The 56426-nt window shown below is 68.0% G+C and carries 51 protein-coding genes, 1 tRNA gene and 5 pseudogenes (2 of these 57 cut by a window edge); 30 read left to right on the top strand and 27 right to left on the bottom strand.

Annotated elements, in window-relative coordinates:
- A protein-coding gene (locus tag ACFYWX_RS03975; RefSeq protein ID WP_389422366.1) for a PQQ-binding-like beta-propeller repeat protein crosses the window boundary here: on the bottom strand, nucleotides 1–1728 show its 5' portion. It extends 435 nt beyond the left edge of the window; the window shows 1728 of its 2163 coding nt (coding positions 1–1728); its start codon is at nucleotides 1726–1728; its stop codon lies beyond the left edge, outside the window.
- Between the two features lie 150 nt (nucleotides 1729–1878).
- Between ACFYWX_RS03975 and ACFYWX_RS03980 the strand changes: the two are divergent.
- Nucleotides 1879–2072 (top strand): annotated as a pseudogene (locus tag ACFYWX_RS03980) (hypothetical protein); the annotation flags it as partial.
- Nucleotides 2024–2308, top strand: a pseudogene (locus ACFYWX_RS03985) (VapC toxin family PIN domain ribonuclease); the annotation flags it as partial. The pseudogenes ACFYWX_RS03980 and ACFYWX_RS03985, both read left to right, overlap by 49 nt.
- A 306-nt stretch (nucleotides 2309–2614) precedes the next feature.
- Here ACFYWX_RS03985 and ACFYWX_RS03990 read toward each other — a convergent pair.
- Nucleotides 2615–3133 carry a hypothetical protein gene (locus ACFYWX_RS03990; RefSeq protein ID WP_389422367.1) on the bottom strand — a complete coding sequence of 173 codons (519 nt, stop codon included), beginning with the start codon at nucleotides 3131–3133 and terminating at the stop codon, nucleotides 2615–2617.
- Nucleotides 3134–3239: 106 nt separating this feature from the next.
- Between ACFYWX_RS03990 and ACFYWX_RS03995 the strand changes: the two genes are divergently transcribed.
- The 5 genes and pseudogenes from ACFYWX_RS03995 to ACFYWX_RS04015 form a co-directional block, all read left to right on the top strand.
- Nucleotides 3240–3770: a MarR family winged helix-turn-helix transcriptional regulator gene (locus ACFYWX_RS03995; RefSeq protein WP_389422368.1), complete on the top strand. Its 531-nt coding sequence runs from the start codon at nucleotides 3240–3242 to the stop codon at nucleotides 3768–3770.
- Between the two features lie 164 nt (nucleotides 3771–3934).
- Nucleotides 3935–4555 carry a DsbA family protein gene (locus ACFYWX_RS04000; protein WP_389422369.1) on the top strand — a complete coding sequence of 207 codons (621 nt, stop codon included), beginning with the start codon at nucleotides 3935–3937 and terminating at the stop codon, nucleotides 4553–4555.
- Between the two features lie 46 nt (nucleotides 4556–4601).
- Entirely contained in the window at nucleotides 4602–5408 is an 807-nt protein-coding gene (locus ACFYWX_RS04005; protein WP_389422370.1) for an MBL fold metallo-hydrolase, read from the top strand.
- 5 nt (nucleotides 5409–5413) lie between these two features.
- On the top strand, nucleotides 5414–5836 hold the full coding sequence (locus ACFYWX_RS04010) for a nuclear transport factor 2 family protein (protein WP_389422371.1): 423 nt from the start codon (nucleotides 5414–5416) through the stop codon (nucleotides 5834–5836).
- An 83-nt stretch (nucleotides 5837–5919) separates the two neighbouring features.
- Nucleotides 5920–6051: pseudogene (locus tag ACFYWX_RS04015) on the top strand (IS630 family transposase); the annotation flags it as partial.
- A 72-nt stretch (nucleotides 6052–6123) separates the two neighbouring features.
- Here the strand turns inward: ACFYWX_RS04015 and ACFYWX_RS04020 are convergent.
- Complete coding sequence (locus tag ACFYWX_RS04020; protein WP_010982637.1) at nucleotides 6124–7167, bottom strand: GlxA family transcriptional regulator; 1044 nt, start codon at nucleotides 7165–7167, stop codon at nucleotides 6124–6126.
- 136 nt (nucleotides 7168–7303) lie between these two features.
- Here ACFYWX_RS04020 and ACFYWX_RS04025 point away from each other — a divergent pair, with 136 nt between their 5' ends.
- The 3 genes from ACFYWX_RS04025 (at nucleotide 7304) to ACFYWX_RS04035 (ending at nucleotide 10361) form a co-directional block, all read left to right on the top strand.
- Nucleotides 7304–8230: an NADP-dependent oxidoreductase gene (locus ACFYWX_RS04025; protein WP_389422372.1), complete on the top strand. Its 927-nt coding sequence runs from the start codon at nucleotides 7304–7306 to the stop codon at nucleotides 8228–8230.
- 484 nt (nucleotides 8231–8714) lie between these two features.
- Nucleotides 8715–9710, top strand: a complete 996-nt coding sequence (locus ACFYWX_RS04030) for an NADP-dependent oxidoreductase (RefSeq protein WP_389422373.1) — start codon at nucleotides 8715–8717, stop codon at nucleotides 9708–9710.
- 48 nt (nucleotides 9711–9758) lie between these two features.
- Complete coding sequence (locus ACFYWX_RS04035) at nucleotides 9759–10361, top strand: TetR/AcrR family transcriptional regulator (RefSeq protein WP_389422374.1); 603 nt, start codon at nucleotides 9759–9761, stop codon at nucleotides 10359–10361.
- A 72-nt stretch (nucleotides 10362–10433) separates the two neighbouring features.
- Here the strand turns inward: ACFYWX_RS04035 and ACFYWX_RS04040 are convergent.
- The 4 genes and pseudogenes from ACFYWX_RS04040 to ACFYWX_RS04055 form a co-directional block, all read right to left on the bottom strand.
- Nucleotides 10434–11219: pseudogene (locus ACFYWX_RS04040) on the bottom strand (helix-turn-helix domain-containing protein); the annotation flags it as partial.
- 281 nt (nucleotides 11220–11500) lie between these two features.
- Complete coding sequence (locus tag ACFYWX_RS04045; RefSeq protein ID WP_389422637.1) at nucleotides 11501–12058, bottom strand: cupin domain-containing protein; 558 nt, start codon at nucleotides 12056–12058, stop codon at nucleotides 11501–11503.
- 324 nt (nucleotides 12059–12382) lie between these two features.
- Entirely contained in the window at nucleotides 12383–13171 is a 789-nt protein-coding gene (locus ACFYWX_RS04050; protein WP_389422638.1) for a tetratricopeptide repeat protein, read from the bottom strand.
- Between the two features lie 128 nt (nucleotides 13172–13299).
- Nucleotides 13300–14114, bottom strand: a protein-coding gene (locus ACFYWX_RS04055) for an IS5 family transposase (RefSeq protein ID WP_389422639.1) whose coding sequence is annotated in 2 segments (ribosomal slippage) — nucleotides 13300–13761 and nucleotides 13764–14114 — 813 coding nt in all. Because the reading frame shifts where the segments join, the coding sequence is not laid out codon by codon here.
- A 482-nt stretch (nucleotides 14115–14596) separates the two neighbouring features.
- On the opposite strand from ACFYWX_RS04055, the gene ACFYWX_RS04060 reads away from it, so the two are divergent.
- Nucleotides 14597–17959, top strand: a complete 3363-nt coding sequence (locus ACFYWX_RS04060) for a discoidin domain-containing protein (protein ID WP_389422375.1) — start codon at nucleotides 14597–14599, stop codon at nucleotides 17957–17959.
- 198 nt (nucleotides 17960–18157) lie between these two features.
- On the opposite strand, the gene ACFYWX_RS04065 is transcribed toward ACFYWX_RS04060, so the two are convergent.
- Nucleotides 18158–18562: a DUF6087 family protein gene (locus tag ACFYWX_RS04065; RefSeq protein WP_389422376.1), complete on the bottom strand. Its 405-nt coding sequence runs from the start codon at nucleotides 18560–18562 to the stop codon at nucleotides 18158–18160.
- Between the two features lie 664 nt (nucleotides 18563–19226).
- Between ACFYWX_RS04065 and ACFYWX_RS04070 the strand changes: the two genes are divergently transcribed.
- Together ACFYWX_RS04070 and ACFYWX_RS04075 are read left to right on the top strand one after the other, a co-directional pair.
- Nucleotides 19227–19469, top strand: coding sequence for a hypothetical protein (locus tag ACFYWX_RS04070; RefSeq protein ID WP_389422377.1), 243 nt, complete (start codon nucleotides 19227–19229; stop codon nucleotides 19467–19469).
- 81 nt (nucleotides 19470–19550) lie between these two features.
- Nucleotides 19551–19916 (top strand): annotated as a pseudogene (locus ACFYWX_RS04075) (IS701 family transposase); the annotation flags it as partial.
- Nucleotides 19917–19962: 46 nt separating this feature from the next.
- Here the strand turns inward: ACFYWX_RS04075 and ACFYWX_RS04080 are convergent.
- Nucleotides 19963–20490 carry a hypothetical protein gene (locus tag ACFYWX_RS04080; RefSeq protein ID WP_389422378.1) on the bottom strand — a complete coding sequence of 176 codons (528 nt, stop codon included), beginning with the start codon at nucleotides 20488–20490 and terminating at the stop codon, nucleotides 19963–19965.
- Nucleotides 20491–21277: 787 nt separating this feature from the next.
- Nucleotides 21278–21889: a hypothetical protein gene (locus ACFYWX_RS04085; RefSeq protein ID WP_389422379.1), complete on the bottom strand. Its 612-nt coding sequence runs from the start codon at nucleotides 21887–21889 to the stop codon at nucleotides 21278–21280.
- 622 nt (nucleotides 21890–22511) lie between these two features.
- Between ACFYWX_RS04085 and ACFYWX_RS04090 the strand changes: the two genes are divergently transcribed.
- From ACFYWX_RS04090 to ACFYWX_RS04110, 5 genes are all read left to right on the top strand, one after another.
- A complete protein-coding gene (locus tag ACFYWX_RS04090) occupies nucleotides 22512–22919 on the top strand; it encodes a hypothetical protein (protein WP_389422380.1) in 408 nt (135 codons plus the stop codon).
- Nucleotides 22916–23656, top strand: coding sequence for a hypothetical protein (locus ACFYWX_RS04095; protein WP_389422381.1), 741 nt, complete (start codon nucleotides 22916–22918; stop codon nucleotides 23654–23656). Before ACFYWX_RS04090 ends, ACFYWX_RS04095 begins: the two co-directional genes overlap by 4 nt.
- Nucleotides 23657–23889: 233 nt before the next feature.
- Nucleotides 23890–24303, top strand: coding sequence for a hypothetical protein (locus ACFYWX_RS04100; RefSeq protein WP_389422382.1), 414 nt, complete (start codon nucleotides 23890–23892; stop codon nucleotides 24301–24303).
- Entirely contained in the window at nucleotides 24290–24925 is a 636-nt protein-coding gene (locus ACFYWX_RS04105; protein ID WP_389422383.1) for a hypothetical protein, read from the top strand. The genes ACFYWX_RS04100 and ACFYWX_RS04105 overlap by 14 nt, the downstream gene beginning before the upstream one ends.
- Nucleotides 24926–25216: 291 nt before the next feature.
- Nucleotides 25217–26452, top strand: coding sequence for a helix-turn-helix domain-containing protein (locus ACFYWX_RS04110; protein ID WP_389422384.1), 1236 nt, complete (start codon nucleotides 25217–25219; stop codon nucleotides 26450–26452).
- 168 nt (nucleotides 26453–26620) lie between these two features.
- Here the strand turns inward: ACFYWX_RS04110 and ACFYWX_RS04115 are convergent, their stop codons facing one another.
- The 10 genes from ACFYWX_RS04115 to ACFYWX_RS04160 form a co-directional block, all read right to left on the bottom strand.
- Complete coding sequence (locus ACFYWX_RS04115) at nucleotides 26621–26983, bottom strand: glutamate ligase domain-containing protein (protein WP_389422385.1); 363 nt, start codon at nucleotides 26981–26983, stop codon at nucleotides 26621–26623.
- Nucleotides 26983–27504, bottom strand: a complete 522-nt coding sequence (locus ACFYWX_RS04120) for a C39 family peptidase (protein ID WP_389422386.1) — start codon at nucleotides 27502–27504, stop codon at nucleotides 26983–26985. The genes ACFYWX_RS04115 and ACFYWX_RS04120 overlap by 1 nt, the downstream gene beginning before the upstream one ends.
- A gap of 37 nt (nucleotides 27505–27541) precedes the next feature.
- Nucleotides 27542–28633, bottom strand: coding sequence for an ATP-grasp domain-containing protein (locus tag ACFYWX_RS04125; protein ID WP_389422387.1), 1092 nt, complete (start codon nucleotides 28631–28633; stop codon nucleotides 27542–27544).
- Nucleotides 28630–29430, bottom strand: a complete 801-nt coding sequence (dapF, locus tag ACFYWX_RS04130) for a diaminopimelate epimerase (RefSeq protein ID WP_389422388.1) — start codon at nucleotides 29428–29430, stop codon at nucleotides 28630–28632. Before dapF ends, ACFYWX_RS04125 begins: the two co-directional genes overlap by 4 nt.
- Before the next feature lie 60 nt (nucleotides 29431–29490).
- Nucleotides 29491–29733, bottom strand: coding sequence for a hypothetical protein (locus ACFYWX_RS04135; RefSeq protein ID WP_389422389.1), 243 nt, complete (start codon nucleotides 29731–29733; stop codon nucleotides 29491–29493).
- Between the two features lie 83 nt (nucleotides 29734–29816).
- Nucleotides 29817–30278, bottom strand: coding sequence for an NUDIX domain-containing protein (locus ACFYWX_RS04140; protein WP_389422390.1), 462 nt, complete (start codon nucleotides 30276–30278; stop codon nucleotides 29817–29819).
- A gap of 74 nt (nucleotides 30279–30352) precedes the next feature.
- Nucleotides 30353–30628 (bottom strand): hypothetical protein, encoded by a 276-nt coding sequence (locus tag ACFYWX_RS04145; protein ID WP_389422391.1) that lies wholly within the window; start codon nucleotides 30626–30628, stop codon nucleotides 30353–30355.
- 210 nt (nucleotides 30629–30838) lie between these two features.
- Nucleotides 30839–31684, bottom strand: a complete 846-nt coding sequence (locus ACFYWX_RS04150; protein WP_389422392.1) for a helix-turn-helix domain-containing protein — start codon at nucleotides 31682–31684, stop codon at nucleotides 30839–30841.
- Nucleotides 31685–31711: 27 nt separating this feature from the next.
- Complete coding sequence (locus tag ACFYWX_RS04155) at nucleotides 31712–32224, bottom strand: DUF6879 family protein (RefSeq protein WP_389422393.1); 513 nt, start codon at nucleotides 32222–32224, stop codon at nucleotides 31712–31714.
- On the bottom strand, nucleotides 32202–32432 hold the full coding sequence (locus ACFYWX_RS04160) for a hypothetical protein (protein ID WP_067022411.1): 231 nt from the start codon (nucleotides 32430–32432) through the stop codon (nucleotides 32202–32204). The genes ACFYWX_RS04155 and ACFYWX_RS04160 overlap by 23 nt, the downstream gene beginning before the upstream one ends.
- 304 nt (nucleotides 32433–32736) lie before the next feature.
- On the opposite strand from ACFYWX_RS04160, the gene ACFYWX_RS04165 reads away from it, so the two are divergent.
- Nucleotides 32737–33483 (top strand): DUF317 domain-containing protein, encoded by a 747-nt coding sequence (locus ACFYWX_RS04165; protein ID WP_389422394.1) that lies wholly within the window; start codon nucleotides 32737–32739, stop codon nucleotides 33481–33483.
- An 82-nt stretch (nucleotides 33484–33565) separates the two neighbouring features.
- Here the strand turns inward: ACFYWX_RS04165 and ACFYWX_RS04170 are convergent, their stop codons facing one another.
- The 3 genes from ACFYWX_RS04170 to ACFYWX_RS04180 form a co-directional block, all read right to left on the bottom strand.
- The gene (locus ACFYWX_RS04170) at nucleotides 33566–35281 is read right to left on the bottom strand and encodes a relaxase/mobilization nuclease domain-containing protein (RefSeq protein WP_389422395.1); all 1716 of its coding nucleotides are present in this window, start codon (nucleotides 35279–35281) and stop codon (nucleotides 33566–33568) included.
- A complete protein-coding gene (locus ACFYWX_RS04175; protein ID WP_389422640.1) occupies nucleotides 35278–35619 on the bottom strand; it encodes a plasmid mobilization relaxosome protein MobC in 342 nt (113 codons plus the stop codon). The genes ACFYWX_RS04170 and ACFYWX_RS04175 overlap by 4 nt, the downstream gene beginning before the upstream one ends.
- A 399-nt stretch (nucleotides 35620–36018) precedes the next feature.
- Complete coding sequence (locus tag ACFYWX_RS04180) at nucleotides 36019–36948, bottom strand: DUF2637 domain-containing protein (RefSeq protein WP_389422396.1); 930 nt, start codon at nucleotides 36946–36948, stop codon at nucleotides 36019–36021.
- Between the two features lie 681 nt (nucleotides 36949–37629).
- Here ACFYWX_RS04180 and ACFYWX_RS04185 point away from each other — a divergent pair.
- From ACFYWX_RS04185 to ACFYWX_RS04205, 5 genes are all read left to right on the top strand, one after another.
- Nucleotides 37630–38706 (top strand): tyrosine-type recombinase/integrase, encoded by a 1077-nt coding sequence (locus ACFYWX_RS04185; RefSeq protein WP_389422397.1) that lies wholly within the window; start codon nucleotides 37630–37632, stop codon nucleotides 38704–38706.
- 203 nt (nucleotides 38707–38909) lie between these two features.
- Nucleotides 38910–40976: a GNAT family N-acetyltransferase gene (locus ACFYWX_RS04190; RefSeq protein WP_389422398.1), complete on the top strand. Its 2067-nt coding sequence runs from the start codon at nucleotides 38910–38912 to the stop codon at nucleotides 40974–40976.
- Nucleotides 40973–41452 carry an ASCH domain-containing protein gene (locus ACFYWX_RS04195; RefSeq protein WP_389422399.1) on the top strand — a complete coding sequence of 160 codons (480 nt, stop codon included), beginning with the start codon at nucleotides 40973–40975 and terminating at the stop codon, nucleotides 41450–41452. Before ACFYWX_RS04190 ends, ACFYWX_RS04195 begins: the two co-directional genes overlap by 4 nt.
- A 673-nt stretch (nucleotides 41453–42125) precedes the next feature.
- A complete protein-coding gene (locus ACFYWX_RS04200; protein WP_389422641.1) occupies nucleotides 42126–42788 on the top strand; it encodes a DUF3800 domain-containing protein in 663 nt (220 codons plus the stop codon).
- A gap of 174 nt (nucleotides 42789–42962) precedes the next feature.
- Entirely contained in the window at nucleotides 42963–45194 is a 2232-nt protein-coding gene (locus tag ACFYWX_RS04205) for a hypothetical protein (RefSeq protein ID WP_389422400.1), read from the top strand.
- A gap of 214 nt (nucleotides 45195–45408) precedes the next feature.
- Here ACFYWX_RS04205 and ACFYWX_RS04210 read toward each other — a convergent pair whose 3' ends face one another.
- Together ACFYWX_RS04210 and ACFYWX_RS04215 are read right to left on the bottom strand one after the other, a co-directional pair.
- Nucleotides 45409–45927 carry a DUF3761 domain-containing protein gene (locus tag ACFYWX_RS04210; protein WP_389422401.1) on the bottom strand — a complete coding sequence of 173 codons (519 nt, stop codon included), beginning with the start codon at nucleotides 45925–45927 and terminating at the stop codon, nucleotides 45409–45411.
- Nucleotides 45928–46460: 533 nt separating this feature from the next.
- Nucleotides 46461–46534, bottom strand: a tRNA-Gly gene (locus tag ACFYWX_RS04215).
- A gap of 509 nt (nucleotides 46535–47043) precedes the next feature.
- Between ACFYWX_RS04215 and dcd the strand changes: the two genes are divergently transcribed.
- A complete protein-coding gene (gene dcd, locus ACFYWX_RS04220; RefSeq protein WP_389422402.1) occupies nucleotides 47044–47619 on the top strand; it encodes a dCTP deaminase in 576 nt (191 codons plus the stop codon).
- 11 nt (nucleotides 47620–47630) lie between these two features.
- Nucleotides 47631–48119, top strand: coding sequence for a phosphoribosyltransferase (locus ACFYWX_RS04225; RefSeq protein WP_389422642.1), 489 nt, complete (start codon nucleotides 47631–47633; stop codon nucleotides 48117–48119).
- 76 nt (nucleotides 48120–48195) lie between these two features.
- Here the strand turns inward: ACFYWX_RS04225 and ACFYWX_RS04230 are convergent, their stop codons facing one another.
- Nucleotides 48196–49248, bottom strand: a complete 1053-nt coding sequence (locus ACFYWX_RS04230) for a YIP1 family protein (protein ID WP_389422403.1) — start codon at nucleotides 49246–49248, stop codon at nucleotides 48196–48198.
- Between the two features lie 96 nt (nucleotides 49249–49344).
- The gene (locus ACFYWX_RS04235) at nucleotides 49345–51627 is read right to left on the bottom strand and encodes a heterodisulfide reductase-related iron-sulfur binding cluster (protein ID WP_389422404.1); all 2283 of its coding nucleotides are present in this window, start codon (nucleotides 51625–51627) and stop codon (nucleotides 49345–49347) included.
- Nucleotides 51628–51855: 228 nt separating this feature from the next.
- Between ACFYWX_RS04235 and ACFYWX_RS04240 the strand changes: the two genes are divergently transcribed.
- The 4 genes from ACFYWX_RS04240 to dnaJ form a co-directional block, all read left to right on the top strand.
- Entirely contained in the window at nucleotides 51856–52947 is a 1092-nt protein-coding gene (locus tag ACFYWX_RS04240) for an MraY family glycosyltransferase (protein WP_389422405.1), read from the top strand.
- A gap of 95 nt (nucleotides 52948–53042) precedes the next feature.
- The gene (dnaK, locus tag ACFYWX_RS04245) at nucleotides 53043–54884 is read left to right on the top strand and encodes a molecular chaperone DnaK (protein ID WP_389422406.1); all 1842 of its coding nucleotides are present in this window, start codon (nucleotides 53043–53045) and stop codon (nucleotides 54882–54884) included.
- Nucleotides 54881–55546: a nucleotide exchange factor GrpE gene (grpE, locus tag ACFYWX_RS04250; RefSeq protein WP_389422407.1), complete on the top strand. Its 666-nt coding sequence runs from the start codon at nucleotides 54881–54883 to the stop codon at nucleotides 55544–55546. The genes dnaK and grpE overlap by 4 nt, the downstream gene beginning before the upstream one ends.
- Before the next feature lie 33 nt (nucleotides 55547–55579).
- On the top strand, nucleotides 55580–56426 hold the 5' portion of the coding sequence (dnaJ, locus tag ACFYWX_RS04255; protein ID WP_389422408.1) for a molecular chaperone DnaJ. Its footprint extends 335 nt past the window's final position; 847 of the gene's 1182 nt are visible here — the first part of the coding sequence; the start codon lies at nucleotides 55580–55582; its stop codon lies beyond the right edge, outside the window.

A 56426-nucleotide genomic window follows, 5' to 3' on the forward strand; every position in this document is an offset into this window, starting at 1 on the left:
CCCGGCTTCGTACACGTCCTTCGCGGTCTGGGGGGCGAGGAACAGGGGTTGCCCGCCGACAGCGCCGAGCGCTTCCGCCTTCCGGGGCAGTGTGGCGGCTTCGGTCAGGCTGTCGGGTTCGAGCTTCATCAGGTCGACCGGGGCCTGGCCGGGCTCGGTGCCGGCCGAGCACAGGGCGTAGGGGGCGCCTCCCAGCGCCGACGGAGTGCAAACCTCGTCCAGCGAGGGCGCCTGCCACAGTTCCTTGCCGGAATCCCCGTATGCGACGAACGACGAGGCATCGGGAGACAGGGTCAGCAGTCCGCCGTCGTACAGGACCGGGTCCGCGGCCTTGTCGATGTCCCGCTGCCACCGCCGGTGCCCGGTACCGGCGTCGAGGGCCACCACGCGCCTGGTCGCATCGTCCGGATCCTCGTACACGTAGACCAGCCCGTCGCGAACGCCGATCGGTTGCACCCCCTGAGGGCGGGTCCCGCTCCGCCACAGGGCGCGGCCGGAGGCCGCATCGATCCTGGCGACCGTGAAGCCCGTACCGCCGCAGAACAGGGCGCTTCCGTCCGCCACGCACCCGGTGGTCCCGTAGTCGAGGGGGACACCCTTCACGTCGTACCGCAGGGCCGTGTTCCAGGGCCGCCAGCCGTCGGGCAGGGACGCGGCACGGGCGGTGGCCGTGGCGGTGGTGTCGGAGGCGGTGGTGCCGGAGGCGGCGCTCGGGACCCGGCCCGACACGAAGAAAGCCACCCCGACACCCAGCCCTGTGACGGCCAGCGCCGTGCCGAGGGCGGCGAGCAGCCTCCGGGGTCGGCGTCCCTTGCCGGTGCCGGTCGCGGCGCCCGCGGAGGTGGTGGCCGCGCCCCGAGGAGTGGGGCGGGGCCGGGGTCTCGTGGACTTCCTGGCCTCCGGGGGCGCGGTGGCGTCGGATTCCGGCAGCGCCTGGAACATGCGATGCAGATCCGCCAGTTCCGGCCGTGCGGCCGGGTCCTTGTCGAGGCAGCGCTCGACAATGCGCAGGAGCGCCTCGGGCACCCCGTCGAGGTCCGGGGTCTCGTACATCACCTGATAGCCGGTCAGGTAGGGGCTGTCGGCGTCGAACGGTCCCGTGCCGACGGCCGCGAACACCAGCAGTGACCCCAGCGAGAACACGTCCGAGGCCGGGGTGACGTCTCGGGGAGAGGCGAGCTGTTCCGGCGACATGAAGGGCGGAGTGCCGATCACCCGCCCGGTCATGGTGAGGCTCTGGTTGTCGGCGGCACGCGATATACCGAAGTCGATGACGCGCGGCCCGTCCTCGGTCATCAGGACGTTGGCCGGTTTGAGGTCCCGGTGCACCAGGCCCGCCCGGTGGATGTCGCGCAGCGCCTCGGTGAGCCCCAGTCCCAGCGCGCGCAGTTCACGCCGGCTCAGCGGGCCGTCCTTCTTCACGACTTCGGCAAGGCTGAGCCCCGGCACGTAGAGCGTCGCCATCCACGGCAGGTCGGCGTCCGGGTCGGCGTCCACGACAGGCGCGGTGAAAGCGCCGCTCACCCTGCGCGCTGCCACGATCTCCTGCCGGAAGCGTGTTCGGAACTCCTCTTCCTGGGCGTACGACGTGTGCACGAGCTTGACCGCGACCTGCCGTCCCGAGGCGGAGACCCCCAGATAGACGACTCCCATGCCGCCCGCCCCGAGCCGACCGAGAAGGGTGTACCCGCCTATGGACTCCGGGTCCCCGGTGCTCAGGGGCGTCATCGCGGATCATCCTTCCCAGCGCCTGCCTGCCTCACGGGGATCAGGGTAGGGCCTGCCACCCCGGAAGCGGAGCCGCCCATACCGCAGGTCGGTGTCCCTGTGCCTCTGCGCCGTGCGACGGGTCATCCCACCCGGCCGCGAGCCCGGAGAGCCGAGATCATCCGTCAGGGGATTCACCTCGCGGCGATGGCGAACCGCGTCTGGGACGAGCCGCTGGTCTCGCGGACCTTCGAGGGCCGGGGCGTACGCCGTCCAAAGTCGAGGTCCGTGACGCGGTCGCCGACGTGGTCCGACGGGGCGAGAGGCGGCCGTCAGCGCGGTCGACGACCTTCGCCGCTGGATGAGCCGGGGCCGGGTCGTCATGCCGGAGATCACAGAAGGCCACTTGGGTGCGTCCCAGTCCGTCCGTGTCCGCTACCACGCTCTGGACCTGGACCTTGCGGACGCGGTAAACGTGGCGCTGGCCGCGGACTGCGACACCGACGCGATCCTCACCCTCGACCGACGCGACTTCCGGGCCGTACGGCCCTTGGGTCGGCACAAGGCATTCCGGGTCCTGCCCGACGACCTGCCGCTGTGACGGGACGAAGTCCCCGCTTCCGAAAAGGACTTACACAGCCGTCGCCTCCGCTGTGTACACGACACTCTTCGGACTTGCTGAGGGAACGGCAGGCTGAGATCTTCTGGTGCGTGGAGATTGCGACGCGAACGGTGAAGCCGCAGTTCAGCGCTACCCTCCGACGTCGGAAGCGTTGCGCGTACGGCTGCCCGCTCGACGTTCGTGCCCTCCAAGCGAAGCAAGTAGAGGCGTACGTTTACCTCGGCAACCTCCGTTCGAGCGCCGGTACGACGTCTGGCCCAGCCGCTTTGCCTGATCGGTGACCCGTCACTCCGAGCCGTAGTACAGCCGGAGGAACTCCTCCATTGCCGAGTCAACGCCGGCGCGGTCACCGGTAGCGAGCAGGTCGAGCAGCAGGCCGCGGACGGTGGCGAGTCCCAGCCTGGCCCGGTTCCGGGCCGCGGCAGGCTCCGCCCCTGCGCCGACCTCAGCGGCCACGAGCGGCTTCAGCCAGTCCATCACAAGCCCTTCGAGGACCGGGAGGGCCTCCGGGCGGCCGCGCAGCGCGTGCCCGTAGATCTCGAAGAAGAGCCGCTCCTGATCGGCCGGCCGAGGGTCCGTCAGTTGCTGCCACAGCAGCCGCGCGACATCGGCGGGCGAGAGACCGGGCTCCAGGCGGAGCCGACCTGACGGGAACAGTGCTGCGGGTCGGCCCGGTCGGCTCCAGCACCACGACCATTGCGTTGACGGAGTAGCCCGTCCGCGAGGGCGGGGCGCCGGCTGCCCTCGGCCCGCCTTGAGCACACACAGCTGGGCCGAGGGAGGCTGGAGCGGATCGTCCGGCACCGGGCGGTCGGCCGGTCCTTCCGGCTGGGCGGTGTGTCCTGGCAGTCCGTGACTGACGTGTTCCGGCAAGGTGAGCGCCCAAGGCCGCACGAGGCATGATCAGTGGATGCATGGTGTGGAGGACCAGTCGGGTGGGGGGGACGTGGAAGAGCCGACGGAGATCTCGTCGCCGAAGGAGGCCGCGGACAATGCGCTGGTGCTGGCGTTCGGGCGGTTGCAGGGGGCGGCGAACCGGCTGGAGTACATCCTCGGGCGGTCTCTGGAGCTGGAGTGCGGCATCAGCCATCTGATGTTCGAGGTGCTGCTCATCCTCGGGCGGGCGGGCGATCCCGGGCTGCCGATGCGGGCCATCGCCCAGGAACAGGTACTGACCACGGGTGGGGCGACGCGTCTGGTGGACCGGATGGAGGCGGCCGGGCTGGTGGAGCGCGCCGAGGATCCCGCTGACAGGCGCGGGCGGCTGGTACGGCTGACCCGGTTGGGGGAAGAGACCACTGTGCGGGCGTCCCAGGTGCACGTGGAGAACATCCGGCGTTACTTCCTGGCGCCGCTGCCGCCCGAGGACCGGGAGCGGTTCGCCGAGGACCTGCGGATCCTGAGCCACTCCGCACGGGACGAGCTGCCCCGCCTGCCCTGACAGCCCTCCAGGCTGCGGTCGTACGGCTGCACCGATGCACTGACAGAGGCTTTTCCGGTGTGGCTGCCGTCACACCGGCGAGGAAATATCTGACGAGTCAGTTACTGTTGTCTCAGACGAATGGCTCGCATTCGGCGGGCGCCACACCTTCGCTGGGACCTTCGATGAAGCTCGTCTACGTCTTCGACGCCTACTGCGGCTGGTCGCACGGGTTCTCCGGAACTCTGCGCGAGGTCGTCTCCCGTCATCCCGCGCTGCCGGTCGAAGTGGTCTCAGGCGGTCTGTTCACCGGGCCACGCCGGGTGCCGATCCGCGAGTTCGGCTACGTCCAAGGCGCCAACGCCCAGATCGCCGAGCTGACCGGCGCCGAGTTCGGCGAGAGCTACGAGCGGCTGATCGCCGACGGGTCGTTCGTGATGGACTCCGAGGCCGCCGCGCGCGGTGTCGTCGCCCTGCGCCGGGTGGCCCCCGACCGCGCGGCGGAACTGGCCGGCGCCCTCCAGCGGGCCTTCTACGTCGACGGCCTCAGCCTCTCCGACCCCGCGACCTACCGGAAGTTCGCCGAGGAGGCCGGTCTGGACGCCGACGCCGTCGTCGCCGCCTTCGACGCGCCCGAGGCGCCCGACGCGGCGGCGGACGACTTCCACCGCTCCGCCGAGCTGGGTGCCACGGGCTTCCCCACCCTGCTCGCCGTCGACGGCGACCGAGTCGCCGCCCTGGCCCATGGTCACGCCACCGCCGACGAGATCGACCGGCGACTGGCCGCCCTTACCGCCGCGCCCTGACCACCGCCCCACCCACTGGATTTCCGTCCCCTTCAGGAGCCCCCGCATGAGCACCCTCTCCTTCAAGGTCCTCGACCTCGATTTCCCGGCCGGGAGCAAGAACAAGACCGCCACGCTCGTCACCGGTGAGCAGGGGGCGCTGCTGGTCGACGCCGGCTTCACTCGCGCCGACGGCCACCGCCTCGCCGCCGAGATCCTCGACTCCGGCAAGAAGCTGACGACCGTCTTCGTCAGCCACGGTGACCCCGACTTCTACTTCGGTGCCGAGGTCCTCGCCGACGCCTTCCCCGACGCCACCTTCGTCGCCACCCCGATCGTCATCGAGCACATCCAGCACTCCTACGAGGGCAAGCTCAAGGCGTGGGCGGCCGTCGGCCCGAACCTGCCCACCCGCCTGGTCGACCTCACCCCGCTGACCGGCGACCTCATCCTCGAAGGCCACCGTTTCGAGCTCAAGGGCGGCCCGGCCGGCCTGCCCGACCGCCACTACCTGTGGCAGGCCGAGCACCGCGCCCTCCTCGGCGGCGTCCTGCTCTTCCAGCAGGAGCACGTCTGGGTCGCCGACACCCCCACCCCCGAGGACCGCTCCGTCTGGATCGAGCTGCTGGACGAGATGGCCTCCCTCCAGCCGGAGCTGGTCGTCCCCGGCCACCGCCTGCCCGGCACGGCGGCCGACGCCTCAGCCATCACCGCCACCCGCGACTACCTCGTCGCCTTCGAGGAGGAGCTCGGCAAGGCGGCCGACGGTGCCGCGCTGACCGAGGCGCTCGTCGAGCGTTACCCCGACAACGGCATGCTGATCGCCGCCCAGCTCGGGGCGAAGGTCGCCAAGGGCGAGATGAAGTGGGGCTGAGCGTCATGGCCTACGAGCACACCGACTTCGCGACCTCCACGGCCCCGGCCGACGTGGTCCGCCGCCAGTACCTGGCCTCCGCGGCCGGCGACCTGGAGGCCCTGCGAGCCACCCTCGCCCCGGACGTGGAGTGGAAGGAGATGGCCGGCTTCCCACTGGCCGGCACCTACCGCACCCCCGACGGCGTCACCGCCAACGTGATGGAGCAGCTGGGCAAGGCGTGGGACAACTGGGCCGCCCACGACGACACCTATGTCGTCGAGGGGGAGAACGTCGTCGTCCTCGCCCGCTACACCGCGACCAACAAGGCCACCGGCAAGCCGATCGACGTGCGCGTCGCCCACCACTTCGTGGTCCGCGGCGGCCTGATCGTCCGCTTCGAGCAATTCGTCGACACCGCCCTCGTCCGCGAAGCCATGCGCGGCTAGTGCTGTGACCGCATAGGTTCGCCGGGTCGGCGGTCGTGGCGGTTGCATGTGCGGTGACATCCGATCCGACCGCTGGAGGCGCGGTGGCCGAGCCCGTCCGTGTGCGCAGACTGACCGACCACGAGGGGCAGAAGCTGCAGCAGATCGTGCGCCGGGGCAGCACGAGTTCGGTGCGCTACCGGCGGGCGATGATGCTGCTGGCCTCCGCTGGAGGGGGCACCGGCAGCGGATGACCAGGCGGATCCCGGCCGGCCCGCGGAGCGGGTATGTGCGGCGCTGATGTGTCCTCAGACGCCCGCTTCCACCAGGTCGTCGGTATGGAAGGTGCGGCGGTAGGAGGCGGGTGAGACACCGAAGGCGGTGCGCATGTGGGCGCGCAGGGAGTTGGCGGAGCCGAAGCCACAGCGGTGGGCGACCAGGTCGATGGACAGGTCGGTGGTCTCCAGCAACTGCTTGGCCAGTTCCAGGCGTTGCGCGGTGAGCCACTGCACGGGGGTCATGCCGACCTCGTCGCGGAAGCGGCGGGTGAAGGAGCGCAGGCTCATCCGGGCGTGTTCGGCCAGGCGGTTCAGGGAGAGGGGTTCGCCGAGGTGTTCCAGGGCCCAGGCGCGGGTGGCGGTGGTGGTGGCGACGGTGGGTTCGGGCACCGGGCGGTCGATGTACTGGGCCTGGCCGCCGTCCCGCCAGGGCGGGACGACGCACATGCGGGCGGCGCGGTTGGCGGCGGCGGCGCCGTGGTCGCGGCGGATCATGTGCAGGCACAGGTCGACGCCGGCGGCGACGCCCGCGGAGGTCAGGACGTCGCCGTCGTCGACGAAGAGGACCTCCTCGTCGACCTTGACGCGGGGGTAGGCGCGGCGGAACTCGGGGGCGAGGTGCCAGTGGGTGGTGGCGGGCCGGCCGTCGAGGAGGCCCGCGGCGGCCAGGACGTAGGAGCCGGTGCAGATGGACACCAGGCGGGTGCCGGGCCGGATGCCGGCGATGGCCGCGGTGACCTCGGGCGGCAGCGGGCCGCCGCGGCCCAGCTCGGGCATGGCGTGCGTGGGCGGGACGATCACGGTGTCCGCGGCGGCCAGGGCCTCGGGACCGGCCGCGGGCTGCACGGTGAACCCGGCGTCGCTGAGGACCGGGGCGCCGTCGGCGGTGCAGACGGTGACCTCGTACAGCGGGCGTGAGCCGGCGTCCAGGACGCTGCCGAAGACGCGGGAGGGGATGCCGAGTTCGAAGGGCGGGACGCCGGGCAGGGCGAGGACGGCGATGCGGTGCCGCCCGGCCGCGTCGGCGCTCGGGTCGGGGCGGGGGTCGGTGCACGGCCACTGCATCTCACTCATGGCCAGATCCTGTCACATAGTGGCCAGACGGCCAACACCATGGTGGGGGCGGGTGCCGGATCGTGGACTGCGTCGCGCCGGGAAGGGCCCGGGCGGCCGGTATCCGATCAAGACGGAAAAGAGTGAGGCGGACAGCATGCGTGCGGTGGTCGTGGAGCAGTGGGGCGGACCGGAGGTGCTCGTGGAGCGTGAGGTCGCCCGGCCCGAGCCGGGACTGAACGAGGTCCTGGTGCGGGTCCACGCGGCCGGTGTGAACCCGGTGGACTTCAAGACCCGGGCCAGCGGGGCCCTGATCGAGTGGGGCGAGGTCCCGGCGGTCGGCTGGGACGTCTCCGGCACCGTGGAGGCCGTCGGACCGGGCGTGGGGATGTTCCGCCCCGGGGACGAGGTGTACGGCATGCCGCTGTTCCCGCGGCAGGCGGGCGCCTACGCCGAGTACGTCGTCGCCCCGGCCCGCCACCTCGCGCCCAAGCCGGCGAACCTCACCCACGTGCAGGCGGCGGCGCTGCCGCTGGCCGCGCTGACCGCCTGGCAGGCCCTGGTGGACACCGCCGGGGTGCGCGCCGGTGAGCGGGTGCTGGTGCACGCGGCGGCCGGCGGGGTCGGCCACCTGGCCGTGCAGATCGCCAAGGCCCGCGGCGCGTACGTCATCGGCACGGCCAGCGCCGGCAAGCACGACCTGCTGCGGCAGCTGGGCGCGGACGAGGTGATCGACTACCGCACGGTCCGCTTCGAGGACGCCGTCGGGGACGTGGACGTGGTGCTGGACGGGCTCGGCGGCCAGCACGCCGAGCGGTCCTTGACGGTGCTGCGCCCGGGCGGCCGGCTGATCACCCTGCCCGGCCCCGACGACGTCCCCGCCGACGTCCCCGGCCACGTGCGGGCGGTGTGGATGCTGGTCGAGCCCGACCACCTGGGTCTGCGCGAGATCGCCGCCCTGGCCGAGCGGGGCGCGCTCACGCCCGTGGTCGAGACCGTCGTCCCGCTGGCCGAGGCCGCGAAGGCGCACGAGATCGGCGAGCAGGGCCGCACCACCGGGAAGATCGTCCTGAGCGTCGCCTGACGCCGGCCGCCCCGGCCGGGTCGGCTGCGGGCAGGTGGAGCGGGACTGGAGCCCCGGGATCGACCGGTCCCGGGGCTCCGGGCGCGGCCGAACGGGACGGGGCGGACCTGCGGGCACGGCCGGACAGGACGGAACTGCGGCTCGGGGCTTCGGAGGGGGCGGGGCTGCGGCTCGCGGGGGTGCTTCGGTGACGGCCGGGGCGGCGGCTCGCACGGGGGCGGAGGCAGGGCTGCGGCTCGCGCCGGAGGGGTGTCTTCGGTGGTGGCCGGGGCCTGCTGCTGCCGGCAGGTGCTCGCGGCCGGTATGTGGCACCGGGGAGGGCGCGTTGCGGGCCCAGGACGCCCTAGGTTGAAAATAATCCTGAGCAGACTCATAATTGAGTGCACTCGGGTTGGGTGGGTGGGGCGAGGCCCCATGTCACGCCGAATTGGCCGATCTGGCCTCACGCCTGGATAAATAGGATGAAGACAAGGAGTGGCGCCCCATGCGAGCGTTCGTCGTCACCAAGTACAAGGAGCCGCTGCAGGAGGCGGACGTCCCCGAACCCACCGTGGGGGAGCACGACGTGCTCGTCCGGGTGGAGGCCGCCGGACTGAACCCGCTGGATGAGAAGATCCGCGCCGGTGAGTTCAAGCAGATCCTGCCCTACAAGCTGCCGCTGATCCTGGGCAACGACGTCGCGGGCACCGTCATCAGCGTCGGGACGGCAGTTCGCGGCTTCAAGCCCGGAGACGAGGTCTACGCCCGGCCCCACCAGGACCGCATCGGCACGTTCGCCGAACGCATCGCCGTCGCGGAGGGCGACCTGGCGCTCAAGCCCGCATCGATCAGCATGGAAGAGGCCGGCTCACTGCCGCTGGCGGCGCTCACGGCGTGGCAGGCGCTGGTGGAGCGCGGAAACGTGCGGCCCGGGCAGAAGGTCCTCATCCACGCCGGGGCCGGCGGGGTCGGTTCGATCGCGATCCAGCTCGCCGCGCACCTCGGTGCGAGCGTCGCCACGACCGCCAGCGGTTCCAACGCGGACTTCGTGCGCGCGCTCGGTGCGGACACGGTGATCGATTACCGCACCCAGGACTTCGAACAGCTCCTGACCGGCTACGACCTGGTGCTTGACAGCCTTGGTGGGGAGACTCTCGAGAAGTCCCTGCGGGTGCTCAAGCCCGGCGGCAAGGCCATCGGGATCGCCGGTCCCCCGGACCCCGCGTTCGCCCGCGAGGCCGGCCTGAACCCGCTGCTGCGCCTGGCGGTCGCGGGCATGAGCGGCAAGATCCGCAGGCAGGCCAAGAAGCTCGGCGTGACGTATGAGTTCCTGTTCATGCGCGCCAGCGGCGACCAGCTCCGCCAGATCACCACTCTCATCGACCAGGGCGTGGTGCGTCCGGTCGTGGGAAAGGTGGTCGGCTTCGACCAGACCCCGCAGGCGCTGCAGTCCCTGTCCCAGGGCGGCATCCGCGGCAAGGCCGTCATCGGCAGCAGCTGACCCGCCGCAACCGCGACGGGCGACACAGAACGCACGAGGACACCACCCATGTCTGTCGCCTCCCAGTCGGTCGGACGGCGCGAGCGGAACAAGCAGGAGAAACTCGACCGCATCGTCGCTGCCGCCAGTGAACTGTTCGCCGAACACGGCGTCGACGAGGTCACGACCCAGCAGATCGCTGACCAGGCCGACATCGGCACCGGGACCCTGTTCCTTTATGCCAAGACCAAGGGCGAACTCCTCCTCCTTGTCCAGAACGCCAAGTACGTCGAAGCACTTGAGCAGGGCCGGGCGGACGCCGAGACCGTCCCAGGCGTGCTGGACGCGGTGCTGGCGATCGTCCGGCCGATCGTCGAGTGCAACCGCATCCAGATCGACAACGGACGCACCTACCTGCGAGAGATGGTCTTCGGCGACCCCGAGGAGCCCCGGCACGGCGCGGCACTCGCCATCGTCGCGCAGACCGAGGAGGCCGTCGCCGCCGTGCTGCGCCGAGACGAACGGGTCGCAGAGGGCGACGCCGCGACGCTGGCACACATCGTGTCCGCCGTGATGTTCCTCAGCATGGCGGCGAGCGTGAACATCGCCTTGAGCGTCGAGGAGATCGTGCAGGACATCCGGCGGCAGGTTGACGTCCTGCTGCCTCGCTGAAGCGCGGCCCCAGCCTCAGGCCCAGGCGACCATCCGGGTAGTCCTCGGCTGCGGCATGGCCCGAATCCCCTTCGGTGCGCCGTCGGGCCGGGCGGCGCGGATCGATTTCAGCGCGGCCAGCGTGTTCCCGGCACCCTTCTTGCGGCGGTTCACGCCCCACAGACGGTCGTCGCCCACCGAGTAGCAGCCATGGAAGTACCGGACGCCGTGGGTGCGATGGTAGGTGGCCGGCAGCCGGTCGGGCCGGGTCTGTTCGGCCCAGCAGCTGCCGCCGATGGGCCGGATCCCGAGTGGGCCGAACTCATCGAAGGCGAATACCCGGTCCGGGAAGCGGTCCAGGACGTGCTCGATACGGTCCAGCTTCGTCTCCCGTTCGGGGTCCGGGGACTCCTTCCAGGTCTTGGTGCGCTGGAAGGTGACGCCGCGGCGGGCGAGCAGGCACCGTAACGCCTCACGGCCGATGCGAATCACCCGGCCGTGGACTTTGCGCAGGTAGGCGACGAGCTTGCGCAGTGACCAGCGAGTAAAAGGCTGGCCGAGCTTGACCGGGCGGATGGTGGCCGTCTGGACGACGAAGTCCTCTTCGTCAGACTTGAGTTGGCGGGGACGGCCTCCCGCCCACCGAGGGTCCAGGCAGGCCAGGCCCTTCTCGTTGAACGCGTGGATCACATCCCGGACGGTGTCCTCGTCGGCCTGCACCAGCTGTGCGATCACCGGCACCCGTTTTCCTCCAGCGGAGGCCAGCAGCATCATCGCCCGCCGGTAGCGCACCGAACTCGTGCTGCCCCGGCGCACGATCTGCTGCAGCTTCTGCCCCTCGTGGTCGGTCAGTCTGCGCACACGGACGGGCTCGGCCACCGCGCCTCCAGCGGTCGGATCGGATGTCACCGCACATGCAACCGCCACGACCGCCGACCCGGCGAACCTATGCGGTCACAGCACCAGGTGTGCTGTTCGAGGACGTTGGCGACAGGCGACACGCCTTGAGCGGTCCTCTGACAAGATCGACAGGAACCAATAGACCTCAGGCCATTGGCCTGGGGTCTCCATCTGGAGCGGGGGACGAGAGTCGAACTCGCGCTCTCAGCTTGGGAAGCGACGCTGCTCGGGCGGTCACATGCCCGGTGACCTGCGGGGATTCATCGGGCCGGTGTCGTCGCGACGGCCCGATGGCACCCTGTTGATTCGGGCCACCCAGACTTCACCGGCCGCTCCTGGCCGCCGCCAGAGGGCATGTCCCTGGAGGTCAACCGGGCCATATGGCCCTGACGTGCACAGATGCCTCGTGCTCGGGTGGTCGTGCGGGTCGGACGGCACCGCTGCTGACCGTGGTTGTCCGCTCTTACGGGCACGCTGTGGGCACGGGCTTCGGAGGCTGGCGTCCGAGTGAGTGCGCACGCAGGCACTGCGCTCAGCTCCGGTCGTTCTGCCGTCCAGTTCGGGACGCCTTTACGGGTGCACAGCTTCAAGGGTGCGAGTGCCGACCGCCTCCCTTGCCCGCTGCTGCCTCTTTCCTCTTGAGTGCCTGCCGGTAACCGAGCGATGCACTGGAGTCCGGTGGGGCAGACGGAGCCGTGGACAAGGACCGCGAGGGCCAGTGGCGAACCGTCCTCGAAGCGCGCCGCCCAGGGGCCGGTCACGGAGGACTGGTGGAGGACCGTGCCACGGGTCCGTACGCCGTTCAGGAGATCAGCCAGGTTGCGGCGAAGCCGTGCGGCTCAGAATGCAAAGCGAGTTACGCGGGTTCGAATTCTGCCGCGGTCTCAGCTGCCCGAGCGGACAGAACGGTAGGGCGGCCCCCCCAGCTAAGAGGTCATCTCATTTGGGATGCTCGGTAGGCTCTCGGTGTGGGGATCGTTGAGCGGTTGGTGCCGGATGAGCTGTGGGAGTTGTTCCAGCGGGTGGGGCCGGAGGCGCCGACTCGTCACCGAATGAGATGACCTCTTGGTCCGGCGCGTTGCGATAGCTGGATGAGCTGCCCAGGGAGCGCCTGCGACCCGCCCCGAGCGGGGGCGCTGCGCTTACGGTCGAGTGCCGTCGATGTGCTCGAGCAGCGTTCGGGCTTCGATGGTGCGGTGGTGGTCCGGGCCGAAGGAGGCCAAGCAGGCATCATGAGCGGCTGCAGCCTGGCGACGGGCATCGGGAGCGCGGCGCAACCCCAACAGGGCAGTAGCAATGGCCAGTTCGACGGCGCCCGTATCTGGATGGCGCTGGTACTCGGGCAGCGCGCGGTACAGCTTGTCGGCGCCCTGCGCCTCGGTGAGGGCGTCTTCATGGCGGGCTTGGCCGTTGAGGCTGCGAGCCAGGCCGAGTCGCAGGACGAGGGACGCCCGGTCACGTGCGCGATAGTCGGCCAGGGCCTCCCGGGCGAGTGCCTCGGCCTCCTGGTGGCGCCCCTGCGCATTGAGGGCGAAGACCAGCCCATTGCGGGCGGCCGCTGCCAGGCGTGACATCTCCGGGCCGGTACCGCGGCCCGCGGCCTCGGCGACGGCCGCACATTCTGCCTCGCACTCGGCGTGCCGACCGAGCGAGATCATCTGCTGGGCGCGGTCCGAGCGCAGCTTCAGTGTCAGCCAGTGATCGGCTCCAAATATCCTGCTGAAGGCAGGCAGCGCTTCGTCGTAGGTGGCGAGTGCCTCAGCGTGGCGGCCTTGGGCGCCCGTCGCGAGCGCGGCGATGTTCAGCGCCACAGCTGCGTACTCGTCATCGCGTGGCCGCGATCGGGCCACGGCACGGGCTTCAGCCTCCGCCTCGGCGTAACGCCCGGCTTCGTAAAGGGCTTTGGCCTCAGCCACAGGCGTTCCCGTCATTCGCTGGGCGTCGCTTCGGCCACGCGGCCGGAAAAATCGCATGACCGGAAGCATACGGATGCTGCGCAGGCTGCTCGGCGAAGAGGCAAGGAGATGGTTGGCAGCCCTTGCGTCCCTTAGACGTCATCTCATTTGGTGAGTCTGCGGTGGCAGATGAGGGTGCAGGCGATGCCGGGGAAGGCGAGGAAGTGCTCGGCTTTGCGCTCGTAGCGGCGGTGTGGGCGGCGGCAGCCGGCGAGCCAGGACATAGTGCGTTCGATGGTCCACCGGTGGCGGCCCAGCCGCTGCGAGGACTCGATTCCCTTGCGGGCTGTGCGGTGGGTGATCCCGCGCTGCCGTAACCATCGCCGCAGGTGGTCGTAGTCGTATTCCTTGTCGGCGTGCAGCTTGCCCGGCTTGCGCCGTCGTCGGCCGCGGCGAGAGCGGATCGGCGGTATGCCTTTCACCAGGGGAATCAGACCCTGGCTGTCGTGCAGGTTCGCCCCTGAAATCCCGACAGACAAGGGCAGACCGGTCCGCTCGGTGATCAAGTGGATCTTCGAGCCGCACTTGCCCCGGTCGACAGGATTCGGGCCCGTCAGGTCCCCCTTTTCAGAGCCCGCATGTTCACCGAGTCGATCGCACAGCGGGACCAGTCGAGCTCGCCGCGGGCGCCGAGTTCGTCCAGGACCAGGCGATGGAGCTTGGCCCACACCCTGGCCTTCGTCCACTCGGCGAAGCGTCGATGGGCCGTCGCACCCGACGGCCCGAACGACGCCGACGGCAACTGCTGCCACGTGCAGCCAGACGTGGCCACGAACACGATCGCGGCCAGCACCTCCCGGTCACCATGCCGAGGCCCGGCGTCCGTGCCGTTTGGGAGGTACCGGCTCCGTGCGGGTGGAACGTCGCGTGCTGCGTGGTCAGCGGCCGAGGCGTCGCGGTTTTCGCGTGGGCGCTGCAGCGACCGGAACCCCGCGATGGCGGGCCGGGTGACGAGACAGCGGAGAGGGCCGACAGAGCTGTCACAGGAGTGCGACGGTGACGGGCGCGCAACACGGGCTGCCCCTTCTGACAGCCATGGTTCGAAAAATCGAACACTGTTCGCAATTTCGTGCAGAAGATAAATGTCGGCCGAGAGTACGTCAATGGAACTGGCCGGTTCGATCCCCGAACCCCCGCACCTGACCGCTCGCCGCGGTAAAACCCTCCGCGCTCCACTCCCTTGAGCTGCGCAGACCTTCCGACACCACTCGGGCCGCTCGCGAACAATCCGGTTGCGCGGCCATTGACACGACGCCTGCGCCGGGGTCAGGATCGCGCCTGCAAACACACGAATGAAACGTTTCAGAATCTCGGAAGCAACAATTCCGCCCCTTCTCGACCCTGGGCTGCCGACGCGTTTGCCGCCCTCTCCGCTCTCCGCACATCTCCTAGGAGCCCGCGATGCACGATGTGACGCGCCGCAACATTCTGCGCTCGGCCATAGCCGTGGCCCTGGCCCCCGCTCTGGGTTCCGTGATGCTGCCCGGGCTCGCGTCCGCGGCGTCCGCGGCGGTCTCGTGGACCGCGAAGTGGATCTGGGCGGCGTCCAGTTCGACGAACCAGTGGGTGGCCTTCCGCAGATCGTTCACCCTGGGCTCCGCGCCTTCGAAGGCCGTGACGCAGATCGCGGCCGACTCCAAGTACTGGCTGTGGATCAACGGCACCCTCGTGGTCTTCGAGGGCGGCCTCAAGCGCGGCCCGAACCGTACGGACACCTACTACGACGAGATCGATCTCGCCCCCTACCTGACCAGCGGCACCAACACGGTGGCGCTGCTGGTGCGGTACTTCGGCAAGCAGGGCTTCTCGCACAGCAGCAGCGGCAAGGGCGGTCTGCTGTTCCAGTCCGACATCGAGACCGGTTCCACCACCACCCGGCTGGTCAGCGACACCGGATGGAAGCACAAGGTCCACCCCGGCTACTCGAACAACACCAGTGGCACCCAGGTCAACTTCCGGCTGCCGGAATCGAACGTCTACTACGACGCCCGCAACGCCGCCGACATGGCCGACTGGCAGTCGTCCGGCTTCGACGACAGCGCCTGGAGCGCCCCCACCGACTTCGGCGCCGCCGGCGCCGCTCCCTGGAACGGCCTCGTCGAGCGGCCGATCCCGCAGTTCCGCTACTCCGGCCTGAAGTCCTACACCAACGACGCCTCGCTCCCAGCCACCGGCCAGGGCTCCACCGCGATCTCGGCCACCCTGCCGTCCAACATCCAGGTCACGCCGTACCTGAAGGTCGACGCTCCGGCCGGCGCGGTGATCGGCATCCAGACCGACCACTACGACGACGGCAAGGGTCTGGTGGGCATCGACCAGGCCACCATCTACAACGTCCGCGCCACCTACGTCTGCGCCGGCGGGGTCCAGGAGTTCGAGGCGCTGGGCTGGATGAGCGGCACGGCCGTGCGGTACACCATCCCGGCGGGCGTGACGATCCTGGACCTCAAGTACCGGGAGTCCGGTTACGACACCGACTTCGACGGGTCGTTCACCAGCAGCGACGCCTTCTTCGACACCGTGTGGACCAAGGCCGCCCGCACCATGTACGTCAACATGCGGGACAACTACATGGACTGCCCGACCCGCGAACGTGCCCAGTGGTGGGGCGACGTGGTCAACCAGTTGAAGGAAGGTTTCTACACCTTCGACACCAACTCCCACGCCCTCGGCAAGAAGGCCATCGCGCAGCTGGCTTCCTGGCAGAAGGACAGCGGAGCGCTCTACTCCCCGATGCCCTCGACCATCTGGACCGCCGAGCTGCCCAACCAGATGCTCGCCTCGGTGTGGTCGTTCTGGACGTTCCACCTCTACACCGGCGACACGAGCACGGTCACCGGCGCCTACCCGGCGGTGAAGAAGTACCTGGACCTGTGGGGCCTGGGCAGCGACGGTCTGGTGGCCCACCGTGCCGGTGACTGGGACTGGCAGGACTGGGGCAGCAACATCGACACCCGCGTCCTGAACAACTGCTGGTACTACCTGGCCCTGGACACCGCCGCCAAGCTGGCGACCCTCAGCGGCAACACCGGCGACGTCGCCGGCTGGCAGGCCCAGCGCGCCAGCATCAAGGCCAACTTCGACACCCTGCTGTGGAACTCCACGAAGAACGAGTACCGCTCCCCCGGCTACAACGGCGACACCGACGACCGGGCCAACGCCCTCGCCGTCGTCGCGGGCCTGGCCGCCCCCAGCCACTACCCGGCGATCACCAACGTGCTGCGCACCCACCTCAACGCCAGCCCCTACATGGAGTTCTACGTCCTGGAGGCGCTGTACCTCATGGGCGCGGCCACGGTCGCCGAGGAGCGGATGCGCAACCGCTTCGCCGCGCAGGTCACCGACCCCGCCTGCCACACCCTGTGGGAGGTGTGGGTCAAGTCGCAAGGCACCGACAACCACGCCTGGAACGGCGGCCCGCTGTACGCCCTGTCCGCCTACGCCGCGGGTGTGCGCCCCACCACGGCGGGCTGGGAGACGTACGAGGTGATCCCGCAGACCGGCACCCTCACGAAGATCAACACCGTGACGCCCACCGTCCAGGGCGACATCCGCTTCGGCATCACCCGCGACGGAACCCAGGCGACCCTGACGCTCACCTCGCCGAGCGGGACGACAGCACGCGTCGGTGTGCCCACCTACGGCGGCTCCCAGCCGGTCATCAAGGCGAACGGCACGACGGTCTTGACCGGCGGCTCCTCCACGGGCAGCGTCAGCGGTCTCAGCTATGACGGCAAGGACTCCTCGTACGTCTACTTCAAGGTCCAGCCGGGCACCTGGACGTTCACGGCCACAGGCACCGGCCGCCTCGACAACCTCGCCCTGGGCCGGCCGGTCACCAGCAACAACAGCCTGGAGAACAGCAGCTGGGGCAGGAACCGGCTCACCGACGGCAAGCTCACCAGCGTGAGCGGCGCCAGGGGCTACACCAGCAACGAATTCACCTCCGCCGACGTCAGCGCGAACCCCGTCTGGGTGGAGATCGACCTCGGAGCCGACACCGACCTCGACGCCGTACGCCTCTTCCCCCGCACCGACACCCAGGCGGCCGGGGGCGGAACCGCGGGCTTCCCCGTCGACTTCACGATCCAGACCCGCCCCGACGGATCCAGCACCTACACCACCGTCCGCACCGTCACCGGCCAGGCGAACCCCCAGGGGCTGGTGCAGACGTACGGATTCAAGACCATCACCGCCCGCTACGTGCGCCTGCAGGCCACCAAGCTCGGCGCCCCCGCGTCCGACGAGTCCGCCAAGTTCCGCCTGCAGCTCGCCGAACTCACCGTTCCGACCGCCGCGACGACCGTGAAGGCCAACTGCACGCTGGAGAACAGCGACTGGGGCAAGACCCGGATCCTGGAGGGCACCACCACCAGCGTGACCGGTGCCAAGGGCTTCACCAGCATCGACTTCGCCTCCGCCGACGTCAGCGACACACCCGTGTGGATCGAGGTCGACCTCGGCGCCGACCGGTCCATCGGCTCCGTCACCCTGCACCCGCGCACCGACGCCGGTGGAGCCGGCGGCGGCTCGGCGAACTTCCCCGTCGACTTCACGCTGCAGACCCGCGCCGACGGATCCAGCACTTACACCACCGCCCGTACCGTCACCGGCCAGTCCAACCCGAGCGGAGCCGCCCAGACCTACACCCTCACCTCCACCACCGGCCGCTATCTGCGCCTGACGGCGACCAAACTCGGCACCCCGGCTTCCGACGAGAGCACCAAGTACCGCCTGCAACTGGCCGAGATCGGTATCAAGTAACACGCCACAGCCACAGTGGCCCGCCCGCTCCGGCACACACCCACGCGCCGGAGCGGGCAGCCCTCGCGAACAGCAAACCTCTATACGGAGCACCCTCGGCCGGCGCCCGCAGCCCCGCCCGAGCCCTGACCTGGCGCATCCGCCACCTCGGCGAGCGCTATGCCTCGGGCCCGCGAGCGCGGGCAGCCAACGCCCGCCCTACCGCAGAGCGCCCCGCCGCCTCGCCTCCACAAGATCTTCAGTCTCGGCGGCGCTGATCACGACCGCGCCCGACCACCACTGTCCGACCTGGGGTGCCGGAGGCTTACGGTGCTTGCCGGTGCCGGTGCCGGTGCCGGAGCCGAGTGGCTTCGGCACCGGGCCATAAGGCGGGTTCGAGGACTCCCTGGCCTCCGGGTACAGGACGGCCTTGGCCTCGGCCAGATTGGCGGCGAAGCCGTGCGGCTCCCACGCGTGTCCGTTCCCTCGCTCGATGGCGCGGGGCGCATCCGGCTGCAGATGCGATGCCCGCGGGCCATCGCCGGAGACCACGGGCACGGCGCGCAGACGGCCGATCTTCGCGTCACGGCGTTCCGCCCAGTCCTTCAGCGGTTCGTCGTCCATCCTGGCGTTCCTCGCGTCAGCGATGAGTGTCTCAGGAGGGTAGCGGCCACTGAGGGCCCGTTCGGGTTCCCGAGCCAGACGACCTGCGCCTCGTGGGAGATCGTCACGCCGAACGCGGCGGTGCTCGGCGACCCGTACTCCTCCCAGGTGGCCACAGCGGACTCGGCCGCGTCCCAGAGGCGGCGGGGTCCGCCCTGGCGAACGTGCCAGCCGCTGTCTTTGGGAGCGAGGACGGCGCAGGAATCGCTGCCGCTGTCCAGCACGAACGTGCTGTCCGGGCCCCCCGTCGACCGGCATGGCGAAGAAGCGGGCGTCCGGCATCGCGAGCTGCGTCATGAACGCCGGCCCCGAGCTGGTGAGGATGTCTGGCCCGTAGGTTGCTTTCCTCTGTGCGGAGGTTGGCGCAGGGCATCGACGCCGAGGTGAACGCGAGGCTCCGCGAAGCCCCGCCAGGCGCGCAACGAGGTGCTCGCGAGGCATAAGCCTCTCCTGCCCTCGTTCGGGGGAGCGGCGTTTCAGCCGGCCCCCTCGCGCGGGGACGGCGGCGAAACCTGCCTCTCGGGCATGCATCGGGCACGGCCGAGCGCTTCCGTGGTCGACTGCTCAACTCAGTTGACCGCAGGAGCCGCAGTTGCTCTACTGCGATGCCGGACCGGGAGGACGTGTGGCAGAACTGCCGGATAGTGTAGATCGCGACATTCTGGAGGGGCGCACCATCCTCGCAGTGAAGGCGATTCGTGAGGCACAAGGAATCCAGCTCCGCGAAGCGGTTGATCTTTACCATCAGCGCTACGTAGAGCTTCATCCTGAGCCGGACTCAGCCCAGGAAGCTCCCCGGCCCCGCGTGCTGCGGTTCGAGCGGGATGGCTCTTTGGCTGTGTTTGAGGGACTGCAAGACGGTCAGTAGCCGAAGAAGTGCCAGGCCGGGTCTCTGGCCTGCGGTCGTGTAATCGATCAACGCTGCGACCTGCGACTTGGCTGTCGGCGGTTGTCAGCGTTGGTCGTCGTTGCGCGGCCTCGGACGGCCCAGGGACGGCCCGAAACTGAGAAGGGACTGGCCGGACTCGATGAACACCAGGTCCGCCGATACCCGTCCTGGAGCCGCTGGGTCACCCTCGCCATGCTCGCTCATGCCTTCCTCGCCGTCGTCCGTGCAGACGAACGCAGGCGTTGCACCGGACCGGACGACCTGGCCCCGCTGACCTGCAACGAGATCCAGCACCTGTTCCTCGCCGTCACCGTCCGGCCACTGACCGACCTCTCCCACCGGCTCGGCTGGTCCGACTGGAGGCGCCGCCACCAGGCCCGAGCCAAGGCCAGCCATTACCGTCGGCAAGCTGCACATCAGACATGAATGATCTTTCGCTGCGAAGGTTGAGCGTTCTCACCGAAGACTTTGATCAGGTCCGGCGGCGTCGGTAGTACGCATACGTGAGAACCAGAAGCAGCGGGCCCCACAGGTTCAACAGCCCGCTCATCGCCATCGCGAGGACATCCCAGCCCTCGTCGTACGGCCAGGCCGCCGTGCCGGCGGTAGCGGCTTCGTACAGCCAGTCGATGCCGAGCGCGGTGAAGACGAGGCCGCCTAAGGCGGGGATGATCGCGGCGGCCGGTGGGATGCGTCGCCCGCCCAGCCTCGGCACCCAGTGCGGAACGACCTCGCCCCAGCGGCGGACCAATCCGAAGCTGAGCAGCGCGAGGATCTCGGTGAGGGTCGTCAGTCCGAAGACGTAAGGGGCGTTGTACCAGGCAGGGGGCAGGGGCTCTCCGCCCATGCCGTACCCGAGGGCGAAGGGCAGCCGCCAGATGCCGACGGGCAGCACAACGAGCGGGATGGCGTGCGCGACGCGCTCCGCCCAGGCGGGCACGCTGTGCTGTGCGGGGCCCGTCGCTTCGGTTTCCAGGTGGGGATGCCTTGTCGTCGTCATGCATCCACCCTGCCGTGAGGCATGGCGACGCGGATCAACTCGGAGGTTGGCCCTGTCCCGCCCCGCGGTGGAGCAAGGTCAGCCTCCGAGATGATGAGGGCGCAGTTTCGCGGCTTGGGATCGCGACGAACCTGCGTACCGGGCAACCCACTTCGTGGGCGCTGAAGAGTCGATCGCCCAAAGTTCTATGGCTCTGCCCAACCTTCGATGAGAGTGCTCAAACCTCGCTGCGGCAGGTCAATGAAGATCACGATCTACGGCTGGAGTGCTGGACAACAAACAAACCCCAGGCCGCTGACCTGGGGTTTCACTCTGGAGCGGGTGACGAGAATCGAACTCGCGCTCTCAGCTTGGGAAGCGACGGCGCTTGGGGAGGTGTATGCCTTCTGAGCTGGGACTACGTGTTCTTAGCTGGCGTCCGGGAGTGCACGGTCGCACCGCTGTTGACCGTGGTTCTCCGGTCTTAAGGGCACGCTATGGGCACGGCGTTGTGATGGATCAGTCGAATGTGGGCGGGAGGTCCCCTCAAGGCTTGGGATGGCTCGGCCGACAGGCAGCCTGGGCAGGGGCATCGCGACTGCACACGTTTCACCCCGAGTCTTCCGAAGATGCCTGCCTCACCCGTTCTGCTGGGCTCAGGTTCACCTCCATCGTCACGTCCTCGTGGGTGTCGTTGATTCTGAGTGCAAGCGCCTAGATGGAGGTCTGGTCGAACCGGAACGGAGGCGGCCAGTCCAGCAGGGGATGAGTTGGGGGCCATATCTGTAGAACGGAGCCGTGGAAGTCTTCAAGGGGGGGCGAGATGCCCGTCGAAGAAGGGAATGAGGACCTGAAACGCGACCTTGACGACTGAGAACGTGACGCACAGGCCGAGCAACTCGTCTTTCCTATCCTCTCTAGGCATGTAGATCGGGCGGGACACCATGGCCAGGGGGTTCGGGGCGTGGTAGGCGGCGATCCAGACCCGCATGCCATGATGCGGCGCGCGGTGGATCTCCAAACCCTGACCGGCCCCGTGCGGAACGATGTTGCTGCTCACAGCGTCCATAAGGACGCCCATTTTGGCGGCCCACAGGGCGAGTCGACCTTGGGCGTGCTCGTCGAGTGACCTCACCTGGTTGAACATCGGGATGAGGATGTCCTTGACGTCGTTCTCAAGAGCCGACATCCACGTGTTGTTGCAGTGCTGGCAGACCGGTGTCGTCGGCCAGCTGATTCGTCGCCGCTGCGGGTCCGTGCTCCGAATGCCGTGTCGCTTCATCTCGCGCACGAGCCACTTGGGATAGATGTCCTCGTCTGTGGACTGCCCCTGTGGGTCGAAGCAGAAAGGGCAACAGCCGGGTGGAGCAGGCAACCAGTTCTCGGGTGCGCGGTCACCGAAGATCGATTCGATACTCATCACGGCCAAGGTGTCAGCGAGTTGGGCTCTGCCGGCACGGATGAGTCCAACAGCGGTTGCGAGGCAGGATCTGTGCGCCGCGCCCAGGATGTACAGGTCCTGGTCGACCGGCGGAGGCAGAGGGTCTGCGAAGGCGCGGCCCACGTCGACGCGGGTCCCAATCAACCAACTGCCCGAGCGTGTACCGCCTATCTCGACCCAGGAGTGCCGGGCCCGCTTGACCAAACTCCCCGCATCCGCCAGGGCAGTCCAGCCTGCGCCAGTCCGGCCTCCACGATCTGTACTCAGTCGCCATGTCTCAGGATGACACTCGCCGCGTTGCCGTGCTTCGAGATATGTGGCTGGGGCCGGTGCCTACGTCGGCCTGTCGAGAGTGTTGTCGCTTGTGCAGCGGCTGTGGACGGATCTAGGTAGTTCTCACTGGTAGCCGCCGTTTCCCAGGCTCATGTGCCCTGTCATCCGTACCGATTCCGCCGTTCAGGTTGTGCTTTCCAGTCAACTATCAGGAAACAGTGATGGGTTACTGGAGACCATCGACGCTTGAAGTCTCTTACGAGAGACCATCTGTCCGTCACGAACGCGCGTAGCACCATGCTCGGTATCTATCTCGGGGGTCTTCCACATGCTTGACGCAGCAGCCATAGCCATCTCCACCGGCGCCGCTGGCAACGTTCTCGCCTACCTGCTCCAAGGACGGATCGACGCCCTACGAACCCGGATCTCTACGATCTTCCAGCGCGGGACCGCGCTGGAAGAATCGAATGCGTTGCGTGTGCTTGAAGAGCACGCTGAGGCCCTGGCACAGCGGCGGACTACCGAGGCCCAGGTCACTGCCCAGTGGAGCAGCATGCTGACTGCATTCCTCACCGCACACCCCGAAGCTCAAGCGGACATTGAGGAACTGCGCTCTTCCGCGCCTTCCGGTACGAAGACGGTCCACATCGGATCGCAGCACAACCACGGGCGCGGCACTTTCATCGGCGGCGACAACCACGGCACTATCCGTGTCGATGGGCAGGAGGAACGGTGACGGACGCTGATCCGGAGCCGCGGCAGTACATCACCGAGCAGCACAACAATGGGGACGGTGCCTTTGTCGGTGGTGACAACCACGGCGAGATTCACATCGAGGCGGTCGATGCGAAGACCAAAGCGTTGCTCCGGAAGATTTCAAAAGACTCCCCTGCCCTAGTCCAACTGCTTGAAGAGGCTCTGGACGATGGGGTGATCTCCCCTGAAGTCGCGAGCTTGCTCGCGCTGGCGGCGCGCAGCATCAACGAAGACGTCGCACACACTCTCTGGCAGGCTTCGCGGCGCATCAACGAGGATGTCGCTGGGTTGCTCACGCGTGCTAGCTACAGCATCAACGAGGACGTCGCAGGCCAGATGTCCCACGCCGCAGAGACGCTCGACAGGGCGTTGAAGCAACTTGACCTCGACGAGCTCAACAGGATCGTCTGTCGCCTTGAGGGCGCCGTCAGCTCGCCAAGTCGCGACGACCTCAGCGGTTTGGTCGTGCGACTTGAAGGCAGCCTGAGTTCCCTGGATCAACTGGTCAGAGACGTAGACATACTGCAGGGCAGGGACAAGCCTCTTGGCCGGATCGAGGGGATAGGGACCGTGCTGAGTGGCGTGGCTCAGCGGATCGAGGCCACGGTGACCCCACCTCCACCGAGGATCCTTCCCGATCACCGGGCTCGAGCCATCGCGTTCTTCTGGGGCCTCGGAATCGGCGCAGCCGTCATTCTCTACCTGGTCAACCGCTGAACTGTTCGGTCGACCTTCTGGACAACGCTCAACAGCACGCCGCTACCACGATCACCCGCCCCACAAGGGAAGCCAGTTCAGATGTCACCCGATCGTGCGGCAGACCCGGTGTCGCCCGGCCGGCTGCGTGGCTGTGTCGAAGTCTGGGTATGCAGATTGTCCCCTCGGAGTGTCAGTGGTGCCCGGTAGGTTCTGCTGGGGCAAGTCACCACGAACGGGGAGACATCTCGATCATGTACGACGCCGACTTAATGGCTGTGGCCACTGGCGCAGCCAGCACGCTCGTCGCGGCCATAGCCACGTCGGGCGCCGAGAAGATGCGGCTGAAGGTCGCACACTTCTTTCGCCGGGCCACTCCGGAGCAACAGAGGGCGGCTACTCAGGCAGTGGATGACACTGCTGCGCAGCTCACTTCGCCCGCTCCAGAGACTCGGGCGCTCGCAGAGACCGTCTGGGCGCAGCTCTTCGCTCGATACCTTGCCGAGCACCGGGAAGCCCTGAGCGAGGTGGACGAACTTGCGGTGCCCACCCCGTCGGTCTCGAAGGTCTGGAACCAGCACAACACCGGAACAGGAACGTTCATCGGTGGCGACGTCCACGGTGGCATGACCTTCAACTATGGCGGGGCGTCAGATGGCGGACGCTGAGCACCGGGAACAGCACAATCACGGCTCGGGCACGTTTGTAGGCGGTGACGTCCACGGTGGCTTCTGGCAGGTCTTTCTCCCGCCTTATGGGAAGAAGACGTCCGGTGATCTGGAGCCAACTAGACGACGGCCCGAGCAGGATGACGAGGAGGAGAACGACTACGAGGGCATCCTGGAGCCCATGGTCGGGTCTGCATGGATTGCGGCTTCGGCTGGTCTGGCCGTCGTCTATGCGGTCGCGGGCCGGCCGTGGACCGACCATGATCCGACTCCGGGCATCGCTGCACGCGTCGGCGTGGGGCTCGTCGGCTTCTACGTTTGCTTGGCCATGGCAGCCGCCTTCTTCGCTCGTCTCGCTCAGGTCTTCGAGCTCTGGTCGGAACAATGTGCCATCACGGCTGCACAAAGCCGAGGTCGGTTGGTGGCCAGACCCCCTGCGTCCATGTCCCGGGGCATGGCTGGCTTGACAGCAGGGGCAGCTGTCACAGCCGAACTGCTTGCGTCTCTGTACGGCTGGTCCTCTTTCGGCGGCGAAGTCTCCCAGCGCGCGCATCTAGCTCGGCTTAACGCGACTGCCAACGCGAACTCGGCTCGTGCAGCGGCGAAGAGGTCCAAGGCTTAAGCCGCGGGCCGGGGGCTCACCTTCGACAACCGCCAGCGATCAGGGAGGCTGGCCGCGGAAGCGTTACGACCGCGATTCGCCGCAGCAGCTAAGCGAGGCTGGGCTGCTGCTGCAGTGAAGGCGACGCGGTTGGCTCTGCCAATTCCCAGGTACTCCGGTCGCTTTGGGAGTTACTGTCTGGGGATGTTTGATGCACGTTTGCGGACTCTGCTCGGTGCGGCTCCAGGCGTCGCCACCTACGCGCAGTACTTGACCCTGGTCAGGAACCCTAGCGCCGCGGAGAGCACAGACGTGGACTACAAGGGCAAGCAGTACGAGAAGAAGCCGGAGTGGCAGGCTGAACTGGCCAAGGATGTCGCGGCCTTGGCCAACGCATCCGGAGGCACGCTGATCCTCGGCTTGGAGGAGGACCGCGCTACCTCGGTCCCTGTCGGTGCCAACCCTGAGCCGCTGACTGATCAGCTCCGCAAGAACTACCGCGAAGCGCTGGTATGGCGCTTGGACCCGCTAGTGGAGTGTGACATCCATTTCATTCCCGAAGATCCATCTGCGCCGTCGCCGCGCGGACTGGTGGTCATATCGGTGCCGCCCAGTGCCAGAGGCCCGCACGCCGTCATGGGCTTCAAGGATGCCCGTGATCACACCCTGCGTTTTCCGTACCGCAACGACAACAACACCGCATACATGAATCTCACGCAGGTCAAACGTGCCATCGCTGCCGCCACCAGCCTGGCCGCCGGCCGCCACGGGATCCTGATGGCCAACCACGAGGCCATCACAACCGATGCCCGTTCACGGCCTGGCCCCAGGATCGCTCTAACCCTCGTCCCCGACCTTCCCGGCGCGTTCCCCATCGACAGCGCCACCTTCCATGCCTTCCGCCGTGAACTGGCCCAGGCCGAGATGCCCTTCTACGGCCGGGACGTGTTCTTGTCCTTCGGCGTGGGGCCGCGCCGCTTCACCGCCTCGACCGGCGAGTCCCGCTCCCGCCACGTGGCGCACTTCCACGCCGACGGCTCAGCGGCTTGGGCTACCGAAGGGCCACTCGTAGGAGCCTTCGATAGCAGCGATGAAGCACTCCACAACCCCGCTCAAAGCTGGCACAGCGACCATGTGGTGATGAACGTCCTGGCCATACTGCAGTACCTGACCCGGCACAGTGCGACCCGCGCTGGCGCCTCCGGTACTGCGACCGCCCGCCTGACCTTGAGCGTCGGCGCCAACGGCCGGGCCTGCGGACTGGCCAGCGATCGCGGTAGCACGGCACACATGGTCTTCAGCTCCGCCGACCAACAACTAGCCGTCGGCCAAACCGGTCTCCTGCTCGGTGCGGCCGACGGCGCAAGCCTCCTGGTGCAGGCCGCCGCCGGCCTGCTCGCCGACTGTTATCAGCACTTCGGAGTCGTCGAGGCCGAACAGCTCACCCACGACGGCAAGATCAACCTGCCGGCCTGGGGACGCCGGTCTCACGAAATGATCAGTGCATGGGCGCAAGGCGTGGGCGTCGACATTCGAACTAACCCCTGAGGGGCCTGCTCGTGAGCCCACGAGTGTTTCTGTCGTCGCCCTGGCGCTCGGCCTTCACCAGGCAGGCGGCGACCTGGATGCGGGCTACATCCACATCCGCAAGAACCGACTTCGCGTCACGCACGCCCCGTGCGGCTAACGCTGGCCACCCAGCAGACCGACGGCTGTTCACAGGCCGGTGATGGGCTGCCCCGTGAGTGCTTGGGCGATCTGCCAGAGCTGTCCGCCGCGGGACGCCTTCACGAGAACGACGTCGCCGGGGCGGAGGATGGAGGCCAGGTAGGCGGCGGCGGTGCCGTTGTCGCCGACCATCGCGATGTCCGGGACGCCTGCCGCGCCCGCCGCGAGGGCGAGTTGCTTGGCGAGTGTGTCGCCGACCGCTACGACGAGATCGACGCCGTTCTCGGCTGCCATGCGGCCGACCGCGCGGTGAGCTTCGACGGCTTCGTCGCCGAGCTCCAGCATTTCTCCGAGTACGGCGATCCTTCGGCCGCCTGCGGCCTCGGTCGTGTCGCCGTCTGCCTCGGTCATCAGGACTCTCCGTCGTTCAGGGGCGCGAAGGTGATCGCGCGGCCGGCGTAGGAAGGGGACAGGCGGCTCAGGGGAACTCGATCGTGCGTCTGGCCCCAGGCCGATGGGTCTCGGATGAAGATCGTCGGGTCGGGGCCGTCCTCGTAGCCGCGGAGGATGACGAGGTGGCCTCCCGAACGTCCGTCGTCGGGGAGCTGCTCGGTGACGGACGCGATGATGGGTGCGTCGTCGAGTCGGGTGAGTAGGTCTTCGACCGGCACGGGCTCTGCGGCCGAGGGGACGCCGAGGTCGGTGGCCAGGCTCGCGATCCCCGCGTGGAGCGCCCCACGCGGGGTCAGAACCTCGTTCTTGACCGCGAGTTTCAGTAGCTCCGTGACCGTGGGTGCCTCGCGCCCGTAGGCGAGCAGGATCATCCTCAGAGACGCCAGGCCGCATGCCCGGTTGGACCAGTCCACCCTGTCCCCGAGGGCCCAGCCTCCGTGCCGATCCCATTCCTCGGGGGCGATGAGCTGTCGGCACATAGGGACATCGTGGACGCGCGACACAGCGGGCGGGCTCCTACGGTGAGACGGCAGCCTCCCGGGTCAGCGTGGTGCTGGAGAACGCGGGAGTGGGCAGGGGGACATCGTATGGCGGGCGGGCCAACGCCTCGTGCAGCATGGCCACTACGACGTCCGTGTGTGTGAGTCCGACCATCGCGGCGCCCACCACGAAGTTGCTGTCACGGGACATGCCTGGCGTGCTGTTGACCTCCAGCACGTACGGCTCGTCGTCCTCGGCGAGGATGAAGTCGACGCGCGCCGAACCACGCAACCCGAGTCCGTCCCACAGCGTCGTGGCGCACTCGGTGACCTTGGCCAGCACCTCCGGCGACAACTCGGCGGCCCGCACGGCCACGGCGCCCCTGGAGTCCGCGTCGAGCTTGGTGTCGGCGTCGTAGAACTCCGCGTCAGTCGCCTCGGTGGCCAGCGGAGGGAACACCACGACCGCGCCTTCAGGGAGTTCGAGGAGCCCCACGGTCAGCGGTACGCCGGTCAGATAGTCCTCGACCAGCACGGCATCGCCTTCTTCGCCGGCCGCGTCCGCCAACGCCTGGGGAAGCTCTGCCTGTTCGCGCACCAGGCTCATGCCCACGCTGGAGCCGCCGAACGGTGGTTTGACCATCGCGGCCCGTCCGTTCCATTGCAAAGGCCCGCCGGACCACACCCACCACCCCGGCGTGGGGACGCCGAGGCTCAGCATCACCCGCTTGCACAGGATCTTGTCGGCGGCCACCGCGGATGCCGCGACTCCGCTGCCGCAGTACGGCACGCGCAGGTAGTCGAGCAGGCCCTGCAGCCTCCCGTCTTCCCCGTACGGACCGTGAAGGTTCGAGAGGGCGACGTCGTAGCCGGCCAACTCCGTGATGAAGTCCGGCTCGCACGGGTTGAGCACTTTCCAGCGGGCGCCGATGTCGTCGAGGCCCTCGGACAGGGCGGTCACGGAGCGCTGGTCCACGGGGCATTTCGAATGGTAGAGCCGGTCCTCGGCTGACACCGGCCCGTAGACGAGGGCGACACCGAGCCCCTCTCGGTCGCGCTGCCAGTCGCGAAGGTTCTGGGCGGCCTCGCGCACTGCGAGGTCAGAGCTGGAAGTGAGGAACTGAGTCATGCGAGGACCCCTTCGAAGGTGTGGGTGACCGGCCCGCCGACCCAGTGCGTTCGCTTCGGTCGGTCGGGATGTGGCCGGACGGTGAGCGGTTCCCCGGCGCGGTTGTGGACGGTGACGGCGCGCGGCGACACGAGGCCGCGCAGGGTGGCGATGACGACGGCCGCGACGGCACCGCTTCCGCACGACAGGGTTTCCGCCTCGACGCCGCGCTCGTAGGTACGGATCTTCAGCGCCTGGCGGCCGGCGGCCTGTACGAAGTTGACGTTCGTCCCCAGCGGGGCCAGGTCGGCGTGGTGGCGGATGAGGCGTCCGACGAGTACTGCGTCGATGGCATCCACGTCGTCTACGACGGCGACGACGTGTTCGGTGCCGGTGTGGGCGCTGTCGAACCAAGTGGGCTTGCCGTTGATGACGGTCTGAACTCGTCGGGGATGGACCGCGCCGACTTCGGCGGTGACCCACACGGAGTCGTCGCTCACGATCGCCTCGTGCATCACCCCCGCCATACGGAGACTCATCTCGCGGAAGCCGTGGTCGTGGTGCGCGGCCCAGGCGGTACACCGCAGAGCGTTGCCGCACATCGTCGCGATCGAGCCGTCGGCGTTGAAGCAGCCGACTTCGAGGACGACCGGACTGATGCTGATCAGGCTGCTGATGACAAGGCCGTCCGCGCCTACGCCGGTTCGCCTGGCACAGAGGCGCTCGGCCTCCTTTGGCCAGTCCTTCTCGCTGTCCGGCGCGGGGTCGGACAACAGGACGAAGTCGTTCCCCGCTCCGTGGATCTTGCGGAAGCGCATGGCGAAGCTCCTCGCTGGCGTGAGGTGGCAGTTCTCGTGGTGGCTGAATGGGGGCCGGGATCAGAGGAGTTCGACGGGCCGGTATGTGGTCGCCGACTCCTTCATGACCCACGGGGAGTGCCTGTCGAAGATCAGAACGCGGCGCCCCGCGGTGCCGGCGGACCTCATGTCGCGGACCCGCAGGTACAACCCGTCGAGGAACACGAAATCGCCTACGTGGACATCGCTTGGCTGCCTGTAACCGGGGATGGTGCCGAGAGGAGGAGGCACAGGAGTTGGTTCGGTGGTGCGGCGCTCGTACATTCAGCCCCTCCAGATGGCCAGGAGGATCGAACCGCCGAGCGCCAAGCGACTTGCCACGTAGGCGAGTTGCTGGTTGCGAGGACTCATGCGGCGCCGACCATATGACCGCGCAGGCGGTCGCGGACCGACGCAATGCCGATATCGGCCACGGGCACCCAAGCGGCTGTGCCGGTCTCGATCATCGTGGGGAGGACAGCTCCCGAGTGGGCCCGGAAGAGATACCTGAAGCCGACCCTGATGCGGGGGCCGTACTCGGGCCTGGCCTTGGACACGTCGAGGAGGAAAGGGCCCTCGCTGCCGGGCTCCGTCCACACGTCGCGGATGCCGACCTCTTCGGCCAGGAGTCGCAAGGCCGCGCCGCTGAGCGAGTCGTCCTGGGGCTCAGGTTGGGCCTCGGCGAGAGCGAAACCACCTCCGTGCCGCAGGGACAGCACACGATGGTGCTCGTCCACAACGACCGCTCCGGTCATCACCAGGGGACAGCGCATGTTGTGGAGGCAGGCTCCGCGCTGTGCGTGATCACGTGCAGCGTCGTACACGGGCATGAGTGACATCGTCTCGGCGGGGTGCTCATGGACGTAGTGGGAAAGCTCTCTCACGATCTTGTCGGTTGTGACACTCACGGTGCACCAAGCCCATGACGTTGTGTGTAGATCCACAGGAGCCTTCGCGTGACGTCGGCGGCATCTCGGAGGTAGATGAAGGCGCCGAACGACGGTGTCTCCGCGGTCGGGCGGTTCTGCAAGTCGAGGAGCCGGTACCCCGTATGGAACAACTCCCGTACGTCCTCGTCCTCGTCCGCCCCCAGATCCTCACCGAGCAGAAGGTTGAGGTGTCCGACGATCTCCGGCAGGGCGGTGTCCATGTCCTTGCGGGTGGAGGTGGCCATCTGCATGGAGAGGGCTGCCTCGGTGCTTTCCGAAATCGTCTCGACGTCGACGGGGAGAACTTCGGTTCCCGCGCTGTCGGTTGCTCTCGATGCCTTGCCACTACTTGCCACAGTGATCACCGTCTCGCCCCTTCAATGCGCGTTTCCGGCCGTGCCAGTAACGCTAAGAAGGGCGACGGGAGGGGTTCTATGAATGTGCCGGAACTTGCCCGGCATTCACCCCAGGGATTCGATGGCCGCCGTGATGATTTCGCGCGCCGCCGAGCCGTAGACGGCAAGCTCGGCCAGATCCGTGAACGTCTGGGCATACATGGCAAGTTCGTGCTTCTGCGTGACGGCGAGATGGGCCGAGACGAGTTCGACGTGGACCGTGTGGTCGTCGTACAGGAAGAAGCCTTCGACCGGCCAGAGGCTGGAACGGTCGGCGTCCTCAGGAATGATGCCGATGCTCACCGACGGCAGCGCCATAACGCTGAGCAGATAGCCGAGTTGGCCGGCCATCACTTCCGTCCCGCCTATGCGCTTTCGGAGCGCTCCTTCTTCCAGGAGGATCGCGAACGTGTGGTTGCCGTACACGATCTGCTGCTTCTCCACGCGCACCTTGACGGCCGTCGGCACGTCATCAATGAGGCCGCGGCGGTCGCGAATTGAGGTGAGCAGTGCGGTGATGTACGAGGCCGTCTGCACCGGTCCGGGAATGAGCCAGGGGGAGTAGATACGGAAGCGCTGGGTGCGTTCCCACAGGGGGAGGACTGACTCCTGGGCCTGTTTCAGGCCGGTGCGCTCCATCCGGCGCCACTCGACGTACATGCCCTCGATGCCGCGGGCCGTCGAGACGAGGTCCTCGGCCGCGCTCTCCGCGCCGCACGCAGCGGCCCACGCACGAAGGTCGCGCTCCGAGGGCGGGCGTGTGCCGCTCTCGAAGCGCGAACACTTCGACTCGTGCCAGCCGAGGCTGCCGGCCAACGCTCGTTTGGTGAGCCCGGCTTCGAGCCGGATTTCGCTCAGGCGTTTGCCGAGAGCCCTGCGTGCTTCCTGAACGCTCGAAGATGGCGATGTCATGTCGCTGCGAAGGTACTGTTCGGGCTGTCAGACCGGCTGGAACTCTGCGTGCGGTGTTGCCCGCGTCCATACGGCCTCGAAGGCCGACTCGCAGAGCTTGGCGACCGCTGGGTCGTCCGTGAGTTCCACCTCCATGTTCTCGCCTTCGCCGTCGAAGTGGTTGACGAGGACGAGGTTGGAGTCGAAAAGCCAGAAGTCGTTGCCCGGGAGCGCGAGGTCCGTGGCGTGTCGCCGGGAGAGCCAGCGGACGTCCTCGCCGGCGGCGATGTTGAGTCCGTCCGTCACGTCGTACTCGAAGCGGATGTACTCGCTGACGGGAGTCGAGACGACGCGGGCCCGGCGGACCTCGACGCTTCGCGAGGTGGCCTCCGTGACGATGGCGTGCCAGTCGCCCCAGCGCTCGGCCGGGTCGAGCGTGATGCCGGCCTTCCAGTCGATGAAGGCCGGGTCCGACTTCATGTAGGCGTCGCGCGTCTCCAGATGGACAGCCGTCCGCTGGCAGTCGCGGAACAGCTCCTCAAACGTCGGGGTCCTCGTCAACCTTCTTCACCTCCAGGAAGAACTGCACCATGCGCCGGGGGATCTCCACCACCGACTCATGACCGGGGATGTCCATCTGCCCGAGGCGCTCGATGTCCTCCACCTTCAGCCCCTGCACGAGGTAGCTGTCCTTCTCCTCGTCGAGGTAGATGGTGGGGGAGCCGCCACTGGGACTCTCCGGGTCCTTACCGAGCTTGCGCAGGGCCATGATGTCCTCCTCGGATGCCGGTAACGATCTCTGTGCCAGAGCTTGCCCGTGGGTGTGCCGTGGAGCTAGGAACTTGCCGAAACTTGCCGGGTGGACATGGGAGTTGACCTTACGTGGCCTGGGTCGGGGCCACGAGCAGTGCGCCCGGTGCGGCCCTCAGGGATGGCCGGATCCGGTTGCTGCAGGCCCCAATTCACCAGTTCGCCGGAGGCAGACACGGAAGATCCCGCAGGGACTGGAGTCCTGCGGCAGAGCATGTCAACGTACAACACCCTGCTCGGAGAGCCGTTCCGAGCCCATGGCCATGGAGGCGCCCCTGCTCCCGCACCATCCCGGTGAACCGTCCCATCCCGACTCGCCAGATCCGGTCTACTGGGTTACCCCGCGCCACTTGGCCGGTGACGACGGCGTGCTCGCCGAGCGGATCGGTGACACCCTGGTCGAACTTGGCTGGCGCATGTGGCCCACTGCCCGCGACACCCTGCTCTACGTGAGTCCGGACGGGCTGCGCGGTGCGGAGTGGCTCCTCGCGGCCTATCCGTTCAGGTTGGGCGGGCTTTCCATAGCTTGGCAGTTGAGTGTCCGCCCGCACGCCGACGCCGTGATGGCGTCGTGGAACGCGTACTTCACCACCGGTGTTCCGTACGAGGTACTCGCCGATCTCCTCGTGGCGATCGACGCCCGTGAGGCGCCCGACCTCGCCTTCGAGGGAGCCGAGACGGTGATCAACGTGCTCAGCGCCCAAGGCTGGGTCCGCGACGTGGATCGCCCTCGTACGACTGCTATCGATCCCGGACTCACCTCCAGCGTCTCCCTCGAACCAGTGCCCCCGTTCATCCAGGACGCCGACCCACGCCCTGATCTGTTCGGTTGGCAGGCGTGGGCAGAGCCCGTTCTTGGCGTCCCGTACCTGTGGTGCGCCAGCTTCAGTGCCAGCGTCCCGCATGACCTGGTCGCTGTTTTCGCCTCCTCGCTCGCCTCGCCGGTCCCGGTACCCCGCCGGGTGTTGCCCAGGAGCTCCGAGGGCCGGCTGACCATCCGTCGCCGCTGACGCGCCAAGTCCTGGGGCCTGCCTGCCTCATCGGTGCCCCTCTGCCTGTCCTAGGTAGAGGGGCACCGGCGTATGCGCCGTCTCAGCGGATCTTGCGGGGCCGGTCGTCTCGGCTCGGGGCAGGCGAGACTGCCCGCCCGCTTCGCCTGGCGGCAGTGGGGGCGTGGTCGGACATCGTGGTGGCGTCGGCGGGTAGATCGGCCATCCGGCGCAGCCGCCACACCAGCACGTCACTGATCGAGTCGGCGGTGCCCAACTCCCTTTGTCCGGCAGCCTCCGTCAACAGCGCCGCGGGATCGTGGCCGGCGCTTTCGGTGTCGGCGAGGGTGACCGCCAAGGCGTGCCAGCCCGGCTCGGCCAGGATCTGCTCGGCCAACTCGGGTACCGCCGCCCGCAGATGGGCGGCGTGCTTGTGTCGCAGGGGCTGCGACAGGCGTCGGCCACGCTGATAGAGCACGTTCATGGGGACACTGGCTGCGGCTCGGTAGGCCGTGCGCAGGTGTCCGGCGGCCTCGCGGGCTGCGGCTGCCTGCTGGGCGTGTTCCCTTTTGGCGTGCCAGTGGGCAGCGGCGGTGGCGAGGAAGAACAGCATGTCGATCGCCATGGCGGTGGTCGCACCGTCTTCGCCGCGGCCGAGGGCAGGGCCGCTGTGGACGAGGTCGCGGGCGGCCTGGCGCAGGGCACGGTCGTGGCCGCGCTCGGCTTTGATGTGGGAGCGGGTGGCCCGCTCGAACACGAAGGCCGCCTCGCGCAGTTCGGCGCGGGTGTGGGCGGCGGAGGTCTTGGCGAGCGCGTCCAGGACCTCTCCGGCGGCGGCGATGTGCGCGGCCACCTGGGCGTCCTCACCGTGATCGATGACCAGCACGGCCTGCCACACGGCGGTGGCCGTCCGGCGCCGTGCCATCGCGGGCCCGCTCGGGGCCTGGGCGGACGGCGTGGTGCCCGGGCCCTGGCTCGGGGTGCCGTCGGAGAAGCGCTTGCGGATGCGGGGCAGGCACAGGTCGGGGGCGAGGGTGGAACCGGCGTAGTAGACGGGCTCCTTGTCCCCGTTGCGGTCGTCGGGCAGGGCGACCTTGTATCCCTGCAAGTCGCCGGAGGGCAGCACCTTGGTGCGCACGAGCAGCCCGGCACCCTTGAGACGGTCGAGGAACTCCTCCTCACTGCTCGCGCCGGCCACCGCGCGGCGCACGGTCTCGCGCAGCTCCTCGCGGGCGGTGCGGTCCCGGCCCTCGCGTTCAGCCTTGTGCCGTTCGGCGCTGGTCGGCCTCTTGGCGGCGGTGCCGTCCCCGGCCGGGACGCGGCGCAGTCCGTAGTCGACTTCGATGCGGCGGCACTCGGCCTGGGCGCGACGGGCCTCGTTGTGCAGGCGGGGTCGGCGGCCGTCGTCGCGTACGAGGGTGGCGATGATGTGGATGTGGTCGTCGGCGTGCCGGACGGCCGCCCACCGGCAGGCGGTTTCGTCGCCGTCGGGGGCGATGCCGGTGGTGGCGACCATGCGGCGGGCGATGGCTGCCCAGTCCTCGTCGGACAGGATCGGGTCCTCGGGGGCGGCCCGTACGGACAGGTGCCATACGTGCTTCTCGGGGCGCTTGCCGACGGGCAGGGCGTTGACGGGCTGGTCGAGCAGGCGCTGGAGCTGTTCGTAGGTGGCCTTCGGGTCGCGGCCGGGGTCGGGGGTGAGCGGGTCGAAGGCGGCCACCAGGTGCGGGTCGATGTGCTCCTCTTCGGTGCCGGGGCCGTAGAGGTAGTGGACCAGGCCGATCGTCTCGCTGCCGCGGTCGTGGATGCTGGGGATCACGCAGGGGCACCATTGTCGCGGTGGGCGAGCAGGGTATCGGCGGCGTCCTCCATGCGGCGGGCGGCGTTGCCGACGGCCTCGGCCGTCGCGTCCAGGTGGGGTGCGTCGGCGCCGGAGTTGAGGGCCTTGGCGACCTGGTTGAACAGGCCGTGGATGCGGCCCAGGTGCCGGCGGGCGGCGAACAGCTCGTTGATGACGTCCCGTTCCGTCGCGATCTCGGCAGCGGTGCGGTTCAGGTCGCGGGCGGCCTTGTCGGCGGCGTAGGCGAGGAAGGCGGCGTTGGACATCTGGCAGTGGGCGGCGGCGTCGGTGAATCGCTTGAACTCGGTGTCGTTCATACGGCAGCTGGGCTGCTTCAGTCGCTTGCGGGACTTCGGCAGACGAGCGCGCTGACGTCTGGTCGACACGGACTCGGCCTGCCTCCTTCCTCCCTGCTGCGGTCCGCCCTCGGTCGCAGCCTGACTGCCCGGCGCCCCCTGGCGCCGGGCTGTTCCCGCCACCCCCGGGGCGGGAACTCCGGAAGCATCGCTTCCGGTACAACTTGCTGCGCTGTTCAGGCCAGCGGTCATCTGCCCTTCGGGTGTAGGGAGTTCGTAGTTCGGGTCGGGCATGGATCGGTTCTCCGTGAGTGCTGTTGCCGGGTGCTTCGCTGTGCGCAATCCCCGTGCCCCCGGGCTTGTCTGCCTGGGGGCACGGGGTGAGCTGGAAGGGCGGGGCGGTCGGTGTGTTTGCGGGGCTCAGGTGGTGCCGACAGCGGCTGTGCCGCGTTGCCTCTGGCGCTCGGAGGCGGCTTCGTCGCGTCCGTCGAGAGGCACGGTCTCGGAGCCGTCGTGGGCGGCGGGATCTGGCCGGTCGGTGCGCTCGGTCTGCAGCTGGTCGCGCAGGGCGCGGGCGCGGGTCTGGCTGATCCTGAGTTTGTTGCGCAGGCGCTGTGCGGTCAGCCGGTCGTCGCTCCAGTCGGCGGTCAGGCGCCGGGCCTCGTCGAGGACTTCGGCGTCGGTGCGCGTGCGGTCGGCGGTCGACTTTGTGGTGGAGGGGACCCGACCGGTCGCACGGCGTGAGGCGGCTCCGCTCGGCTCAACCGTGGCGGCCGACCGGAGCGGTCGGGCAGGGTGGGCAGCCTGGTCGGCCTCGGTCGGCTTGGGCACGGGCGTCTTGGCGGCCTTTGCGGGGGCCGACTCGGTCGGCGGCTCGGGGACCGATAGGGCCTGGTCAGAGGCCGACCGTGCGGCCTGCTCGTCGGCCTGCCGACCAACCGCTTCGGCAGGGTCAGCCGACTCGGGGTTGTGGTGCAGCACCTTCGCCACGAGGTCCGACCCGAAGTAGATCGACCCGACCGGGAGCGAGGTCGCCAGGAGTACGAGGGCCCAGTTCGCCGGCTCCCAGTCGGTCAGTCGGCCCCACCGGGTCGGCGTGGTGTGCAGGGCAGGGGCCAGGCCGTGCACGTAGTTCAGCAGGAGGCTGGCGATCGTGTAGGTCGCCAGGACCCGCAGTGCGAACTTACGGTCGGCATCGGGCAACACGAGCGTGGCGATCAGCGCGAGGGCCATCAGCCCGTCGACCACGATCGGGTAGAACAGGGCGGCGGTGGGGTCGGCGCCGATGGCGCGGGCGACGTCGGACAAGGCGTTCCACGAGACCCGGAAGGCCATGAGGACCACAGCCATCAGGCCGACGACGAGGGTGAATCGTGCACTGCGGTTCGGGCGATGACTCCCAGCTCGTACGTCTGCGTGGCGGCGGTAGCGAGCTCGGAGACGGGCGATGCGGGAGCGATGGCTGTCGGCGCTGGGGATGGCGACCGGAGCTATCGGGGTGGGGGAGGGCAAGTCAGATATCTCCAGGGTGGGCGTAGGCGGGCATGAGGTGAGGTCTCCGAGGAAGCCGTCCGGGCATGGCATTGGTGCTGCCGACGGGCGGTGAAGGTGGGATTCGGGTGCGGCGGAGAGGCCGTTGGTCAGGCACCGCCGCCGATACGGCAGCCGCCGGTCACGCGGCTTCCTGCCGGGCTAGCTCCGCCACGGCGAGGTCCACGCGGGTGGGGTGCGGCCTCGTGCGGGGTGCGTTGCCCCGGGCGTGGCCGTCGAGCCCGAGGCGCCGGCTGCGACAGGGCTCGCCCTTGTCGGCGTGGCACCACCGGCACGGGACGCTGAGAGCGTCGGGCTGCCCGGCGGCGACGGCAGCCTCGCGGGCGGCACGCGCGGGCCGGTAGGGGGCGAGTGCCGCGCGGACGGCCGGCGGGATGGACGATCCGACGGTGGCAAGGCGGGCATCGATGTCCCGGTGCGGGCCCCCGGTGAGCTGTCGGTGCGGGGAGGGCGCGGCCTTGCCGGTGGCGACGGCGTGCCGTGTGCCGAGCAGTTCGGTGCGCCAGGCGGCGGGGTTGTCCGGATCGGCGACCGGAGTGGGATCGGTGTGCCGGTCCAGGCGGTTGCGGCGGTAGGAGCGCCACTTGCGGGCGACGTCCACCAGACGCGGGCGCGGTCAACTTCGAGAAGTACGCGCTCCGTTGGAAGGAGGAGCGCGGTCTGGCCCCCACCACGCTCGACCGCTACGACGGGCTGCTGCGCCTTCACATCCTGCCGACCTTCGGCGGGAAGGACCTGGACGAGATCACCCCGCCGTCCGTCCGCACGTGGCGCGCAGAGCGCCTGAAGGCGACCGGCGCCACCACGGTCGCCAAGTCGTACCGCCTGCTGAAGGCCATCCTCCAGACGGCGGTCGACGACGACCTCCTGCGCAGCAACCCGTGCCGCATCAAGGGCGCCGGCAAGGAGGAGGCCGACGAACGTCCCACCGCCACCATCGAGCAGGTCTTCGACCTCGCCGACGCCATGGGCCCGCGTTGGCGCCTGATGGTCCTGCTCGGCGCCTTCGCCTCCCTCCGCCCGGAGGAGCTGGCCGAACTGCGCCGACGCAGTGTCGATCTCGCCGCATGCTCGCTGCGCGTCACGCAGGCGTCCCCGGAGCTGACCAACGGCAAGCGTGTCACCGGCGATCCCAAGACCCGGGCGGGCAAACGCACCGTCTACCTGCCGGACTTCATGCTTCCGGAGCTGCGACGTCACATGCAGTGGTTCGCGGAGAAGGAGGTGGGCGGCCTCCTGTTCGTCGGTGAGAAGGGTGCCCCCTTCCGCCGCTCGACCTTCGGTCGGAAATGGCGCAGGGCCCGTACCAAGGTCGGGATGCCGGACAACTTCCGCTTCTACGACCTCCGCCACACGGGCAACACCCTCGCAGCCGACACCGGCGCCAAGTTGAAGGACCTCATGGTCCGCGCCGGCCAGTCCTCCGAGCGCGCCCAGCTGATCTATCAGCACTCGACGGCGAAGCATCAGCGAAGGTTGGCGCAGGGCATCAACGCCGTGGTGCGGCAGCAACTGCACGAGGCGGCTGCCGAGGGAAGGCCAGCCGCAGAGGCATGACGACGCGGTGGCCGTACAGAAACCGGTCGGTCAGGCCCTTCGGCCGGGTTCAGTGCCCCAGAAGTCGCGCTGGTACGGCACCTGCAGCACCGTGCGCCCCTCGTGCCCCCTTGAGCGACGGCTTCCGTTGAGATCAGCTTTCCCTGTACGTGCTGACAGGGGAGTTGAGGCTGGTCGTGGCCAGCCCTTCTGGAGGGGGAGTGGTGGCGATCAAGTTGCTGTCGGTCTTGCCTGCGCAGAACGATCTGATCGAGCAGGCTATTGCGCTGGGCGATCGATACACCAAGACGTTGGGGCTCCTGACGCCTCCCGCGTACCGCAAGGCAGCGGAAGACGGTGGACTTCTCGTCGTAGTTGAAGCGGACGAGATCATTGGTTACGCGCTGTTCGGGCTTCCGAAGAGGAGCGCGCACATACGCCTGGCCCACCTGTGTGTGGCAGAGGAGCAGCGTGGCAGGGGCATCGCACGGCGGCTGGTGACGGAGATCCGGGAGAAGTATCCGCAACGGCTCGGTATCAAGGCCAAGTGCCGACGGGACTACGGCCTTAGCGACATGTGGACGAGTCTGGGATTTGTCCCGCACGGCGAGGTACGGGGGCGCGGCCGGGACGGGGAGATCCTCGACGGGTGGTGGCTGGATCTCGGGCACCCTGACCTCTTCACGGACGTGGAGAGCGACGCCCTGCTGGTGGTGACTGTCGACCATGGGGTGTTCGCCGATCTACGCGGGCTCACCGACACAACCGACGCCGAAGAATCCCGCGCACTCGAAGCGGGCTGGATGACAGACCTCGTCGAACTCGCCTACACACCCCAACTGGTCCATCAGATCCGTGACATTGCCGACACTGCGGATCGCCAGCATCAGAGGGCGGCGCTGCACGGACTGCGCCAACTGACTCCCGATCCTGTCGCCACGGCCGAGCGCGCAACTGAGCTGCTCAGTGCGGTCGCGGAGGTGCTGCCGAACTTGCCCGTCGATGGCGCACTCCGTCGCTGTGTGCAGTACGTGGCCGAGACCTCGTGCGCCGGCCTCCAAGTGCTGGCCACCCGAAACCCTCTTCTGTCTCAACTAGCTGATGTGGCCTGGGAAGTTGCCCGGGTCCGTGTCGTATCGCCTGCCACCGTCACGCTGCACGTGGACGAGCTTCGGCAGGCCCAGGTGTACCGCCCGGCGGACTTGATGGGCACGGACTTCCGATCGATGGAGGTGTCCCCAGGTGCGGAAGCTGAACTAGTCGCCTTCTTCCATCAGTCCAGCGGAGACGATGGGCCAGCTTTTGCCGCGCGTTTGCGCTCCCTGACCGAGGACACGATCGTGTGGCGCCGTGAACTGCTGCGGGATGGCGCGGGTCGCCCCGTCGCCCTCTACGCGTGGGCTCTGGATGGGCGGACGCTGATTGTCTCCATGCTCCGCACTACGGAGCACCCGCTCGAAGAGACCCTGGCCAGACAACTTCTCTTCCTCCTCAAGCGCCTTGGACGTGACTTTGGCGCCGAGATCATACGGATCACAGATCCGCATCCCTCCGCGGTCGCCAAAGCGGCCGCCGGGGACGACGGCTTCTTCGAGCACGACGGCAGGCTCGTGGCTCTCCTAGTGAACGTCTGCGGTACGGCAGCCGAGGTGGAGGCCGTGGCTGGCGGGCTCGCTCGCGAGCTGACCGTGGAGGCAGCCGTCCTGCAGGAGGGGATGCCTGCCGAAGTAGCCGCCGTGGTGGAACGCGCCTGGTGGCCTGCGAAGGTCGTCGACTCCGGGCTCCAGTCCTTCCTGGTGCCGATCAAGCCGCGTTGGTCCACCGAACTGTTCAACTTCCCAGCAATGCTCCTGCCCCGTAGCCATGTCCTGGGCATCAGCAGGGAGCATGTCTACTACCGCTCCTCGGGGCGCCGAGGCGAGAGCGTTCCCGCGCGCCTCCTCTGGTACGTCAGCGAAGGCCCTTCCGGCGTGGAAAGCCAGATGGTCGTGGGCAGTTCGAGGCTGGACGAGGTGGTCATCGACACACCCGACGCCCTCTTCTCAAAATTCGAACACCTGGGCGTATATGGTCGGGCTGAGGTGCACGGAGCCGCTGACGCCTCTGGTCATGCCATGGCGCTGAGGTTCTCGGACACCGAGATCTTCCCTGAGCCAGTGACGCTGCGACGATTGGCCTTGCTGGCCAGGGAGCTGGGACTACCTTGGTCGTCGAACTCGCTGATCTCGCTGTCGAAGATCAGCAACGAGCTGTTCCAGGCGGTCTATCAAGAGGGGCACCGAGAGACGTGAACGATCCGGAACGCGCGATGCTGCTGTCCGTCCACCCGCGCTTCGCCACCGCGATCCTGGCTGGCAGCAAGACGGTGGAGGTTCGCCGCCAACGTGTCGCTGCGCCTCCTGGAACCCCAATCCTGCTCTACGCGACCGCGCCCACCATGGCCGTGGTGGGCATGGCACGCATTGCGGCGGTCCACGTCGCCTCGCCCAGGGAAGTCTGGTCGACCCACCGCGCCCAGACGGGGATCACCCGCCGCGAATACGACACCTACATGACCGGTGCGACCCAGGCGAGTGGCCTTACGTTGGAGGATCCCATCTCCTTCGACGAGCCCGTGACGCTGAGCGCGCTGCGCGCTGCCGGCACCTTCCACCCACCGCAGAGCTATCGCTACATGAAGGGCGAAGAGCTTCGGCAGGTGGCCGCGGCGGGACCTGTCGTAGGCACCGCCCTTCGCGAGGCTCTCGGTGACCTGGCGCCCGCCTAGTGGTGGAGGGTTGTCGTGCGCGAGGGTGATGGACGCTTGGTCGGACGCGGCGGTCTTCTCATGGTGGGTCATGTGCCGCGCCACCGTTCGAGCCAACGGCAGACCCTTGAACGGTAACTTGGCCGTCACCCTCAGTCTCGTAATGGCCGATGCGGCCGGTCCTCTGGGTGTTGCTCGTGTGCTTCTGATACCGAGAACCTGCATCCGGGTGCTTTGGCGATTCGACCCCATCGCTCTGGCATGCCGGACGTTCCTGCAACTGGACGTTTACACCTGGCCGTTGCGGATGCTAAAGGTCTGGACCGCCATGCAGCCTACGAGGGCGAAAGTTGGTATTGCAACCAAGTTGCCCTCCGCTTAGTGAAGTTGACGCTGTGAAAGATGCGGGTTTAGCCTGGTCGGGTACGAGCCCTTCATTACCTCGCGAAACAGCAGGCGGCAGAAGGCCGAATGCCACTTGGGACTCTGACTGGCGGACCTCACGGACTCATTGAGTCTCAGCAGGCCGTTGAGGACGAACCTGGGGAGCGTCGTAGCGGAGTGACGCAGCGCGTATCGCCCGAATCCATATGCCCGGCCGTGTCACAACCCGGCTGGAGCGATCAGTTCGAAGCGGTGCAGCCGCACATTGTCCTGATCACGTTCGGATTCGAGCGAGAGGCCGGAAGCAGCCATCAACACCGATCAGCCGGTCGACCATACCTTCTACGTCGACGATTCCGGCATCCCCAGCACTGGCCTCGCGCTCTACACCGCACTCGGTGTTCCCACTGGGCGTGCTCCCGAAGTCCTTCGTGCCTGGCGAGACCTGCGCAACCAGTGGTATCGCGAGCAAGGCGTCCCAACCGATTTTGAGCTGCACGCCACCAACTTTCTCTCAGGCCGTGGACGTCCGGGTGGCCGTAACCCCGCCAAGATCGAGCGGTATCGCATGGTGCAGACGGCCCTCGACGTCATCGGCGCGCAGACTTCACTCAGCATCGTGACCGTCTACACCGAGGGGCCGACGCATTGGGGCAGGGCCAAGCGGCAGGCGTACGGGGGGCTACTCCGGTGCCTCGACCGACGGCTGGCCGAGGCCGAGGAACGAGCCGCGCTGGTTGTCGACGGGGATGGCTCAGAACACCTCTACGAGGAGGTCCATCGGCAAGTGGACCCTCAACGCATTCCGTCAGCGGCCGTCGAAGTCCCGGCACACACCTCGGCGTTGATCCAGATGGCTGACGTGGTGGCTCACAGTGCTTGTCAAGCCATCGCGCGGCAGGAATCCAGGAGGTTCATGTGGGGGTGGTACAGCCGGCACCTGCCGAAAGCGCCCGCGCCAGAACGGTGCTAGTAGGACGGCGCTATGACGAAACCCCGGCCGGAAGCCGGGGCTCGTGTAAGCAGACCTGGCACGCGCACTCTGCGCGGCCCTGACTGCGCTACCAGTCTAACGGCCAGACCTCTAGTCAGCCAGTAGTGCCATCGACCGATCTGTGAATGTCAGCAGTCCTTTGAAAGGAAACACATGTCCGTCGCCAACGAATCCCAGGTTCAGGACGAGGAAGGGGGGGATGGTGCTGACCAGTCATCCAGCCTCGTCACTCTGGCGAACGGTCCCGAGACGATCTCTTTCCTCTTCTCTGGTGAGGAGTTCACGGTCTCGGGATTCGAGCGGGTCCTCCCAAGTGTCTCTAGCGCCGCTGAGCGCTCCCAACTCGTGAAAGCGGGTGCGGCGGCGGACGGTGCTTCGCTCGACGAGGACGCATGGCACGCTGTGGCTCGCGCCATTATTTCGCCCGAAGCGGCGGCAGCTCAGCTGCGCTCCTCCAAGGGCCAGGCATCCGCGCTGATCGAGGAGCATGTGGAGGGAGCAACGCTCCGGTCGCTCCACACCAGAGTCTGGCTCACCGAACTGTTTCCGGGACACCAGCCGCGGACCAGCCAAGGAGCACTTCCCGTTGATGACCCCGAGGTTTACGGCGACGTGGACGAGCACGGACGCCCCTACGCTCGGGTCGTCTACCGCTACCGGGACCGCGAGCATCTGCATGCCCACCTGGCACAGACCATCGAGCAGACCCGGCACGCCAACCCGAACCCCTACGACCGATCGATTCTGGCCCGTCGTATTACCCGTGCCGTCATCGCCCATCCATGTCGACTCGAATTCATGGACGGCAGTGAACACCTTGACGTACTCGCCGTGCGCGACGGGATCACCCGTCTGACTAGTGCTTGGGCTCTCCTCACCGAGGGTGAGGCGCCGTACGCCGATGACATCGCCGCGACCGCCCTCGAAGTCTTGTCCGCAGAAAAGCCGCAGCGACGCGGCGCTACGGAGAAGGCACTCAGCCAGCGTATGGCGCTCGGCCGGCAGGAAGCACTAAACGGCTTCCTAGCTGAATTCCAGCGCGGAGTGAACGAGACACAGCCAACGGATCGCTCAGTGCGCCTCGGGCAAACTCTCGTAGTGCCCGCCCAGATCACGGTGGGTGTCCATCGACATGGATCGGCGGGACTCTCCGCCGAAGAAGTTTTTGACGACGCAGTCCGCTCCATCCTCGCCTCGATCCACGTCGAGTTCCGGCACTGGGAGGCAGCAGCGCAGAACGTGGAGGTCGGCACACGAGCGATCAGCCGCGTCCGCCTTCCTGAACTGCCGCAGAACAACCTCCTCGATGGGATCATCGGTCTCGCACTCGGACGCCGGAAGCCCACGGACTTGCCGGATGTCTTCCACGACGACAGTATTCCTGGAACGCCTCTGTGGCGGGCTGTCTACCTGGTGCATTTCCTTACCCGGCCCAACGTCTTCGAGCAGGTCAAGAGGTTCGCCAAGGACATCAAGGGCACTAGCAAGATGAAGACCTCTGGATACGCGGAACTTCTCGGACCAGTCATCGACCTTCCCTGGCGGGGCTACAAGGCTGGATCGCTTCAGCAGGCTCGAAACGCCTGGGCGAACGGTGGAGTACTCACCAAGGCTGTGATGAGCGACTGGCGGCCCCTTCCCACGGCAGACTTCACCGAACTCGTCACACAGGCGTTGAACGGTAACGACAGCGCACGGCAGACACTCGCCGTGGCGGGGGGAGTCGCTCTTATCACGGACAAGCTCATCACACGGAATGTCGGGTCAGCAGTAGGCCGGACAGTGCCTTTCCGCGCCAACACGGATCAGATCGTGGCCGGGCTCGCAGACTCTGAGGAGGGTCTGTGGACCCTTGCCTTCGCTGCCCGGGCTTTTGAGGCCGAGCGGGAATGTCTCAACTCCTTCACTGATACACAACTCCTGGCACGCAACACGGCCACGATGTACTCCGTCCCTGCAGTCGATCTCACCGCCGAGGACAAGATCTGCAAGGACGCTGGCGGCGTTGCTGCCGAACCTCTTGACCAGTGGCGCGTTGTGACCCTCTCTGACCCGGATAGGGCTCGTGAGGCGGAAGACGAGCGGAACCAGCAGAAGGAGAATGATTCCCCTGAGCAGTCAATCTCCAATCAGTTGGCGGCTGAGCGTCGCGCCCTGCGTCAGGCCGTGGCCGACGCCAGGCAGGCAGTGACACGGCTGATGAGTCTTGCCGATGCGCCCGAAGCGCGAGCGACCACTGTCCATCCATTCGGATCGCCCGACGAGCTGGACCGAATCATCAAGGAAGTACGCAAGCTGGCCGGAGAGCTCCTCGTAAACCCCCAGGCCGCAGATCATGAGGACGATGAACAGGAAGAGGACGAGGGCATCGACGACGTCGCATAGGGCGCTTCCGCGTCGTCGGCCGGGAGCAGGACGGCAGCCACTTACCAGCCCGGCTATCACCTGCGTGACCCTGGGGCCGGAATCTGCGGTCGCCACGTCCACGACCTGCACACAGTCCGCAAACCACGCACTGCAAAACAAAGGAGTCAGGGACCCATACAGGGTAATGATCAAGCTGTGGCAGGAGCCGCACCAGTTGCTACACCAAACGCGATCAGTCGAAGAACAGGGTGGCCCACGGATGAGCAGGAACGACGCCGCCGTGATGTGAGCATGCCCCTCGTTGACCGATCGATGTGGGGAGCCACCCGTCCCTGCAGTGAGCAGTAGACGGCATCTCCACTCGGCTGACCTTGCTGGGTGCCTGGTCTATTCGGAAAGCCTGTGTGATAGAGCCGTCATCGAAGCACTCCTGGTGGTCGAGAACGATGCGCGCAGCCTGCCCGGCAACGTTGCGCTTCTCGGAGTACGCCGTTGCTATGTCCAACTCGGTGGCCGATGTGACGCCAAGGTTTCCGAGATCATCGGGGAGCTTGGTCCCGAGCTGCAGGATGCTGATGGCCGGATCTCCAGCGAACACCAAGGGGACCCGTACGGCGCCGGCTTTGTCGCTGAGCGCCCGTGCCTCGGTTCGGTGCGGTCGGCACCAGGACTCGTGCTGATCGTCCTTCCAGGCGTCCCAGACCCCAATGCCGAGGCTGGCAAACACGGCTAGGGTGACGAGCGCGAGCACGGTTCTGATCGTCCGCCGTTCTCGTTCCGCCTGCTGCTTCGCCCTCTCGGCCCGAGCTCTCGCCTCCTCGGCCGCGTTTTCACGCTCAGCTCGTGTGGCATGGTGTCGACAGCCTCGGCCGATCTCCTGGGGGAGCTTGCACGGCGTCCCCTTCTTCGTGGGACGCCCACAACGCGATGCAGTTCGGCCTCTTCGAGAGCGGTCGTACCTAGGCATGGCGCATTGTGCACCACCCGCTCACGCCCCCGCTGGGGAACGACTGAAGCGATGTCTGGACAGTTGACCGCTACGTGCCCGCCCGTAAGTCGCCCTTTGCGTAAGCGACTTCGTTACCATTTGCGCAAGTTGTGGCGCAGGTCATGCAAAATACGTCTCGCAATTTGAGACCAGTGAGGGTCGGATGGCCAAATTAGCGCCCGCGCACCCCCCTGTAGAGCCGCTCGGCATCGACTTAGGGCACGCGGAGGGCACGGAACCCGCAAATTGGTCTAGACAACAAGCAACCCCCAGGCCGCTGACCTGGGGGCGAATTCTGGAGCGGGTGACGAGAATCGAACTCGCGCTCTCAGCTTGGGAAGCTGATGTTCTACCATTAAACTACACCCGCGTAAGACGCCGGTGGGGCCGGTGTCCGATCGCTTGGTCACTGTACCAAACCGCAGACCTCCGGTGCTGGAGCCGTGAGGTCTGAGTGCGTTTCAGGGTGGGATCCGGGTACGCGGGGCCGGAGTTGGGGCGTACGGTGGAGGGGTGGGAGAGGGTCCTGGAGCGGACGGAGTGCCGCCTGCAGGGGCGTCCCGATCGTCCCGTAATGTGGCTTTCGTCGTCAGGGCATCCCAGCCAGACGCAGGCTTTTTGGGGAAGGGACTCTAGGACTTGATGGAGCGCACCGTCGTCCGTTGTGCCGATGGGCACGTGTTCAGCACCGCTTCGTTCCCGATGCAGCAGGCCGAGCGACTCGGCCCCGGACGGCTCGTCCGGTGTCCTCGGTGTGCCCGGCTCCGCAGTGCGGTGCCGGTGACCCTGCAGAAGCGGTAGGAATACGGAGAGAAACGGCCTGGCGCGCGGAGTCGTCCTGATTGTGGTGGCTCCGCGCGCCTTGCGTATCCTCGGGGCGTGCTTCTCTCAGACAAGGACATCCGGGCCGAGATCGACGCCGGGCGGGTACGGATCGATCCCTACGACGAATCCATGGTGCAGCCGTCGAGCATCGACGTGCGGCTCGACCGCTACTTCCGGGTGTTCGAGAACCACCGCTACCCCCACATCGACCCCTCCGTCGAGCAGGTCGATCTGACGCGGCTCGTGGAGCCCGACGGGGACGAGCCGTTCATCCTGCATCCCGGGGAGTTCGTCCTCGCCTCGACCTACGAGGTCATCACGCTGCCCGACGATCTCGCCTCGCGGCTGGAGGGCAAGTCCTCCCTCGGGCGGCTCGGGCTCGTCACCCACTCCACCGCCGGGTTCATCGACCCCGGGTTCTCCGGGCACGTGACCCTCGAACTGTCCAACCTCGCCACGCTCCCCATCAAGCTCTGGCCGGGGATGAAGATCGGGCAGCTGTGCATGTTCCGGCTGAGCACGCCGGCCGAGCACTCGTACGGCAGCGAGCGGTACGGGTCCCGGTACCAGGGGCAGCGCGGGCCCACCGCCTCCCGGTCCTACCTCAACTTCCACCGGACCCAGGTGTGAGCGCGGGCGTCGTGCGGGAGAACCTCGGCTACGAGCAGTTCGGCACCGCCGTGCGGGAGCTCGCGCAGGCCATCGCCGACGACGGGTACGAGCCCGACATCGTGCTCAGCATCGCCCGCGGGGGCGTCTTCGTCGCCGGTGGGCTCGCCTATGCCCTCGACTGCAAGAACATCCACCTGGTGAACGTCGAGTTCTACACCGGGGTCGGCACCACCCTCGACATGCCCGTCATGCTCGCGCCCGTCCCCAACGCCATCGACTTCTCCGCCAAGAAGGTCCTCATCGCCGACGACGTCGCCGACACCGGCAAGACGCTCAAGCTGGTGCGCGACTTCTGCCTGGACACCGTCGCCGAGGTGCGCACGGCCGTCATCTATGAGAAGTCCCACTCGCTCGTGAAGTGCGAGTACGTGTGGAAGCGGACCGACGAGTGGATCAACTTCCCCTGGAGTGTCCTGCCTCCGGTGGTGCGGCGCGCCGGGCAGGTTCTCGACGCCTGACCACCTCACCCGGCCAACGAGAGAAGGGCTCCCGGTTCGTGCCGGGAGCCCTTCTCGTCGTACAGCAGCGAGCTTTCTAGAACGTGCCCAGCTTCACGATCGACAGCAGCGCGATCAGCTGGATCGACGACGCGCCCAGCGCCTTCGGCCAGGGGAGGTCGTGGGAGCGCGTGATCATGATGGTGAGGAGGGCGCCGGCGGCCACCCAGGTGGCCCAGCCGAGGGCCTGGACGAAGGTCGCGTCGCCGCCGAAGAACATGGCGAAGACGAGGCGGGGGGCGTCCGTGAGGGACATGATCAGCATGGAGAGGCCGACCGTGGGCTGCCAGGCGCCGTTGCCGCCGAGCTGGCGGGCCAGGGTGTGGGTGACCACGCCCAGGACGAAGGCCGAGATCACCATCGACACGGCCGTCGTCAGAACGATCGGGACCGCGTTGGAGAGGGTGGCGTTTATCGCGTCCTTGCGGGCGCCGTCGAAGCCGAAGACCGCGAGCAGGCCGTAGAGGAACGTCACGATCAGGGCCGGGCCCCACATCGTGTAGTCGCGCATCTGGAGGAAGGTCTGGTCGGGCGTGGTGACGATGCCCTTCAGCAGCTCCTTCCAGTGCAGCCGCGGGCCGACCGGGCCCGAGGGGGCCGCCGCGCCCGCCTGGTACGTCCCGCTCTGGCTGTAGCCCTGCGGGTCCGCGTAATGGGCGTGGTCGTCGACCGAGAACGCCTGGGTGTGGCCCGGGTTGTTGGCCGCGTACGGGTCCGGCGTGCCGGGGCCGGGGCCGTAGGGGTCGTCGCCGCCGAAGTACTCCGGCTCGCCGCCCTGGCCACCGCCCTGCGCCTGGGGCCACTGGGTGCCGCCTCTGCCGCCGTACGGCGGTTGCTGGCCGCCCTGGTAGCGCGGTCGCTGCTGCCCGTGCGACGGCGGCTGCGGCGGCGCCGACGGGTAGCCGTACGACGGGCCCTGGGGCGCCTGCTGTCCGTACGGAGGTTGTTGGGGTCGCGTCTGCGGGGTACGGCCGTCCCGGCCGCCGCGTCCGATCCTGAATCCAGCCACGTCTTCGAACGTACCTGGTCCGGCTGAGTGACGTGTGGGACGCACCCTCCAAGCGGGGGGTTTGCGGCCGAGCTGTGACATCCCCTAAGGGACGTCACGGAGTTGTCCCCCACGCGCACCAACAGCACGGCGCCCCCTGCCCGTACGGAGAGGGGGCGCCGTGCTGTTGGTGCAGCGTCACTTCACCGGCGTCGGCTCCGGCTCGCTCTCCGCGTCCGACGAACCCGCCGGGGGCTCGTCCTCGTCCACGACCGGGGTCTTGACGGACTCCAGCAGCAGCTGGGCCACGTCGACCACCTGGATGGACTCCTTGGCCTTGCCGTCGTTCTTCTTGCCGTTGACCGAGTCGGTGAGCATCACGAGGCAGAAGGGGCAGGCCGTCGACACGATGTCCGGGTTCAACGACAGAGCCTCGTCGACGCGCTCGTTGTTGATGCGCTTGCCGATCCGCTCCTCCATCCACATCCGCGCGCCACCGGCGCCACAGCAGAAGCCGCGCTCCTTGTGGCGGTGCATCTCCTGCTGGCGCAGGCCCGGGACGGCCGTCATGATCTCGCGCGGGGGCGTGTAGATCTTGTTGTGGCGGCCCAGGTAGCAGGGGTCGTGGTAGGTGATGAGGCCGTCGACCGGGGTGACCGGGATCAGCTTGCCCTCGTCGATCAGGTGCTGGAGCAGCTGGGTGTGGTGGATGACCTCGTAGTCGCCACCGAGCTGCGGGTACTCGTTGCCGAGCGTGTTGAGGCAGTGCGGGCAGGTGGCGACGATCTTCTTCGCCGACTTCGGCTTCTTCGTCGACTCGTCCTCGTCGTCCTCGCCGAACGCCATGTTCAGCGAGGCGACGTTCTCCATGCCGAGCTCCTGGAACAGGGGCTCGTTGCCGAGACGGCGGGCGGAGTCACCGGTGCACTTCTCGTCGCCGCCCATGATCGCGAACTTCACGCCCGCCATGTGCAGCAGCTCCGCGAAGGCCTTCGTGGTCTTCTTGGCGCGGTCCTCCAGGGCGCCGGCGCAGCCGACCCAGTACAGGTACTCGACCTCGGAGAGGTCCTCGATGTCCTTGCCGACGACCGGGATTTCGAAGTCGACTTCCTTCGTCCACTCCAGGCGCTGCTTCTTGGCCAGGCCCCAGGGGTTGCCCTTCTTCTCCAGGTTCTTGAGCATCGTGCCCGCCTCGGACGGGAAGGAGCTCTCGATCATGACCTGGTAGCGGCGCATGTCGACGATGTGGTCGACGTGCTCGATGTCGACCGGGCACTGCTCGACGCAGGCGCCGCAGGTGGTGCAGGACCACAGGACGTCCGGGTCGATGACGCCGTTCTCCTCGGCGGTGCCGATGAGGGGGCGCTCGGCCTCGGCCAGCGCGGACGCCGCGACATCCTTCAGGGCCTCCTCCGACGCCTTCTCCTCGCCCTCCATGGTCTTGCCACCGCCGGCCAGCAGGTACGGCGCCTTGGCGTGCGCGTGGTCCCGCAGCGACATGATCAGCAGCTTGGGGGAGAGGGGCTTGCCGGTGTTCCAGGCGGGGCACTGCGACTGGCAGCGGCCGCACTCGGTGCAGGTGGAGAAGTCGAGAAGGCCCTTCCAGGAGAACTGCTCGACCTGGGAGACGCCGAAGACGTCGTCGTCACCGGGGTCGGTGAAGTCGATCGCCTTGCCGCCGGAGGTCATCGGCTGGAGGCCGCCGAGCGCGGTCCCCCCGGTCGCCTCGCGCTTGAACCAGATGTTCGGGAAGGCCAGGAAGCGGTGCCAGGCCACGCCCATGTTGGTGTTGAGCGAGACCGTGATCATCCAGATCATGGTCGTGCCCAGCTTGATCATCGCGGCGAGGTAGACCAGGTTCTGCAGCGTCGCCACGCTCAGGCCCTTGAAGGCCAGGACCAGCGGGTACGAGGCGAAGTACGCGGCCTCGAAGTGGTCCACGTGGTGCAGCGCGCCCTCGAGACCGCGCAGCACGTAGATGGCGAGGCCGATGGTGAGGATGACGTACTCGACGAAGTACGCCTGGCCCATCTTCGAGCCCGCGAACCGGGACTTGCGGCCGGGCCGCGAGGGCAGGTTCAGCAGGCGGATCACCATCAGCGTGACGATGCCGACGGTCGTCATCGCGGCGATGAACTCGATGTACAGCTCGTACGGCAGGAAGCCGCCGATCACCGGGAGCGTCCAGTCGGCCTCGAAGAGCTGGCCGTAGGCGGTGATGATGGTCGGCGGCAGCGTCAGGAAGCCGATCGCCACGAACCAGTGGGCGAAGCCGACGATGCCCCAGCGGTTCATCCGGGTGTGGCCGAGGAACTCCCGCACCAGGGTCACACTGCGCTGGTAGGGGTTGTCGGTCCGGGCGCCGGCGGGCATGGGCTGGCCGAGCTTGAAATACCTGACGAACTGGCCGATGGCGCGTGCGAGGAGCGCGACGCCGACCACGGTCAGGACCAGCGACACGATGATCGCGGCGAGTTGCATTTGGGGGCTCCTCGGGCCTGCGAGGCTTTCTTCGAGCGAGATTACTAAGCGGTAACTTATGCGGTCCCTTGAGACTACCCACATTCTGCGTCGCACTGTAGTCAGCGGCGCGGTGATCTGTGCTACTGAGGCATCCCTCAGTGAGTGCGCCGGTCAGGGGGTGGCGCGGCGCGCCGAGATGGTCGTGTTATTCACCGCATATCGTTACATCCGTCTTAATTTGGTGATGTGCTCTACGGGATCGCAGCCGCCACCACCGCCCTCCTCCTCGCCGCGGTGCTTGCCGCGCTGTTCCGCGTGCCTGCCCTGCGGCTCGGGCTCGTGGACCGGCGACGGCAGCGCCCCCTGCCGCTGTCCGGGGGAGTGGCCGTCGTGCTCGTCACCTGTCTGGTCGTGGCCGCCGGGGACTGGCTGGGTGCCGCCCGGCTCGACGGCGAGGTGCGCGACCTGCTCGTCGCGGGCGCCGCGATCGCCGTACTCGGTCTTGTCGCGGACGTGTGGCGGCTCAAGGCGCGGTTCCTCGTCGTCGGTACGGCGGTGGCGGCGGCCTGGGTCGTGCCGTACGGCGATCTCGGGGTGCCGGGCGGCATGCTGGCCGCCGGCTGGGTCACCTTCGTGGCCGTCGCCTTCCGGTCCCTGGACCACGCCGACGGGCTCGCGGGCACCGTGGGAGTCCTCACCGCCTTCGGGGTGGCCGCCTGTGCCGCCGCCGAGGTCATGGACGGGTTCGCGGGGCTGCTCAGCGTGCTGGCCGCCGCCCTCACCGGGTTCCTCATGCACAACTGGCCTCCCGCGCGGGTGGCGCTCGGGGGCTGCGGGTCGCTCTTCGCGGGGTTCCTGCTCGCCGTGGTGGCGGTGACGGTCCGCGCGGGGCACGGGCTGGGCGTGAACCTCGGGGTGCTGTTCGCGCTCACCGCCGTGGCCGGTGCCGACGTCGTCCTGGTCGTGCTGTCCCGGCGGCTGGCCGGTCGGCCGCTGCCGCGCCGGGCGCCGGACCACCTCGCGCACCGGCTGCGGCGGCTCGGGCTCACCGGGCAGGGGGCGGCCGTACTGCTCGGCATGGCCGCCTTCGCGGGGGTACTCGTCGCGGTCCTCGTGCATCTGCGGTGGGTGGGGGCGCAGGCCCTGTGGTGGGTGGCGGGCGTGACGCCGGTCGTCGTACTGGGGTTGATGAGGGTGTCGGTGGGACCCGCGCGCGGGCGGCGGCAGGTCGCGTCAACGCACGGGTCGTCGCAGAGGGCGCGGGTGTCGCAGGTGCCGAAGGCATCGGCGCGAGTGTCGTCGCAGGTCAGGCCGCAGTTGCGTGTAAGGAACGGATAAGAGTTGAGTCGGCACGACTCAGGTCTGTTGACCGCGCGCGGGCCGTCATGCACACTTGAGCCCGTTCCACTCAAGTCAGCTGGAGGAAGATCACCATGGCACGTGCGGTCGGCATCGACCTGGGCACGACTAACTCCGTCGTCAGCGTTCTGGAGGGCGGCGAGCCCACCGTCATCACCAACGCCGAGGGTGCCAGGACCACGCCGTCCGTCGTCGCCTTCGCCAAGAACGGTGAGGTGCTCGTCGGCGAGGTCGCCAAGCGCCAGGCGGTCACGAACGTGGACCGGACCATCCGCTCCGTCAAGCGTCACATGGGCACCGACTGGAAGGTCGAGCTCGACGGGAAGCCCTTCAACCCGCAGCAGATGTCGGCGTTCATCCTGCAGAAGCTGAAGCGGGACGCCGAGTCGTACCTGGGCGAGAAGGTCACGGACGCGGTCATCACGGTCCCCGCGTACTTCAACGACTCCGAGCGCCAGGCGACGAAGGAAGCCGGCGAGATCGCCGGTCTCAACGTCCTGCGTATCGTCAACGAGCCCACCGCGGCCGCGCTCGCGTACGGCCTCGACAAGGACGACCAGACGATCCTCGTCTTCGACCTCGGCGGCGGCACCTTCGACGTGTCGCTCCTGGAGATCGGTGACGGCGTCGTCGAGGTGAAGGCCACCAACGGTGACAACCACCTCGGTGGTGACGACTGGGACCAGCGCGTCGTCGACTACCTGGTCAAGCAGTTCGCCAGCGGTCACGGCGTGGACCTCGGCAAGGACAAGATGGCGCTCCAGCGCCTGCGTGAGGCCGCCGAGAAGGCCAAGATCGAGCTGTCCTCCTCCACCGAGACCTCGATCAACCTGCCCTACATCACGGCGTCGGCCGAGGGCCCGCTGCACCTGGACGAGAAGCTCACGCGCGCCCAGTTCCAGCAGCTGACGGCCGACCTGCTGGAGCGCTGCAAGACGCCGTTCCACAACGTCATCAAGGACGCCGGCATCTCCATCAACGAGATCGACCACGTCGTCCTCGTCGGTGGCTCCACCCGTATGCCCGCCGTCGCCGAGCTCGTCAAGGAGCTGACCGGCGGCAAGGAGGCCAACAAGGGTGTGAACCCGGACGAGGTCGTCGCCATCGGCGCCTCGCTCCAGGCCGGTGTCCTCAAGGGTGAGGTCAAGGACGTCCTGCTCCTCGACGTGACCCCGCTGTCCCTCGGCATCGAGACCAAGGGCGGCATCATGACCAAGCTGATCGAGCGCAACACGACGATCCCGACGAAGCGTTCGGAGATCTTCACGACGGCCGAGGACAACCAGCCGTCGGTGCAGATCCAGGTCTACCAGGGCGAGCGCGAGATCGCGGCGTACAACAAGAAGCTCGGCATGTTCGAGCTGACCGGTCTGCCGCCGGCGCCGCGTGGCGTCCCGCAGATCGAGGTGTCCTTCGACATCGACGCCAACGGCATCATGCACGTCACGGCCAAGGACCTCGGCACGGGCAAGGAGCAGAAGATGACCGTCACCGGCGGCTCCTCGCTGCCGAAGGACGAGGTCGACCGGATGCGCCAGGAGGCCGAGAAGTACGCGGAGGAGGACCACGCCCGCCGCGAGGCCGCCGAGGCCCGCAACCAGGGCGAGCAGCTCGTCTACCAGACCGAGAAGTTCCTCAAGGACAACGAGGACAAGGTCCCGGGCGACATCAAGACCGAGGTCGAGGAAGCCGTCGGCGAGCTGAAGGAGAAGCTCAAGGGCGAGGACACCGCCGAGATCCGCACCGCCACGGAGAAGGTCGCGGCCGTCTCCCAGAAGCTGGGCCAGGCCATGTACGCCGACGCCCAGGCCTCCCAGGCGGCTCCCGGTGCCGACGGTGCCGAGGCTCCCAAGGCCGACGACGACGTCGTCGACGCCGAGATCGTCGACGACGAGCGCAAGGACGGTGCCGCGTGACGGAGGAGACCCCGGGCTTCGACGAGAAGCCCGACGTCCCCTCCGGCGCCACCCCTGAGGACGCCGAGCCGCAGGCCGCCTCTCCCTCTTCGGAGGAGGCGGCGGCCCCGGCAGGGGACGCAAGTGCACAGATCGCCGGCCTGACGGCGCAGCTGGACCAGGTGCGCAAGTCGCTCGAAGAGCGCACCGCGGACCTCCAGCGGCTCCAGGCCGAGTTCCAGAACTACCGCCGCCGGGTCGAGCGCGACCGGATCGCGGTCAAGGAGATCGCCATCGCGAACCTCCTGACCGAGCTCCTGCCCGTGCTCGACGACATCGGGCGGGCCCGGGAGCACGGTGAGCTCGTCGGCGGGTTCAAGTCCGTCGGGGAGTCCACCGAGGTCGTCGCGGCGAAGATGGGCCTGCAGCAGTTCGGCAAGGAGGGCGAGCCCTTCGACCCGACGATCCACGAGGCGCTGATGCACAGCTACGCGCCGGACGTCACCGAGACGACGTGCGTGGCGATTCTGCAGCCCGGGTATCGAATCGGCGAGCGCACCATCCGCCCCGCGCGGGTGGCCGTGGCCGAGCCGCAGCCGGGGGCGCAGACGGTCAAGGCCGAAGGGGCCGACGAGAAGCCGGCCGGCGACGACAAGGAGAACGGTGGCCCGGACGAGGGCTGACGTTGAACCGACGAGGAAGGAGGGGCGTCGAGGATGAGCACCAAGGACTTCATCGAGAAGGACTACTACAAGGTCCTCGGCGTCCCCAAGGACGCCACCGAGGCCGAGATCAAGAAGGCGTACCGCAAGCTCGCCCGCGAGTACCACCCGGACGCCAACAAGGGAAACGTCAAGGCTGAGGAGCGCTTCAAGGAGATCTCCGAGGCGAACGACATCCTCGGTGACCCCAAGAAGCGCAAGGAGTACGACGAGGCGCGCGCCCTCTTCGGCAACGGCGGGTTCCGCCCGGGGCCGGGCGCGGGCGGCGGCTCCTTCAACTTCGACCTGGGCGACCTCTTCGGAGGCGGCGCCCAGGGCGGGGGTTCCGGAAGCTTCGGCGGCGGAATCGGTGACGTCTTCGGGGGCCTGTTCAACCGCGGCGGCACCACGGGCACGGGCCCGCGTACTCAGCCGCGGCGCGGCCAGGACATCGAGTCCGAGGTCACCCTCAGCTTCACCGAGGCGATCGAGGGCGCGACGGTCCCGCTGCGGATGTCCTCGCAGTCACCGTGCAAGGCCTGCTCGGGCACCGGCGACAAGAACGGCACACCGCGCGTGTGCCCGACCTGCGTCGGCACCGGACAGGTGGCGCGCGGCAGCGGCGGCGGCTTCTCGCTCACCGACCCGTGCCCGGACTGCAAGGGGCGCGGACTGATCGCCGAGCACCCCTGCCTGGACTGCAAGGGCAGCGGCCGCGCCAAGTCGTCCCGCACGATGCAGGTCCGCATCCCCGCGGGCGTCACGGACGGCCAGCGCATCCGCCTGCGCGGCAAGGGCGCACCGGGCGAGCGGGGCGGCCCGGCCGGCGACCTGTACGTCGTCGTCCATGTCAGCGCCCACC

It is taken from the genome of Streptomyces sp. NPDC002888, from assembly GCF_042888465.1.
GTDB lineage: Bacteria > Actinomycetota > Actinomycetes > Streptomycetales > Streptomycetaceae > Streptomyces.

Coding starts and splice junctions, on each gene's coding strand:
- ACFYWX_RS03995 (WP_389422368.1), top strand. CDS start 3,240: ATGCATGGTGTGGAGGACCAGTCGGGTGGGGGGGACGTGGAAGAGCCG.
- ACFYWX_RS04000 (WP_389422369.1), top strand. CDS start 3,935: ATGAAGCTCGTCTACGTCTTCGACGCCTACTGCGGCTGGTCGCACGGG.
- ACFYWX_RS04005 (WP_389422370.1), top strand. CDS start 4,602: ATGAGCACCCTCTCCTTCAAGGTCCTCGACCTCGATTTCCCGGCCGGG.
- ACFYWX_RS04010 (WP_389422371.1), top strand. CDS start 5,414: ATGGCCTACGAGCACACCGACTTCGCGACCTCCACGGCCCCGGCCGAC.
- ACFYWX_RS04020 (WP_010982637.1), bottom strand. CDS start 7,167: ATGAGTGAGATGCAGTGGCCGTGCACCGACCCCCGCCCCGACCCGAGC.
- ACFYWX_RS04025 (WP_389422372.1), top strand. CDS start 7,304: ATGCGTGCGGTGGTCGTGGAGCAGTGGGGCGGACCGGAGGTGCTCGTG.
- ACFYWX_RS04030 (WP_389422373.1), top strand. CDS start 8,715: ATGCGAGCGTTCGTCGTCACCAAGTACAAGGAGCCGCTGCAGGAGGCG.
- ACFYWX_RS04035 (WP_389422374.1), top strand. CDS start 9,759: ATGTCTGTCGCCTCCCAGTCGGTCGGACGGCGCGAGCGGAACAAGCAG.
- ACFYWX_RS04050 (WP_389422638.1), bottom strand. CDS start 13,171: ATGACGGGAACGCCTGTGGCTGAGGCCAAAGCCCTTTACGAAGCCGGG.
- ACFYWX_RS04060 (WP_389422375.1), top strand. CDS start 14,597: ATGCACGATGTGACGCGCCGCAACATTCTGCGCTCGGCCATAGCCGTG.
- ACFYWX_RS04065 (WP_389422376.1), bottom strand. CDS start 18,562: ATGGACGACGAACCGCTGAAGGACTGGGCGGAACGCCGTGACGCGAAG.
- ACFYWX_RS04080 (WP_389422378.1), bottom strand. CDS start 20,490: ATGACGACGACAAGGCATCCCCACCTGGAAACCGAAGCGACGGGCCCC.
- ACFYWX_RS04085 (WP_389422379.1), bottom strand. CDS start 21,889: ATGAGTATCGAATCGATCTTCGGTGACCGCGCACCCGAGAACTGGTTG.
- ACFYWX_RS04090 (WP_389422380.1), top strand. CDS start 22,512: ATGCTTGACGCAGCAGCCATAGCCATCTCCACCGGCGCCGCTGGCAAC.
- ACFYWX_RS04100 (WP_389422382.1), top strand. CDS start 23,890: ATGTACGACGCCGACTTAATGGCTGTGGCCACTGGCGCAGCCAGCACG.
- ACFYWX_RS04105 (WP_389422383.1), top strand. CDS start 24,290: ATGGCGGACGCTGAGCACCGGGAACAGCACAATCACGGCTCGGGCACG.
- ACFYWX_RS04115 (WP_389422385.1), bottom strand. CDS start 26,983: ATGACCGAGGCAGACGGCGACACGACCGAGGCCGCAGGCGGCCGAAGG.
- ACFYWX_RS04120 (WP_389422386.1), bottom strand. CDS start 27,504: ATGTGCCGACAGCTCATCGCCCCCGAGGAATGGGATCGGCACGGAGGC.
- ACFYWX_RS04125 (WP_389422387.1), bottom strand. CDS start 28,633: ATGACTCAGTTCCTCACTTCCAGCTCTGACCTCGCAGTGCGCGAGGCC.
- dapF (WP_389422388.1), bottom strand. CDS start 29,430: ATGCGCTTCCGCAAGATCCACGGAGCGGGGAACGACTTCGTCCTGTTG.
- ACFYWX_RS04135 (WP_389422389.1), bottom strand. CDS start 29,733: ATGTACGAGCGCCGCACCACCGAACCAACTCCTGTGCCTCCTCCTCTC.
- ACFYWX_RS04140 (WP_389422390.1), bottom strand. CDS start 30,278: ATGCCCGTGTACGACGCTGCACGTGATCACGCACAGCGCGGAGCCTGC.
- ACFYWX_RS04145 (WP_389422391.1), bottom strand. CDS start 30,628: ATGCAGATGGCCACCTCCACCCGCAAGGACATGGACACCGCCCTGCCG.
- ACFYWX_RS04150 (WP_389422392.1), bottom strand. CDS start 31,684: ATGACATCGCCATCTTCGAGCGTTCAGGAAGCACGCAGGGCTCTCGGC.
- ACFYWX_RS04160 (WP_067022411.1), bottom strand. CDS start 32,432: ATGGCCCTGCGCAAGCTCGGTAAGGACCCGGAGAGTCCCAGTGGCGGC.
- ACFYWX_RS04165 (WP_389422394.1), top strand. CDS start 32,737: ATGGAGGCGCCCCTGCTCCCGCACCATCCCGGTGAACCGTCCCATCCC.
- ACFYWX_RS04175 (WP_389422640.1), bottom strand. CDS start 35,619: ATGAACGACACCGAGTTCAAGCGATTCACCGACGCCGCCGCCCACTGC.
- ACFYWX_RS04180 (WP_389422396.1), bottom strand. CDS start 36,948: ATGGCTGTGGTCCTCATGGCCTTCCGGGTCTCGTGGAACGCCTTGTCC.
- ACFYWX_RS04205 (WP_389422400.1), top strand. CDS start 42,963: ATGTCCGTCGCCAACGAATCCCAGGTTCAGGACGAGGAAGGGGGGGAT.
- ACFYWX_RS04230 (WP_389422403.1), bottom strand. CDS start 49,248: ATGTCACAGCTCGGCCGCAAACCCCCCGCTTGGAGGGTGCGTCCCACA.
- ACFYWX_RS04235 (WP_389422404.1), bottom strand. CDS start 51,627: ATGCAACTCGCCGCGATCATCGTGTCGCTGGTCCTGACCGTGGTCGGC.
- dnaK (WP_389422406.1), top strand. CDS start 53,043: ATGGCACGTGCGGTCGGCATCGACCTGGGCACGACTAACTCCGTCGTC.